Origin of the sequence: Cryobacterium shii, assembly GCF_004402595.1 — a bacterium.
In the GTDB taxonomy this organism is placed as follows: domain Bacteria; phylum Actinomycetota; class Actinomycetes; order Actinomycetales; family Microbacteriaceae; genus Cryobacterium; species Cryobacterium shii.
Genome location: NZ_SOFY01000068.1, coordinates 1 through 47,167, shown reverse-complemented (window position 1 = coordinate 47,167; position 47,167 = coordinate 1). Strand labels below are relative to the sequence as shown.

Sequence of the window (47,167 nt, the reverse complement as noted above, 5' to 3'; positions counted from 1 at the left end):
GCCGGCGGGCGAGCGAGCGGGCCGGCGGGCGGGCGAGCGGGCCGGCGAGCGGGCGGGCGGGCGAGCGAGCAGCCGAGCTACGCCGACGCGGCGAGCTGCACCTTGAGCGAATCCACCTGGGTTGCGATCACGTCACTGGCCGACCAGCGGGCGGCGAGCCGGGCGAGCGTGGCGTCGAGCTCGGCCTGAGTCAGCCCGTCGACCAGTTCGAGGCGCACGAGCAGCTCGGGTCCGGCCAGGCGACCGGTCGGGTCGCCCGCGGCCAGATGCACGCCGAGCACGCTCAGCTCCGTGCCGACCGAGGCGGTGAAGGCATCCGCGACCTCGCGGCTGGCGTAGCTGGGCGTCCACGGCTTCGACTGGGCGATGGCCCACAGCGCCGGCCGGCGCACGACGAACTCGGTGTCCGCGGTCGGGTCGAGCACGACGAGGTCGGTGTTCTCCTGCGCCGCGGCCAGGGCGACCCGGATGCCGTCGGACGGCACGGGTCGGGCATCCGCGTTCCAGGCCGCCATCGCGGCGGTCGAGGAGAACACGGGCAGCACCGTGCGGCCGTCGGGCCCCGCCACGGTGATGATCGAGAGTTCCTGCGTTTTGTCGATGAGCAGCCCGGCCGAAGTCGTGGCCGAGTCGCCGAGCCGGGTCACCAGGGGCACGAGCAGCCGCGAGTCACGGATGGCGTCGATCACCGCTTCCTCGCCGGCCTCCCGGTCGCGGAAAAGTCGCAGTGCCGCCAGCAGCGGAGCCGGGGCAAGGCCGTCGTCCTCGGCATGCTCGTTGGTCTCGAATTCCCGGCCGGCCCACGGCTGCCCGGCGGAGTCACCAGGCCCCCCGGGTCCGCCCGCTCCGCCAGGTCCGCCGGGCAGGCCGGTCGAGCCGAGGTTACGCGCCCGCGACATCCAGCGCCTCGCCCAGGGTAAACGCCCCCGCGTACAGGGCCTTGCCCACGATCGCGCCTTCGAGGCCGAGGGGCACGAGCTCGCGCAGCGCGCGGAGGTCGTCCAGGCTGGAGATGCCGCCGGAGGCGACGACCGGCTTGTCGGTGCGCTCCATCACCTGGCGGAGCAGGTCGATGTTGGGGCCCTGCAGGGTGCCGTCCTTGGTCACGTCGGTGACGACGTAGCGGGAGCAGCCGGCCTCCTCCAAGCGGGCCAGGACCTGCCAGAGGTCGCCGCCCTCCTTGGTCCAGCCGCGGGCCGCGAGGGTGGTGCCGCGCACGTCGAGGCCGACGGCGACGGCGTCGCCGTGACGGGCGATGACCTGCGCCGCCCACTCCGGGTTCTCCAGCGCCGCGGTGCCGAGGTTGATCCGGCTCACGCCCGCGTTCAGGGCCGCGTCCAGCGACGCGTCGTCGCGGATGCCGCCGGAGAGCTCGATCTTGACCCCGGTGACCTCACGGATGACGTCGCGGATCACCGCGGTGTTGGTGCCGCGGCCGAAGGCGGCGTCCAGGTCGACCAGGTGGATCCACTCTGCGCCCTGGCGAGCCCAGTCCAGGGCCGCGTCGACGGGGTCGCCGTAGTTGGTCTCGGTGCCGGCCTCACCCTGGGTCAGGCGCACGGCTTTGCCGTCGGCCACATCGACGGCCGGCAGCAGAACGAGACGCGGAGCGGGGGTGTTCGGAGTCATGGTGGTCCTCAGTTCGGGGGAATCGGTGCGGATGGTCGCGGGTTGGGGCCGGTCACGGCGGGGCGCTGACCGGATGAGACGGGGCAGCAGCGCCGGCCGGCTAGTCGTGCAGGGAGCCGAGCCAGTTCGAGAGCAGACGGATGCCCGCCTCCCCGGATTTCTCCGGGTGGAACTGGGTGGCCACGAGCGGTCCGTTCTCGACCGCGGCCAGGAACGGGCCCCCGTGCTCGGCCCAGGTCAGGCGCGGCTTCGGGAAGGGAGGCATGACCTCCAGGGTCCACTCCTGCGCGGCGTAGGAGTGCACGAAGTAGAAGCGCTCACCCTCGAGCCCCCGGAACAGGACGGAGTCCGGGTCGGGCGTGACGGTGTTCCAGCCCATGTGCGGCAGCACCGGCGCGCGCAGCTGGGTGACGGTGCCGGGCCACTCGCCCAGACCCTCGGTGTCGACGCCGCGTTCGACGCCGTGCTCGAACAAGACCTGCATGCCCACGCAGATGCCCAGGACCGGCCGGCTGCCGGCGATCCTGCGGTCGATGATCTCGTCGCCCCTGACCTCCCTGAGGGCGTCCATGACCGCGCTGAACGCGCCGACGCCGGGAACGACCAGCCCGTCGGCTTCGAGCGCCTGCTTGCGGTCGCGGGTCAGGGTGACGTCGGCCCCGGCCAGTTCGAGCGCCTTCACGGCGGAGTGCACATTGCCCGTGCCGTAGTCGAAGACGACGACGCTGGTCACAGCGCACCCTTGGTCGACGGGATGCCGGAGACGAGCGGGTCGAGTGCCTTGGCCTGCCGGAAGGCGCGGGCGAAGGCCTTGAACTCGGCCTCGGCGATGTGGTGCGGGTCGCGGCCGCCCTGCACGGTCACGTGCACGGTCAGGCCGGCGTTGAAGGCGATCGCCTCGAACACGTGACGCACCATCGACCCGGTGAAGTGGCCGCCGATCAGGTGGTACTCGAAGCCGTCCGGCTCTCCCGTGTGCACAAGGTAGGGGCGGCCGGAGATGTCGACGACCGCCTGCACGAGGGCCTCGTCGAGAGGCACGAGGGCGTCGCCGTAGCGGGAGATGCCGGATTTGTCACCGAGGGCCTGCTTGATGGCCTGGCCCAGCAGGATACCGACGTCCTCCACCGTGTGGTGCACGTCGATGTCGATGTCGCCGCGGGCGCGCACGGTGAGGTCGGTCAGGGAGTGCTTGGCGAACGCGGTGAGCAGATGGTCGTAGAACGGCACGGATGTCTGGATGTCGGATTCACCGGTGCCGTCGAGGTTGAGCGACAGGTCGATGCTGGACTCGCTCGTCTCACGCTGCAGGTGGGCGAAGCGGGGCGAGGTGGACGCTGAAGAGAAGCTCATGCCGTTTAGTTTATTGGCCCCGGGTGTTCACTGCCGTCCGAGGCCCTCGAGGGCCTCGAGGAAGGCCGTGGTCTCGGCCTCGGTGCCCGCCGTGACGCGGAGGTGACCGCTGATCCCGATGTCGCGCACGAGGATGCCCAGGGCCAGGAGCGCCTCGAAGGTCGCCCGCGGGTCCTCCACGCCGCCGAAGAGAACGAAGTTGCTCGAGCTGCGGAGGGGGGTGTAGCCGAGGCGGGCGAGTTCGCTGACGAGCCGGTCCCGCTGGCCACGGATGTCGTCGACCATGGCGAGCATCTCCGGCGTGTGCGCCAGGGCGGCCACCGCGGCCGCCTGGGTGAGCGCGGACAGGTGGTACGGCAGGCGAACCAGGCGCAGGGCATCCGTCACAGCCGGGTCGGCCGCGAGGTAGCCGACGCGGGCCCCGGCGAAGGCGAAGGCCTTGCTCATGGTGCGGGACACGAGCAGACGCTCGCGCCCGGGCAGCAGGCTCATCGCGCTGGGCGAGCCATCCGGACCGAACTCGGCGTAGGCCTCGTCGACCACGACGATTCCGTCGGTCGCGTTGTAGACGGCCTCGATCGTCTCCAGGGAGAGGGGGGTGCCGGTGGGGTTGTTCGGGGAGCACAGGAAGACGAGGTCCGGTGCCACCCGGTCGACCCATTCGACGGCCGTGGCCGGGGACAGTTCGAAGTCAGCGTCGCGACCGCCGGCGATCCAGCGGGTTCCGGTGCCGGAGGCGAGCAGGGAATACATCGAGTAGGTCGGCGCGAAGCCCAGAACGGAGCGGCCGGGGCCGCCGAACGCCTGCAGCACCTGCTGCAGCACCTCGTTGGAGCCGTTGGCCGCCCAGATGTTGTTCCGGGTCAACCCGTGCCCGAGGTAGCGGGCCAGGGAGTCCCGCAGTTCGGTGAACTCGCGGTCCGGGTACCGGTTGACCGTGCGGATGGCCACGGCGAGGGCCGCGGCGATGTCGTCGGCCACCGCGGCGGGGATGCCGTGCGTGTTCTCGTTCACGTTCAAGGCCACCGGAACATGAAGCTGGGGCGCCCCGTAGGGAGTGAGTCCGCGCAGATTGTCACGGAGGGGCAGGTCGTTGAGACTGGTCACTCCCCCCATATTACTGAAAAGGTCAGTACTCGTTCGGCAGGGCGAGACGCTGACCGGGCTGCACGCTGTCGGACGGCAGCTGATTGAGGCTGACGATCTCCGCGATCACCTCACGCGGGTCCGAGGTCGGGGCGACGGTCTCGGCCAGCTCCCACAGGGACTGCCCGGACTGGACGGTCACGTACTCGAAGGCCGTGGCGACACGACCGCCCACGTTCGAATTCTCGGCGACGGCGATGCCCCCGTTGAGGGCGACGGCCAGTGCCGTGGCGACGAGCGGAACCGAAACCAGCATGGTCAGGACGATGCGTCCGCGCCGGGTGATGCGCAGGGTGCTGCGCCCGGTGGCGACGCGCAGCCCCTGGGCGGCGCTCGCGTCGGGTGCGGTGCTCAGATCGAGTGCGCCGCTCAGACCGAGGGCAGAACTCATGGTGAATGCAGTGCTCATGTCGAACCTCCTGTGTTAAGTCGCATCCGGCTCTCGGCCGGGAGAGCCGGATGCGAACCTATGTTCCGAATGTATATTCGATTATTCGAACAATCAAGCCCTTTTGAAGAAATTCCTAAAAAAAACTTGCGACACACTCGAATGAATGTTTGTCTATCCGCGCGGAGGTGGATACAGTTTCGAGTGTCTGGTTGCAACACAATCAGGCACCCCCGACATTCGCTCGCGGCCCGGTGATCACCGCCTACCGGGGCCGCGCGCAGCCCGAGACGAGGAGCGACAATCGTGGCCCAAGACCCCAGCGGCCCCCGCGAAAAAAGCGGGACGAGACGGCGCAAGAGCCTGAGCGAGAAACAGCTCGCGATCATGGACGTCATTCAGCGCTCGGTCAGCCAGCGCGGCTACCCGCCGAGCATGCGCGAGATCGGCGACGCCGTCGGCCTGTCCTCGCTCTCAAGCGTCACGCACCAGCTCAACCAGCTCGAGCTGAGCGGGTACCTCCGCCGGGACCCCAATCGCCCCCGCGCCCTCGAGGTGCTGATCGAGATTCCGCAGTCGCCCGAGGATGCCTCGTCAAGCAGCACGGAAAGCTTCCACTCGGGCGCCCAGGTGGGCGACGCCGCGATGGTCCCCCTCGTCGGGCGCATCGCCGCCGGCATCCCGATCACCGCGGAACAGCAGATCGACGAGATCTTCCCGCTCCCCCGCCAGCTGGTGGGCAAGGGCGAGCTGTTCATGCTCAAGGTCGCGGGCGAATCCATGATCGACGCGGCCATCATGGACGGCGACTGGGTCGTGGTGCGTCAGCAGAAGACGGCGGAGAACGGCGAGATCGTCGCCGCCATGCTCGACAACGAAGCCACCGTCAAGGTCTTCCGCCAGCGCGATGGTCACACCTGGCTGCTCCCGCGGAACTCCAATTTCGAACCTATCGTCGGCGACCACGCCGAGATCCTCGGCAAGGTCGTCGCCGTCCTGCGCTCCGTCTAACCGAGGACGGGTTTGATCAGACCGGCCCCGGCCAGAACGGCGAGAACGGTGTCGGCCTGGTTGAAGGCATACAGGTGGAGGCCGGGGGCGCCGCCCGCGATCAGCTCACGGGCGAGGTCGGTGGCGTGACGGGTGCCGATCTCCCGCTGTCCCTCCCGGGTCGGCTCCACTTCGAGCTGGATGGCCAGCTCGGAGGGCAGCTCCTCGCCGGAGAGCTCGAGGATGCGGCGCAGCCGGGCCGGACTGGTGACCGGCATGATCCCGGGCAGGATGGGGAATTCGACCCCGGCCGTCCGGGCCCGCTGGATGAAGCTCAGATAGTGGTCGGCGTGGAAGAACAGCTGGGTGATGGCGAGGTTCGCCCCGGCGGCCTGCTTGGCCAGCAGGGTGTCGATGTCCTGCGAGGTGGACCGTGACCGCGGGTGACCATTCGGGAACGCGGCGACGGCGATACGCACCTTCTCCCGTTCGGTCTTCACCGCCCGGGCGCCCGGGATGCCGGGGATGACCGTCTCCCGATAGGGCACCCGCTCCGCCTGCACCCGGTGGATCAGCTGCACCAGTTCCGCCGCGCTGCCCAGGTCGCCGAGGAACGCCTCGCCCTCGCCGGCGCCCTCGGGCGGGTCCCCGCGCAGGGCGAGGAAGCTGCGCACGCCGGCATCCAGGAATTCGCGGATCAGCCGGCTCGCCTCCAGGCTGGACGAGCCCACGCAGGTGAGGTGGGCCATCGGATCGACCGTCGTGGTCTTCAGGATGTGGGTGAGCACCTCGAGCGAGGAGCTGCGGGAGGACCCGTTCGCCCCATAGGTCACCGAGATGAAGTCCGGCCCGGCCGAGGCCATGGTGGCGATGGTCGCGTGCAGGGCGGTTGCGGCGGCATCCGATCTCGGTGGATACAGCTCGAAAGAGAACGGGATCCTCCCGCAGTCGGGCTCCGAAGTGGTGGACATGTGTTCCTCATTCGACAGAAGCCAGTGCCAGGCACTGGGCTGGCCGGGCGGCCGCGGACCGCCGGGCGCGCCTGGCGGGTGTTCGCGGGCGGGCGCCGGGCTCGGCTGTCGCTCCATGCCACCGAGGACAGACCTCGGCGGCAACGATTGGAGACACTCTAACAACGCCGCGCGGGACGTCGCCAGTCGGTGACGGATTGTGACGCGGTCAGTCGGTGACGGCGGGCAGCACGACGAAATCCGCGAACTGCGGCTGGATCTCGGCCGTCACGAGGGCCGTGACCCGGGTGCCCGTCTCGGCGTACTCGGTCGCGAGCACCTGCCCCTGGTCGTGCAGCAGGGCGATCAGGTCGCCGTGCTCGTAGGGGATGAGCAGGTCCAGCCGGATGCCGGGTCGAGGAAGCAGGTCGGAGATCTCGGCGAGCAGTTCCTCGATGCCCTCGCCGCTCCGCGCCGACACGAAGATGCCCTGGGGCCAGAGGCCGCGCAGCACGAGCCGGTCGTCGTCGCTGATCAGGTCGCTCTTGTTGAAGACCACCACTTCGGGGATCTCCCGTGCGCCGACCTCGCCGATCACCTCGCGCACCGTCGACAGCTGGCTCGACGGGTCCGGGTGTGAACCGTCGACGACGTGCACGATGACGTCGGCGTCGGCGACCTCTTCGAGAGTGGACCGGAACGCCTCCACCAGCTGGTGGGGCAGGTTGCGCACGAAACCGACGGTGTCGGTCAGGGTGTACAGGCGCCCGTCGGCCGTCGTGGACTTGCGCACGGTGGCGTCCAGGGTGGCGAAGAGGGAGTTTTCGACGAGCACGCCCGCCCGGGTGATGCGGTTGAGCAGGCTCGACTTGCCGGCGTTCGTGTAGCCGACGATGGCAACGGATGGCACGGCGTTGCGCTTGCGGTTGGCCCGCTTGGCTTCGCGGGCGGGTTTCATCTCGAGGATCTGCTTGCGCAGCCGGGACATCCGGGTGTGGATGCGGCGGCGGTCGAGTTCGATCTTGGTCTCACCGGGGCCGCGCGAGCCCATGCCGGCGCCCGCGCCGCCGACCTGTCCACCGGCCTGGCGGGACATGGAGTCGCCCCAGCCGCGCAGGCGCGGCAGGAGGTATTCGAGCTGGGCCAGTTCGACCTGTGCCTTGCCCTCACGGCTCTTCGCGTGCTGGCTGAAAATGTCGAGGATCACGGCGGTGCGGTCGATGACCTTGACCTTGACGACGTCCTCGAGCGCGCGGCGCTGGCTGGGCGCGAGCTCGGTGTCGGCGATGACTGTGTCGGCGCCCATCGCCTTGACGATGCCGGCCACCTCTTCGGCCTTGCCCTTGCCGAGGTAGGTGCTGGCGTCCGGCTTGGACCGGCGCTGCATCAGGCCGTCGAGCACGGTCGCGCCGGCGGTTTCGGCCAGCGCAGCGAGTTCCCGCATCGAGTTCTCGGCGTCGGCGACGGTGCCGTGGGTGTACAGCCCGATCAGCACCACGTTCTCCAGCCGCAGCTGGCGGTATTCGACCTCGGTGACGTCCTCGAGCTCGGTGGAGAGGCTGGGCACCCGGCGCAGGGCGTTGCGGTCTTCCCGGTCGAGCTGCGCGCCGTCGTGGCCCTCACCGTCGTGCGACTCGGCGGATTCGGCCTGCAGGGCCTGCGCGCTGCCGCTGCGGAACAGTGAGTATCCGGCGGCTTTGCTGTCGGCGCTGGCGAGGACGCGTGCGACCACGTCGTCGGTGTCGCCTGGCAAGTTTGACTCAGTCATTGCTTTAACATTAGTTCCTCGAAGCAGGATAAGTTCCCTTTATGCCTTCCGACCACTATTTCACCCCGGCACCCGACAGCACCCTCAAACTCCGTCAGGTGAGCGTACAACTGGGAGGCCAGGAACGCGAGCTGACCACCGCCAATTCCGTCTTCAGCCCCGACCACATCGACACCGGCACCCAGGTTCTGCTGAACAACGCGCCCACCCCGCCGCCCGGGGGCGGCTTCCTCGACCTGGGCTGCGGCTGGGGCCCGATCAGCCTGCACCTGGCTCTCGCCTCGCCCCGCGCCACGATCTGGGCCGTCGACGTGAACGAACGCGCGCTCGACCTGGTGCGCCTGAACGCCGAGAAGCTGGGCCTCACCAACGTCACGGCGGTCCTGCCCGAGCAGGTTCCCGCCCACGTCAGTTTCCGCACCATCTGGTCCAACCCGCCGATCCGGGTCGGCAAGACCGAGCTGCACTCGATGCTGCGCACCTGGTTGCCGCGTTTGGAGCCGGACTCGGATGCCTGGCTGGTCGTGCAGCGCAACCTCGGCTCCGATTCCCTGCAGCGCTGGCTCGACGGCGACCTTCCTTCGGAATTCACCACGTCTCGCCGGGCCATCAGCAAGGGCTTCCGCGTGCTTCGGGTCCAGCGGCAGGCCGAGCAGCCCCGCTAGCGCGCCGCGCAGGTCAGTTCAGGCGGCGACTCAGTTCAGGCGGAAGACCCCGTCGAAGACGAGCTCCGCGGGGCCCGACAGGGAGACGTGCTCGCCGTCTTCGGTCGGGAACATGCGCACGCCCAGCACTCCCCCGGTGACCTCGATCTGCCACTGGTGGGGGGCCCCGGCGCCGGCCCAGTGCCGGGTGGCCAGGGCGGCGGCCGCGGCGCCCGTGCCGCAGGACAGCGTCTCGCCGCTGCCGCGCTCGTGCACGCGCATCCGGATGCGTCCGACCCCGTTCACGACGAGCGGGTCGCCGGGCAGCACGAATTCGACGTTCGCTCCGGCGGCCGGGGCGGGATCGAGCTGGGGCACGACGGTCAGGTCGGCGCCCAGCAGCTCGTCTTCGTCCGCGAGGGCGACGACGACGTGCGGGTTGCCCACGTTGATGCCCAGGCCGGGCCGGGCGACGGGAAGGTTCCTGGCTCGAACGAGCGGCTCTCCACCGTCGAGCCGCCACCGGCCGAGGTCAACCTGATAGCCGGCGGCGCCGCGCTGCACATCGCGCACGCCCCCGCGGGTGCCGATGCTGAGCGTCTCACCGCGTTCGAGAACGGCCAGACCCTGCTCGACCAGGAACCGGGTGTAGACCCGGATGCCGTTGCCGCACATCTCCGAGACCGTGCCGTCGGCGTTCCAGTAGTCCATGAACCATTCCGCCTGGTCGTCCTCGGCGAGGGCCGCCGCCCCGGCGGGCAGGCTGCGGGAGCGCACGGCACGGATGATGCCGTCGCCGCCGATCCCGAAACGGCGGTCGCAGACGGCCCGGATTTGGTCCGGGGTGAGCTCGATCTGCCCGTCGGGGTCGGCGAAGAGCACGAAGTCGTTCCCGGTGCCGTGGCCCTTGGTGAAGTTCAGATCAGTTCCCATGGGAACCAAGTTTACGACGGCGAGTCCGCGGCCCAGTGCTCGGCGGGCCGGGCCGGGTCGGCCAGGCGCGCGAGCGCGCGGTCCAGCCGATCGGGGGCCGACGCGTCGATCCAGTGCGTCTGCGGGGACCGCTTGAACCAGGACACCTGGCGACGGGCGTACCGGCGGGTGATCTGCTGGGTCGTCTCGATGGCCTCCGACCGGGTGAGGGTGCCGGTGAGCTGGCCGAGCGCCTGCGCGTAGCCGATGGCGCGGCTGGCGGTCACGCCGGTTTCGATCCCGGCCGGGATCAGGCCCTCGACCTCGTCGACGAGCCCGTCCGCCCACATCCGTTCGACCCGCGCGTCGAGCCGCGGGGTGAGTTCGGCCCGGGGTGCGCGCAGCCCGAGTGTGAGCGCGGGCATCCAGTACACGGGGGCGTCGGGCAGCGCCGCGGTGTGCGGGGCCCCGGTGATTTCGACTACCTCGAGCGCACGAACGAGGCGCCGCCCGTTGCTGGCGCCGATCCGGGCCGCGGCATCCGGGTCGACGGCCTTCAGCCGGGTGTAGAGGGCCCCGGGTCCCTGCGCGGTGAGTTCGGCCTCGAACCGGGCCCGCAGCTCGGAATCGGTTCCGGGGAATCGGAAGTCGTAGACCACGCTCGACACGTAGAGGCCCGATCCGCCGACCAGGATGGGCACCCGGCCGCGCCCCACGATGTCGGTGATCGCGGCGCGGGCTTCGGTCTGGTACCGGGCCACGGTGGCCTCGTCGGTCACCGCGAGAACGTCGAGCAGGTGGTGCGGGATGCCGCGACGGTCGGCCACCGGCAGTTTCGCGGTGCCGATGTCCATGCCGCGGTAGAGCTGCATGGCGTCGGCGTTCACGATCTCCGCGGGCCGCCCGGTCTCGGCCAGTCGCGCGGCGAGGTCGAGGGACAACTCGGACTTGCCCGTGCCGGTGGGGCCGACGATGACGATGAGCGTCGGGTCGACGGCGGGCGCCGTGCCCGTGCCGGCCGGGTCGGCGCCGGCTGCGTCGGTGACGGCTGGACCGGTGACGGTTCCGGGCTTCGGGCCCGGCACCCGCCTAGCGCTCCCCGTCGGTGACGTCGTAGATGGGCGTGGTGCTGGACCCGGTGGCCGCGGGCGAGCCCACCCGCAGGGTGGGCAGCCCGAGGGAGACCGCGCCGGCCCCGCCGGAGGCCCCGCCGTGGCTGGGCACGCCGCAGGCCTCGGCCTGAATGCGGTCCCAGGCGTCGCCGGCGATGGTGCGGCGGATGCGCAGCGGCGCGCCGTCGCTGGAGTCCGCGATCAGGTGGAACGGCGCGGCCTGGGTCACCGTCACGGTGACGAGGTCGCCCGGGCGCGGCAGTTCCGATCCGTCCGGCACGTCGAAGTGCACCAGGCGGCTGTCGGGGGCGCGCCCGCTCAGCCGGTGGGTGTCGGAGTCCTTGCGGCCTTCGCCGTTGGCCACGAGCAGCTCGACCTCACGGCCGATCTGGGCCTGGTTCTCTTCCCACGAGATGCGCTCCTGCAGGGCGGCCAGACGCTCGTACCGGTCCTGCACGACCTCCTTGGGAACCTGCTCGGCCATGGTCGCGGCCGGCGTGCCGGGGCGGATCGAGTACTGGAAGGTGAACGCGGTGGCGAACCGGGCCAGTTCCACGACCCGCAGGGTCTCCTGGAAGTCTTCCTCGGTCTCCCCGGGGAAGCCCACGATGATGTCCGTGCTGATGGCGGCGTGCGGCATTTGCGCACGCACCCGGTCGAGGATGCCGAGGAACCGCGCGGAGCGGTAGGACCGTCGCATGGCCTTCAGCACCCGGTCCGACCCGGACTGCAGGGGCATGTGCAGCTGCGGCATGACCGCCGGCGTCTCGGCCATGGCGTCGATCACGTCGTCGGTGAAGGCGGCCGGGTGGGGGCTGGTGAAACGGATGCGTTCCAGCCCCTCGATCTTGCCGGCCGCGCGCAGTAGTTTGCCGAACGCGAGGCGATCGCCGAATTCAACCCCGTAGGAGTTGACGTTCTGGCCGAGCAGGGTCACCTCGATCGCGCCGTCGTCGACGAGGGCCTGGATCTCGGCGAGGATCTCGCCCGGCCGGCGGTCCTTCTCCTTGCCGCGCAGGGCGGGGACGATGCAGAACGTGCAGGTGTTGTTGCAGCCGACCGAGATCGACACCCAGCCGCTGTAGCTCGAGTCGCGCTTGGTGGGCAGGGTGGACGGGAACGTCTCCAGTGCGTCGAGGATCTCGAGCTGAGCCTCGCCGTTGTGTCGGGCGCGCTCGAGCATGCTCGGCAGCGACCCCATGTTGTGGGTGCCGAAGACCACATCGACCCAGGGCGCCTTCTTGAGGATGACGTCCTTGTCCTTCTGGGCCAGGCATCCGCCGACCGCGATCTGCATGCCCTCGTGGCGGCGCTTGACGGAGGCCAGGTGACCGAGGTTGCCGTAGAGCTTGTTGTCGGCGTTCTCCCGCACGGCGCAGGTGTTGAGTACCACGATGTCGGCTTCGTCGCCGTTCGCGGGCACGTAGCCGGCCGCCTCGAGCGAACCGCTCAGCCGCTCGGAGTCATGCACGTTCATCTGGCAGCCGAAGGTGCGCACCTCGTAGGTGCGGGCGCGGCCCTCCGCGTCGTGGGCCGCCACGGACGGCAGGATCAGGGTCGGCGTGCTCAGCGTCTCGGCGCTGGAGAATTGGGGCATAGCGGTGCTGCTGGTCATAGTGGATATAGCTTACGCGCGGGACCTGAGGATGCCGAGCCGGGGCCAGAGCCCCGGCTCACGCCCGCCGGAAATGCCTGCGACCTAGCGGAACCTGACGCTCGACGAGCCCGACGAACCACCGCGGGAATCCAGCGCCGCCTTCACGGCGACCCGCACGATGGAGGACGGGTAGCCCTTGCGCATCAGGAACGCATTCAGCCGGCGGTCGATGGTCTGGTCGTCGAGCCGGCCGAGTTGCCCCACCCGTTTGACGGCCACCTCGATGGCCCGTTCGGTCTCGTCGTCGGGCATTTCCTCGAGCTTGGCCAGGATCAGGTCGTGGTCGAGGCCGCGTCGGCGCATCTCGGCCTGCACACCGGTGCGCCCCAGTCCCTTGCGCTCGTGGTGGCTGTGCAGGATCTGGTCGGACAACCGGCTTTCGTCGATGTACGCCAGCTCGATGAAGCGCTCGATGATCTCCTCGGCGTCCGCGTCCTCGACGTCCGTCGAGGACAGCACCGTGCGGGCCTCCGCGATGGACAGCGAACGCCCGCGCAGGCGCTGCAGCAGCACCTGTTCGGCGTGCGCCCGTTCCGCGGCCGCGTCGAACACCGGCGCGGCTGCCTCGTCATCGTCTCCATCCTCCGGCCCGGCGCCGTCCCCGACGCCGGCCCCAGCACCGACCGAGGCGCCGAGCGGGGCATCGTCCCCGGCGTCAGCGCCGTCACCGGCCTCTGCGAACCGGTTTCCGGCCTGACCGCGCAGGTAGCTGACCGGAGCGAGCGCATCGTCGTCCGCGTCCGAGTCGCGGCCGACGGCCGGAGCGGGGACGGAAGGCTGCGGGGCAGTGCGTGCCGCGCTCTTGCGCCGTGCGGCGCTGAGCGAGATCACCTCGTCGGCGGGTTCGAAGTGAACCACGGCGCTACGCTCCCTTGCGTGCGGCGAGCTTCGTCTGGATCGACTCGGCCTTGGCGGCGGCGGCTACCTTGGCGGTCTCCGCGGCTGCGGCGGCAGCGATTGCCGCCGCGTCCTTCTCGGCCTTCTTGGCTGCGGCACCTTCCGGACCGACGCCGAGCTTGAAGAGGATCTTCTTCTCGATCTCGTTGGCCATGTCCGGGTTGCGCAGCAGGAAGTTGCGCGAGTTCTCCTTGCCCTGGCCGAGCTGGTCGCCGTCGTACGTGTACCAGGCGCCGGACTTCTTGACGATGCCCTGGTCGACACCGAAGTCGATCAGGCTGCCCTCGCGGGAGATTCCGATGCCGTAGATGATGTCGAATTCGGCCTGCTTGAAAGGCGGCGCCATCTTGTTCTTGACGACCTTGACCCTGGTGCGGTTACCGACGGCCTCTGTGCCGTCTTTCAGGGTCTCGATCCGGCGGATGTCGAGGCGCACCGACGCATAGAACTTCAGCGCCTTACCGCCCGAGGTGGTCTCGGGACTGCCGAAGAAGACACCGATCTTCTCGCGCAGCTGGTTGATGAAGATCATGGTGGTGTTGGTCTGGCTCAGCCCGCCGGTGAGCTTGCGCAGCGCCTGCGACATCAGCCGGGCCTGCAGGCCGACGTGCGAGTCACCCATCTCACCCTCGATCTCGGCGCGGGGCACGAGCGCGGCCACGGAGTCGATGACGATCAGGTCGATGGACCCGCTTCGCACCAGCATGTCGGCGATCTCCAGCGCCTGCTCACCGGTGTCGGGCTGCGAGACGAGGAGGGCGTCGATGTCCACGCCGAGCTTCTTGGCGTATTCGGGGTCGAGGGCGTGCTCCGCGTCGATGAACGCGGCGATGCCGCCGTTCTTCTGCGCGTTGGCGATGGCGTGCAGGGTCAGGGTGGTCTTACCCGAGGACTCCGGGCCGTAGATCTCCACGATGCGGCCGCGGGGCAGGCCGCCTATGCCGAGGGCCACGTCCAGCGCGATCGACCCCGTGGAGATGGTGTCGACGGGTGCGCGCTCGTCGCTGCCCAAACGCATGACCGAACCCTTGCCGAACTGGCGGTCGATTGCCGCGAGGGCGATGTCGAGTGCCTTTTCGCGATCTGCTGCTGATGCCATAATGGTCTCCTTCGGTCGTGCGTTGTGGCGCCTATAGGCTGTCGAACCCGACCACCGGGAAGACCCCGGTGCCCACTCTCAACAAGGCAAGTGCTGTCTGCCGCTGACGAAACCCGACTGTACGTGGCGCCTCCGACACCGGGTCGGGTGCTGCCGCGTAAGTGGATGGTTCGCTTGCGTCGTCTGCTGTTGAGGAGCCTACCAAGATGCGAACACGTATTCGAGAATTGGCACAGTTTTCATGGCGTGTCGTCGAAACACGCCACGCGAAGGCCCGGGCCGAACGGAGTCCCGGGCCGAAGGGTCAGAGGCGAGCGGCCGGAAGGCCGGCGCCGTGGCGGCGGCTCTGCGGGACATCCGTCTCGTCGCAGAGAGCCAGCCACACGTCGCGCGCAGAAGCACCGCCGGCCAGGGCCTGGTCGGCGGTGCATCCGAACGGGGTGAGGATCAGGTCGCGGGTGAGGACTCGCGAATAGGCGTCACCGAATTCATCCTTCAACGCTTGGCGGAATTCACTGAGACGCATGGTCGCTCAACCGAACTTGGGAACTGAAGCGAACATGGGAATGGGCTGGAATGACAGTGTGAACTAGCGCACCATCATGCCGTCGTAGGTGGCCACGAGTTCGTCCGGAACGGTGTCGGGGAACCTGTCGATTCCCTCGATGACCGCCAGTCGCTCGCCGACCTCCCGCATGATGACCGAGATCGGGGTCTCCAACGCATCTGCAACGGAGGCCAGAATCTCGGAAGACGCTTCCTTCTGTCCACGCTCGACCTCGCTCAGATAGCCGAGAGCCACGCTGGCCTTGCTCGCAACCTGGCGGAGTGTGCGCCCCTTCTGCAGGCGGAAGTCCCTGAGCACATCGCCGATTTCCTGTCTAACAAGAATCATCGGAACCTCCTTCTCGTACTGATTACTGGTGCTGATCAAGTACTGATTGATATTACTGGCGCCCACTCGACCGGTTGGTTTCGTGTATTGGATCGCAAGAGTACTACAACCTTGAATACCCCGACACTAACGATGACGACTGGACTTTTCTTGTGAATCTGCTCGGTGTAACCGGCGGATCCGGGGAACTATTCCACTGTTTCCCGGGCTAACAGCTGGCGCACAGCTTCCACCGCACGGGCGACGGTTCCGGCGCGGATCCCGGCGCGATCGCCGTCGAGCCGCAGCTCGACGGCCCACGATTCGGAGCCCCGGGAGAGGCCGAGGAACACTGTGCCGGGGGCGTGTCCGCTCTGGGCGTCGGGGCTGGCGACCCCGGTGGTGGCGACGCCGATGTCCGCGTCCCGGCCCCCGACCGCGAGCCGTGTGCGCGCGCCGGCCGCCATCTGGCGGGCCACGTCCGGGTGCACGGGTCCGTGCTCGGCCAGCAGGGCTCTGTCCACGCCGAGCAGGCTGTGCTTGAGCTCGGTCTGGTACGCCACCACGGCCCCGTTCACGACGACGGATGCGCCGGGGATGCGGATCAGTTCGGCCGCCAGTGCGCCGCCGGTCAGGGACTCGGCCACGGCCAGGGTCAGGTGCAGCCTGGTGAGGTCGGCGATCAGCAGCGCCGTGGCATCCGTCGCCGCCGACGGTTGAGACAGCAGCGGCTCAGGCAGCGGCGGCGCAGACAGCGACGGCTCGTCAGGCATGCGACCGTGAACTGCGGTTCTCCCGACGCGCGGCGACGAGGTAGTCGATGCCGGTGACGACCGTGAGGATCAGGGCCAGGGCCATCGCGGTCCAGTTGACCCAGTAGATCCAGTCGCCCAGCACCAGCCACAACGGCACGAGGGCCAGGGAGATGGCCACGGACTGCATGACGGTCTTGAGTTTGCCGCCCCGCGACGCCGGGATCACCCGGTCTTTCAGCATCACGAACCGGAACACCGTGATGCCGATTTCACGAACGAGGATGACGATGGTCACCCACCACCACAGCTCGCCCAGGATGGACAGGCACACCAGCGCCCCGCCGGTGAGCACCTTGTCGGCGATGGGGTCGAGGATCTTGCCCAGGTCGGTGACCAGGTTGTGCCGGCGGGCGATGGCCCCGTCGATCCCGTCGGTCGCGATCGCGACGATGAAGAGCAGAGCGGCCCACCAGCGGAGCGCGCCGTCCTGCCCGGCGTCGGCGAGGAGCATCCAGATGAACAGCGGGGCGAGCAGGATCCGCACGACCGTGATCAGGTTGGGCAGGTTCCAGTTACTGGGCCGGGCGGCGGGCGTTGATTTTCCGGGCGTTGATGCGGTGGCCATGGGTCACTCCCTGTCGGTCAGTTGCCAGGCGTCTTCATCGGGGGATGCCTCTTCTTCAGGGTATCCCTCCGACATCTTCGCGACCGGGTCGCCGGCGTAGCGGGGGTCGGGCCTCACATCGGCCTGGTGGGAGGCGGACGCCTGGGCATTCGCGGAGGCGGCGTGGTGTTCGGCGTCGGAGCCGCGCAGCAGCGCGAGCACGCCGGGCAGTTGCTCGACGCTGACGAGCACGTCGCGAGCCTTTGATCCCTCGGAGGGGCCGACGATCTCGCGGGACTCGAGCAGGTCCATCAGGCGTCCCGCCTTGGCGAAGCCGACCCGGAGCTTGCGCTGCAGCATCGAGGTGGATCCGAACTGGGTCGACACCACCAGTTCCGCCGCGGCGAGAAGCACCTCGAGGTCGTCGCCGATGTCGGAGTCGATTTCCTTGCGCGGGGCGACCATGGAGACATCCGGCCGGTAGTCGGGCCGGGCCTGCAGGGTGACGTGCTTGACGACGCGTTCGATCTCGGCCTCGTTGACCCAGGCGCCCTGCACCCGGATTGCCTTGGAGGCCCCCATCGGCAGGAACAGGGCGTCGCCCTGCCCGATCAGCTTGTCCGCCCCCGGCTGGTCGAGGATGACCCGGGAGTCGGTGACGCTGGTCACGGCGAACGCCAGGCGGGAAGGCACATTGGCCTTGATCAGGCCGGTGACGACGTCGACGCTCGGGCGCTGGGTGGCGAGGACCAGATGGATGCCGGAGGCGCGCGCCAGCTGCGTGATGCGCACGATCGAGTCCTCGACGTCACGCGGGGCGACCATCATCAGGTCGGCGAGCTCGTCGACGACGACCAGGAGGTAGGGGTAGGGCTTGAGGGTGCGCATGCTGCCGGCCGGAAGCACGAGTTCGTTGTTGACGACGGCCTTGTTGAAGTCGTCGATGTGGCGGAAGCCGAAGCTGGCCAGGTCGTCGTACCGCATGTCCATCTCCTTCACCACCCACTGCAGCGCCTCGGCGGCCTTTTTCGGGCTGGTGATGATGGGGGTGATCAGGTGCGGCACGCCGGCGTAGGCGGCCAGTTCGACCCGCTTCGGGTCGATCAGCACCATGCGCACCTCGCTCGGCTTGGCGCGCATCAGCAGGCTCGTGATCATGGAGTTCACGAAGCTGGACTTGCCCGACCCGGTCGAGCCGGCCACGAGGAGGTGGGGCATCTTGGCCAGGTTGGCCACGACGAAGCCGCCGCCGACGTCTTTGCCGACGCCGATGGTCATCGGGTGGGTGCTGTTGGTGGCCGTGGCGGAGCGGAGCACGTCGCCGAGGGTGACGATCTCGCGGTCCGTGTTCGGGATCTCGATGCCGATGGCGCTCTTGCCGGGGATGGGCGAGAGGATCCGCACCTCGTTGGAGGCGACGGCGTAGGACAGGTTCTTGCTCAGCGCGGTGACCCGCTCCACCTTGACGCCCGGGCCGAGTTCGATCTCGTACTGGGTCACAGTCGGGCCGCGGGAGAACCCGGTGACCTTCGCATCCACCTGGAATTGGCGCAGCACCTCGGTGATGGACTTGACGATCTCGTCGTTGGCGGCCGAGCGCGCCTTCGCCGGCGGGCCCTGGATCAGCGTGGTGTCCGACGGCAGCACGTAGGGGGCCTTGGGTTCGTCGGCGCCCGGGCCCGGGACCTGGGCGGGGCCGCTCGCCGCCGCCGCGAGGTCGAGCTCGTCGAAGCCGGGCAGCACCTCGGTCAGCCCGGTCTGCTCGTCGGGCTGGAGGCCGGTGGCCGAGCCGCGCGCGAGGTCGATCTCGCCGGTGAAGCGTTTGAGGGCGTCCTCGGCCCGGAGCAGGTCTTGGAGCACCTCGGTGCCGTAGTGCTCCTGGTTGAGGCTGGGGACCACGTGGGCGGGGACTTCGTGGGCGGGGACCTCGGGGACCTTCTCCAGCGCGGTGTCGAAACTGCCTCGCTTGTCGCCGCCGAGCAGGGTGCTGAGCGGGTCCGCGGCGGCCTGGCCGGCTGCGTGCTCCGTGCTGATCGCGCTGCCGAAGTCGGGGTCTTCCTCGCGGTTGCTGGTGTTGCGGCGCCACCACGGCAGGGTGCTGACGTCGTCGTCGACCCCGTCGAGCTCGACCTGCACGGACTTCTCCGCTTTGGCCTCCCGGCTGGCTTCGCGGGCGGCCGCCCGCTCGTCGGCGTCGGGGAGCTGCGCCCCGAACAGCCACGCGTACAGTTCGCGGCTGCGCTCCCCCACCCGGTTCGGCGGGGTCTTGGTGATGATGAAAAGGCTGAGGGTGAGCAGCAGGATGACGACGATGGTGCCGCCGATGGCGGTGGTCAGGTAGATCAGGGGCGCCGCGACCATCCAGCCGATGACGCCGCCGGACAGGGCGAGGGTTTCCATGCCGTCACTGGGAGCCGGCTGGCCGCCGAAGATGTGGCACAGCCCGGACACCGATACGAGCAGGAGCGAGAGGCCGATGCCGATGCGCCCGTTGTCGTGCACCGAGCTGGGTTTGCGGAAGAGCCAGACCGCGAAGAGCAGCATGATGACCGGCAGGGCGAACGCGACCCGCCCGAACAGCCCGCCGAAGGACCAGGCGTCGAGGGTCTGCGCGACGGGCTCGTTGATCAGGAACCACTCGATCACCGCGCCGGCGATGGCCAGGAGGACCAGGAAGAAGGGCAGCCCGTCGCGGCGTTCCTCCTTGGAGAGCTGCTCGGGACCGAGGGCGCGGGCGGCGCCGCCGGTGACGTGGGCGAGCGCCATCCAGGACCGCACGAAAGCACTCGGCCTGGTGTCCACCGCGGTGAACTTGACCGTTTTCTGGGTCGCGGTCCTGCTGACGGGCTTGCGCGCCGGGGTGCCGCGCGCGGGGGTGCTCCGGGCGCGGCCGTTCGACTTAGTGCTCGTAGCCATACCGTCAACGGTACTTCCCACCCCTGACATTGGGGGTTAGGCGACGGCGGGTGTCTGGGAGAGACGCCCCTTCACCCTGACCCGGATGCCGCGGCCCACCGGGGCGGGCGGCGGCATCCGTGTCGTGAACGGGGTCAGGCCTCGATCACCAGCGGAACGATCATCGGCCGGCGGCGGAAGGCGGTGTTCACCCAGCGGCCGACCGTGCGGCGCACGATCTGCTGCAGGGCGAACGGGTCGCGCACCCCGTTCTCCGCGGCCTCGGCCAGGGCGGCCACGATCCTGGGCCGCACCGCGTCGAACACGGAGTCGTCTTCGGCGAAGCCCTTGGCGTGGATCTCCGGGCCGACGATGACCTTGCCGGTCTGGGCGTCCACCACGATGATGATCGAGATGAAGCCCTCCTCGGCGAGGGTGCGCCGGTCCTTGAGGTCGGCCTCGGTGATCTCGCCCACGGTGGACCCGTCGACGTAGACGTAGCCGATGTCGAGCTGCCCGACCTTGCGGGCCACGCCGTCCCGCAGGTCGATCACCGTGCCGTCCTCGGCCAGCAGCACGTTCGCCTCGGGGACCCCGGTCTCCACGGCGAGCTTCGCGTTGGCGACCAGGTGCCGGTATTCGCCGTGCACGGGGAGCACGTTTTTGGGCTTGAGGATGTTGTAGCAGTAGGTCAGTTCGCCCGCGGCGGCGTGCCCGGAGACGTGCACCTTGGCGTTGCCCTTGTGCACGACCGCGGCGCCGAGCTTGGTCAGGCCGTCGATGATGCGGTAGACCGCGTTCTCGTTGCCCGGGATCAGGCTGGACGCCAGGATGACGGTGTCGCCGTGGCCGACCTCGACCTGGTGGTCCTGGTTGACCATCCGGCTGAGCACGGCCATCGGTTCGCCCTGCGAGCCGGTGGACATGTAGACGATCTTGTCGTCCGGGATGTTGCCGGCCTTCTTGAAGTCGACCAGCACGCCGTCCGGCACGGTGAGGTAGCCGAGGTCCGCGGCGATGGTCATGTTGCGCACCATGGACCGGCCGAGGAGCGCGACCCGGCGGCCGTTCGCGTGGGCGGCGTCGAGCACCTGCTGCACCCGGTGCACGTGGCTGGAGAAGCTGGCCACGATCACCCGGCGGGGAGCCCTTGCGATGACGTCGTCCAGCACGGGACCGATGGAGCGTTCCGTGGGGGTGAAGCCCGGGACATCCGCGTTGGTGGAATCGACCAGGAACAGGTCGACGCCCTCGGTGCCGAGCCGCGCGAATTCGCGCAGGTCGGTCAGGCGGCGATCGAGCGGCAGCTGGTCCATCTTGAAGTCGCCGGTGTGCAGCACCGTGCCGCCGGCGGTCTTGATGGCCACGGCCAGGGCGTCGGGGATGGAGTGGTTGACGGCGACGAATTCGAGGTTGAACGGGCCGAGCCGCTCCTTCTGTCCCTCCTTGACCTGCAACGTGTACGGCGTAATCTTGTGTTCCTTGAGCTTGGCCTCGATAAACGCGAGGGTCAGCCCGGAGCCGATCAGCGGGATGTCCTGCCGCAGCCGGAGCAGGTAGGGCACGGCCCCGATGTGGTCCTCGTGGCCGTGCGTGAGCACCACGCCGAGGATGTCGTCGAGACGGTCACGGATGGGGCCGAAGTCGGGCAGGATCAGGTCGACCCCGGGCTGGTGTTCTTCGGGGAACAGCACGCCGCAGTCCACGATCAGGATCTTGCCGTCGATCTCGAAGGAGGTCATGTTGCGACCGATCTCGCCGAGGCCGCCGATCGGGATGATGCGCAGGGTGCCCGGTTCGAGCGCGGCCGGGTCGTACACGTCGATGGGCATGGGCCCTCCTAGGGAGTCGGTGTGGCGTTCAGCGTGTGGTTCCCGCGACCTTCGGCAGTGCGCCGCCGGCTGCGGCGTTGCGGTCGGGACGGAAGTTCGAGAAGTCGACTCCGGGGATGTTCTTGACCAGGTCGATTTCGTCTTCGATCTGGGCAGCTTCCCACTCCTCGGGGCCGACCAGGGGCAGGCGCACGCGGGGGCTCTTGATCCGGCCGAGGCCGTGCAGGATGTACTTGACGGCGACCGTGCCGGGCACGTGGGTCATGCAGGCCCGCACCAGCGGTTCCAGCTGCTGGTGCGCGGCTGTCGCGGCCTTGAGGTCGCCCGCGTTGACGGCGTCCACCATCTGCCGGTAGGGCGTCGCCGCGATATTGGCGGTGACGCCGATCAGGCCGGTCGCGCCGATCGAAAGGTGCGGCAGCACGTTGGGGTCGTCGCCGGAGAAATACATCAGGTCGGTCTGGTTCAGCACCCGGCTGACCTGGGCCAGGTCGCCCTTGGCATCCTTGACGGCCAGGATGTTCGGGTGCTTCGCGGCCCGCAGGATCGTCTGGTATTCGATCGGGATGCCGGTGCGGCCGGGGATGTCGTAGAGGATTACCGGGAGGTCCGTGGCATCCGCGATCATGCGGAAGTGGGTGAGCACACCCGCCTGGGTGGGCTTGTTGTAATAGGGCGTGACGATCATGTTGCCGTCGGCGCCGGCTTTCTCGCTCTGCTTGGCGAGCTGCATGGCGTGGGCGGTCTCGTTGGACCCGCCGCCGGTGATGATCTTGGCGCGCCCGCCCGAGACGTCCTTGCCGACCTCGACCAGACGGATCTTCTCCGCGTCGGTCAGGGTGGACGTCTCGCCGGTGGTGCCGGTGACGACGATGCCGTCGGCGCCGGCGTTGATGACGTCGTCGATGTGCTTCGCCACCCCCGGCCAGTCGACCTCGCCATCGGCGGTGAACGGAGTCACCAGGGCGACGAGGACCTGGCCAAAGGGATTCTGAGACATAGACACGAGAGACAGGTTACCGGTCAGCGTCGCAGCGCACGCAGCCCCAGCCGGTGCGAATTCGACGGAGATTTTGGCCGAATCGCGCCGTTACGGCGCCAAAACGGCTTTTTGCGGCAATATCTCCGTCGAATTCGTCAGGGGCGGGGACCGGGGCTGGGCTGAGGTTACGGGGCTACGCGGGGCGTTACGGGGCGACGCGGCCGTTCTTGTTGAAGGCGGCGTAGGTGAGCGGCATGAGTGCCGCGAAGTGGTCTTCCATCTTCTCGGCGCACATCTCGATCTCGCGCTGCGGGAACGACGGGAAATGAGTTCCCTCGCGCTTGGTGCGCAGGCTGAGGAAGTTCATCAGCGACCGGGCGTTCATGGTCACGTACATCGAGGAGAAGATGTTCAGCGGCAGCACGATGCGGGCGACTTCGCGGGCGACGCCGGCCTCGAGCATCCGTTGGTACGACGCGTAGGCGTGCGCGGACGCCTCGCGGGTCAGCTGGTCGACCAGCGCGGACTGCTCGGCGGTGCCGGGCAGGAAGTCGTAGGCGCCGGGCTTGCCGACCTGCACCAGGTTGCGCGTGGCGGCGGGCAGGTAGAAGACCGGGTTCAGCTCGCGGTAGCGGCCCGATTCCTCGTTGTAGGAGGCGATGCGGTGCCGCATGAACTCGCGGAAGACGAAAATGGGCGCCTGCACGTAGAAGGTCATCGAGTTGTGCTCGAACGGCGAGCCGTGACGGTCGCGCATCAGGTAGTTGATCAGACCGCTGTCGCCCTTGCTCGAGGCCTCGGCGTCGGACTCCTCCAGCCGGGCCTTCGCGAGGGTCTGCTCCCCCTGCGTCGACACCCGTGCGGCGAACAGCACATCGGAGTCGTGGGCGCTGGCACGAACCAGCTCAACGGTCACATCGGAGCGAAACTCAATCTCAGGCACGGCTCACACGATACCCGGTCGCCGGCCGACGGATGCGCTGGCTCGCCGGATGCGTCGCCTCACCCGCGCTTCGCGCGCGCCTCGACCTCGCCTGTCCCCGCCGGCCCCGCGCCCGTAACGTGTCGTCATACTGCCCCGCCGGCCCGGCCGAACGCGTACCGTCGCAGCATGAACCCGATCCCGGCCCTGAGCCTCCTCCTCGCCCTCGTCGCGGGCGCCACCGTGCTCGGGCTGCTCTGGCGGGCCCGGCAGGGGCGCACCGCACCGGTCAGGGCGGACGCGCCGCTCACCCCGGCGGATGTCGGCAGCCCCGTGTCCTTCGGAGCACTCGGCACGCTGCTCCAGTTCTCCACCGACCACTGCGCCCGCTGCCCCGGCACGCACGCGCTGCTGACCCGGCTGGCGGAGTCCCGTCCCGGGGTCGCCCACGTCGACATCGACATCACCCACCGGCGCGACCTGGCCAACCGGTTCGGGATCATGCAGACCCCCACCACGCTGATCCTGGACGAGACGGGCCGGGTGCGCGCCCGCATCGGCGGGGCCCCGAACCGGGCCGGCATCCTGGAGCACCTCGACGACCTCACCGGGAGCGCCCATGTCCGTCTCGCCCGCTGAACCGCGATCCGTGAAACCCCGAACCGCCCGCCCGGACCTCGACCCGCGGGGGCCGCGCTTCGGCGCCGCGATCACCGCCGTGCTGCTGCTCGTGGTGGTGTTCCTTTCGCTGACCGGGGCATCCGTGGCCGCCCTGCTGCTGCTGGCCGGGCTCGCCGGTCTGTTCGCGTGGGGCGCGTTCGCCGGGGCCGGCCGTCACCCGTACGGCATCGTCTTCAAGAAGCTCGTCCGACCACGGCTGGCGCCCCCGGCCGCCCTGGAGAACCCCGCCCCGCCGACGTTCGCCCAGGGGGTGGGCCTGGTGGTCACCCTCGTCGGGGTCGTCCTGGGCGTCGCCGGGATCGACCCGGCCGTCGGGGTGGCCGCCGCGGCCGCCTTCGTCGCCGCGTTTCTGAACGCCGTGTTCGACTACTGCCTGGGCTGCCAGTTGTACCTGCTCCTGCTGCGCGCCGGGGCGCTCGGCGGCGCCGGTCGGGCCGAGGCCGGCCGGTGAATCCGTTTAGCTGAACATCGGCTGGGATATTCCTTCATCCGGGCCGGGCCGCCGGTTAGGCTGGAGCTTCACTTCCAGGAGGTAACACCATGGCACTCACCAGCGAAGCAACAACCGTCTGGACCGGCGACCTGAAGTCCGGCACCGGGAACGTCACCCTCGATTCCTCCACCGCCGCCGAGTTCCCGGTCACCTGGCAGGCCCGCGCGGTCGGCACCCCGAACACCACCAACCCGGAGGAGCTGCTCGGCGCCGCGCACTCGGCCTGCTTCTCGATGGCACTCGCCAACGGCCTCAGCGCCGCGGGCCACGTCCCCGACAGCATCCAGACCACCGCGGCGATCACGTTCGAGGCCGGTGTCGGCGTCGTCGGCAGCCACCTCCTGGTCAGCGCGAAGATCCCCGGGCTGACCGAGGAAGAGTTCGTGGCCTTCGCCGAGGACGCCAAGGCGAACTGCCCGATCTCGAAGGCGCTGGCCGGCATCCCGATCACGATCGAAGCCGAACTGGCCTAGAGCCGACTCACCGCCATGCGAGTACTGGTCTCCGGCGCATCCGGACTCATCGGCACGGAACTCCGCACCCAGCTGGGCGCATCCGGGCACACGGTCGCCCGGCTGGTGCGCCGTGAACCGCGCGGCAGCACCGAATTCCGGTGGGATCCGGCCGCCCTGAGCATGGATGCGGCCGCGCTCGACGGCGTCGACGCGGTGATCAACCTGTCGGGCGCCTCCCTCGCGCGTTTGCCGTGGACGGCGGGCTACCGCCGGGAGATCCTCGATTCCCGCGTGCAGGCCACGCGCACGCTGACGGATGCGATGCGTCGCCGCACGACCCCGCCGTCGGTGTTGCTGAACGCGTCGGCCGTCGGCATCTACGGCAACCGCCCGCACGAGGTCCTGACCGAGGATTCCGCCCCGGGCAGCGACTTCCTGGCCAAGGTCGTGTCGGTGTGGGAGTCCGAGGCGTCCCGCGCACCCGAGCAGACCCGGGTCGTCACCTTCCGCACCGGGCTGGTCATCGCCCGGGGCGGGGCCCTCAAGCCGCTGCTGCCGCTGGCGAAAGTCGGCCTGGCCGGGCCGCTCGGCAAGGGCACGCAGGGCTGGCCGTGGGTGAGCCTGCACGACGAGGCTGCCGCGATCGTGCACCTGCTCACGTCTCCCCTGTCCGGCCCGGTGAACGTGGTGGGGCCGACGCCGGCCACGGCCAACGCCGTGATCCGGGCCGTGGCCGACGCGCTGCACCGGCCGTTTCTCCTGCCGGTCCCCGAATTCGTGCTCACCCTGGCATTGCAGGACGCCGCCCGTCAGCTCCTGCTCGCCGACCAGCAGGTCTCGGCGTCACGCCTGGAACGCGACGGCTTCGTGTTCGCCCACCGCACGGTGGCCGAGGCCGTCGCCGCGATGCTCCGCCGGCCCTGACCCCGGCAGCAGCAGCCCCCCAGCGTCCAACCAATTCGACGGAGATTCGGCTGTAAAAACACGCATTTCGGCCATTCCGGGCCGATCCGGGCAAAATCTCCGTCGAATTCGTTCGGGCCGGAGCGGTTGTGGGGCGCCTCGGACCCGCGCGGGGGCTGCCGGCGGGTTGGGGCTGCGGGCGGGCTAGGGGGCTGCGGGCGGGGCAGCGGCCGTGGCGTCGGCGCGCTCCAGGGCGATAGCGGTACGGATGGCGCCGCGAGCCCGGCGACGGTCCCCGGACGCGTCGTAGGCCAGGCCCAGCCGGAACCAGGCGCGCCAGTCCTCCGGGGCGGCGTCGACGGCCGCCCGGAACACCGGGAACTCGGCATCCGCTGCAGCCCGCATCGGGCGTCCGCTCGGCCGGATCGGCAGGTCCTCGACGGGAAGCCCGCCCTCGGCCTCGAGTCGGTGAACGAGCCGCTCGGAGTTGCGACCGAACCGGACCTCGGCCGCCAGTGCCCAGGTCCCGATCAGGGGGAGCACGAGCAGCGCCACCCCGATCACGATGCCGACCGGTTCGCCGCTCTGCAGGAACAGGATCGCGCGCCAGCCGACGAGGACCAGGTAGAAGGCGAGCAGCAGGGCCATCAGGCCGGCGGCGACGCGGCCCTTCATGCCCGCACCTCCGCACCCGTCGCGGCCGGATCCGTCGGCGCCGGGTCCGTCGGCGCCGGACCGGTCGCAGCCGGATCCGTCGGCGCCGGTTCGGTCGCAGCCGGGCCGCTCGACGGCGCACCCCGCTCCCCCAGCCCGAGGTCGATGATCTGGTCGAGCCCGACGGTGACGCCCGTGGCCGTGCGCGCAGCCGCGAGGGCCAGCAGGATGCCGCGTTCGTAGGCGGCCGCCGACAGGGTGTTGTGGCTGATGGTGAGGGTCTCCCCGGCTCCGCCGAAGATGACGTCCTGACGGGCCAGCATCCCCTCGAGTCGCAGGCTGTGCACGGGCACGCTCGAGACCTGCTGGCCGCGGGCGCGTTGGTCGGTGTGCGGCGCGGCGACCGGGCCGATGTCGGCCCTGGCTCGCCCGATCAGCTCGGCGGTGCGCACGGCCGTGCCGGATGGCGAGTCCACTTTGCCGGCCTGGTGGGCCTCGACGATCTCGATCGAGTCGTAGAAACGGGCCACCATCGCGGACAGGGCGGTGGCGATGACCGACCCGATCGAGAAGTTGGGGATGATGATGACCCCGGTGTCCTCACGTCCGGCGATCCGGTGGGCGAGGGTGTCGATCCGGCCCTGCGACCAGCCGGAGGTCCCCACCAGCACGCGCAGCCCGTGGTCCACGGCGAAGTCCACCACGCTCTGGCTGACCCGCGGCAGGGTCAGATCGATCACGACCTCCGCCCCTAGCATCTCGGACAGCTCGCTCCGCGAATCCAGCCCGGCGACGAGTTCATAGCCGTCGGTCTGCTCGACCAGCCCGGAGACCAGACGGCCCATCGTGCCCGTTACGCCGACGATGGCCACCCGTGTTGTCATGGCATCCAATCTACCAAGGGACCCCGAGCCCTTGCCGCCCGGGCGCATCGAAGTAGCCTTGGGCCATGCCTGATTCCCCAGCCCCGGCCTTCAGCGACGTGTCGGTGACGGATGCCGGTTCGATCGCCCTGCTGACCCAGTACTTCAGCGACCGGGAGTCAAGCTTCCCGTCCCGGCAGGGCCGGTACCGCACCACGTTCCCCGACCCGGCCCAGTTCATTCCGCCACGCGGGGTGTTCCTGCTGGTGGGTGAGCAGGCGGGCACCGAGCAGGCCGGCACCAAGCAGGACCACGCCAAGCAGGCCCAAGTCGAGCACGTCTTCGTGGGCTGCGGGGGCATCCGCCGGATCGAGGATTCCGCGGCCGGCGAGACGCGGTACGAGGTCAAGCACCTGTGGCTGCAGCCGCACGTGCGGGGCCGCGGCTGGGGCCGAAGCCTGCTGACCGAGCTGGAGCGGCGCGCCCGCGCGTTCGGCGCGGCGGAGGTCGTGCTCGACACGAACGCGAGCCTCACGGCCGCCGGTGCGCTCTATGCGCGTTCCGGTTACGACTCCTGCGAGCCGTACAACGACAACCCGAATGCCACGAACTGGTACCGCAAGCGGCTCGCCCCGAGCTGAGGCCGCCCGAAGCCGGAACCGCTAGAAGAGGAGCGGGTCGGGCAGGCCCGTGCGCAGTTCCACCGGCAGGTGCCCGGTGTCGTTGTGGGTCACCATCGTCCAGGGGCGCCCCGGCTTCTGGTGCAGCACGGTGAGGCCGCAGTTGGCCTGGTTGATGCTGATCCAGCGCCAGTCGGGTGCGCCGAGAACCTCCCGCACGAACCAGGCGATGACGAAATTGTGGGTGATCAGGAGGTCGTGGCGGTCGCCGCGGCGCGGCTGCAGGAACTCGGCGACGGCGTCTTCCATCTGCGCGCTGCCGGCTTCGATCTCCGCCTCGGAGACGGCGCCGAAGAAGGGCGCGTAGGCGGCCGGGGTCTGCGGCGCCATCCCGGAGGGGATGCAGTCGAAGAGCAGCGGCGACGGCACCGGGGTCAGGGCGGGCAGGCGCTGCGCGATGATCCGGGCGGTCTCGGCGGCGCGCTGCAGCGGCGAGTGCCAGGCATCCGTGAACGGAACCCCGCCGAGGCGCTCGGCGATCAGCTGCGCCTGGCGCGTGCCGCGGGCCGACAGTGGCCCGTCGGGCAGCCCGTGTTCGGCATCCTGCTGCTCACCGTGGCGGACAAGGTAGATGTAGTGGGGCACGTGGTTCTCTTTCAATTCGGTGCGCGGAGGCCGTACGACGGTGTTGCGGCCTCGGGGGTGTGGGGCAGGGGTGCGGTCAGGGGCGGACGGACGTCGCCATGACGGCCGCGAAGATGTTCGGGTCGAGGGCGCCGACCGCGGCGATGGAGAGCGGCCCGGCGGACAGCTCGGCGGCCAGGACACGCACGTCCTCGGCCGTGACCCGCGCGAGGCGGCGCAGGGCCTCGTCGAGGTCGATGAACTCGCCGAGCGTGATCTCGGCGCGGCCGAGCCGGGACATCCGGGTGTCGGAGTCTTCGAGGGCGAGTGCGGATGCGCCGGACAACTGGCCCGCGGCCCGCTTCATCTCGTCGGCCGTGACGCCGTGCTCCGAGATGCGGTGCAGCTCGCCGAGCATGAGCTCGGCCACCTGGCCGGCCTTCGCCGGGGTGCAGCCGGCATACATGCCGAACAGGCCGGCATCGGAGTAGCCGGGGGCGAAGGAGTAGACGGAATAGGCCAGGCCGCGCTTCTCGCGCACCTCCTGGAACAGGCGGGAGGACATGCCGCCACCGAAGATGGAGTTCAGCACGCTCATGGTCACGCGGCGGTCGTCGGTGGCGAGCAGCCCGGGGAAGCCCATCAGGATGTTGGCCTGCTCGAGCGGCCGCTGAACGATCGTGACCGGTGCACCCTGGCTGAGGGCGACCGGGCTGCCGCTGCGCCGCCCCACCGGAGGCGCGAAGACGCTGAGGTCCCAGCCCGCCAGGGCCAGGGACCGGGTCACCGCGGCGACGAGCACATCGTGGTCGACGGCCCCGGCAACGGTGACGACGAGATCCTGGGGCCGGTAGTTGGCCCGGTAGTGCTCCAGCACCGCGGCGTGGGTCGCGGCCCGGATCGTGTCCGGGCTGCCGCCGATCGGCCGCCCGAGCGCGTGGTCGCCCATGATCGCCTCGAAGAAGCGCCCGTTCGCGACATCCGCCGGGTCGTCGTCGGCCATGGCGAGTTCTTCGAGGATGACGCCGCGCTCGTTCTCGAACTCCACCGGGTCGAGCAGGGACGAGGTGATCATGTCGGTGAGCACCTCGACCGCCATGAGCAGGTCCCGGTCCTGCACCTTGGCGTAATAGCAGGTGTATTCCTTGGCGGTCATCGCGTTGTGCTCGCCGCCGACGGAGTCGAAGGCGATCGCGATGTCCAACGCCGTGCGCTGTTTCGTGCCCTTGAACAGGAGGTGTTCGAGAAAGTGGGTGGAGCCGAAATGGCCGGGCGCCTCGTCGCGGGAACCGACGGCGACCCAGTAGCCGATGGTCAGGCTGCGACTGCCGGGCACGTGCTCCGACACGATGCGCACCCCGCTGGGCAGCACGGTGCGTCGCACAAGGGACTCCCCGGCCGCGTGGAAGGAGAGTTCGGGCAGGTCCAGAGGAAATTCGACGGCACCGTTCATGACATCACCCACCTTACGTCACGGCACCGTCACGACCGGGAAGCCAACCGGGGCACGAGCCGGGCGGCTCGTCAGGGCTGCGGCAGTCGGGAAGCGGATCGTGGGCGCCTACTCAATGCGCAGACACCCGGTCTAGGTCCACCATGTCGCCGCGCGTCAGACGGATGCCGGCCGCGGCCACCAGCGCCTCCACCTGGTCGGGGTGGCTGGCACTGGCCACCGGGGCGACCACGGGGCTGCGCGCGATCAGCCACGCGATCGCGATCGCCGCGGGCGCCACCTCGTGTTCCTCGGCGATCCGGTCGAGCACGGCCAGCACTCGGAACCCGTGGCGGTTGAGATGTTTGGCTGCCCGGGAGGCGCGGGTGGTCTTCTGCAGGTCGGCCTTGGAACGGTACCGGCCGGCGAGGAAGCCGTGCGCGAGCGCGAAATACGGCAGCACCGCCAGTCCCTGCGCACCGGTGACCAGGGCCAGTGAGGACTCGAACGGGGTGCGGTGCAGCAGGCTGTACTGCGTCTGCAGGGCCACGAAGCGGGGAAGGCCGTTGGCGGCGAGCACCCTCGCCTCCATCAGCCGTTCGGCGGAGAAGTTGGAGGCGGCGAGGTAACGCACCTGGCCGCTGCGCATGAGCACGTCGACGGCGCCGAGGCTTTCCTCCAGGGGAACGGTCGGGTCGTCGAAGTGGAAGTGCAGCAGGTCGATGTAGTCGGTGCCCAGCCGGTCGAGGGAGGCGTGCACCGCCCCGATGATGCTGCGGGAGGAGAGGCCGGGGTTGTCCCGGTTCTTGCCGATCTTGGTGGCGATGACGGTGCTGTCCCTGGCCCGGCGGGAGCGCAGCCACGCCCCGATGATCACTTCGCTACGCCCGGAGGTGTAGCTGTCGGCCGTGTCGAGGAAGTTGCCGCCGAGTTCCCGGTGCCGGTCGAGCACGCTCGTGCTCGTGGCGCCGTCGGCCGTCCAGCCGAACACGCTGCCGCCCAGGGCGAGCGGGTGCACGACCAGGTCGGTGTCGGCGATCGTGCGGCGCAGGCTCCGCGCGGGGTGGGCGGGCGGAGCCGGGACGGAGCCCAGCGCTGCCGGCTGCAGCGCTTGCGACTGAAGCGGAATGTCGGTGGAGATGGCCGGCGGACCCTGCATGGTCACGGGGCCCAAGGGCGCGGACCGTGCGGTGCCGGCTGCTTCGGACGGGGGAACGGTACCGTGCGTGCTCGGACGGGGCATCCGTCGTCTCCCTCCGGTTTGTGCCGAGAGTATCCCCGGCGATCACGGTTGGAAAGGACACTCCAGGACCGTTACCAAAATGTGCACGAGCGCCCCCTTGCTATCGTTCTGGCATGTCTTTTCTCAGCCCCGTCACCCTGGCGGGAAACCTCGTCACCCTCGAACCGCTCGCCGCCGAGCACCACGACGGGCTGGTGGCGGCCAGCGCCGACGGTGAGCTCTGGAACCTCTGGTACACCGCCGTTCCGCGCCCCGAGGAGATGCGGGCGGAGATCGACCGACGGCTGCGCCTGCAGCGGGAGCAGAGCATGCTGCCCTTCACGGTGCGGCGCACCGACACCGGCCTGATCTGCGGCATGACGACGTTCATGGACGCGGATGCGGACAACCGGCGGGTGGAGATCGGCTCCACCTGGACGGCGGCCGGCGCCCAGCGCACCGGAATCAACACCGAGAGCAAACTTCTTCTCCTCACGCATGCCTTCGAGAGCCTGCGCTGCATCGCGGTCGAATTCCGCACCCACTGGATGAACCAGCAGTCCCGGGCGGCGATCGCCGGCCTCGGGGCCAAACAGGACGGCATCCTGCGTAACCACCGTCAATCGCCCGACGGCGCGCTCCGCGACACGGTGGTCTTCTCGGTGATCGAGTCGGAGTGGCTGAGCGTGAAAACGGGCCTGACGCACAAGCTGCGCTCCCGCGCGGACCGGTAGGAGGCGGTGCTCGCGGGGCAAGTTATAATTGGAGGGAACCGATTCTTGAGTAGCGGCCACCAGGCATCGCCCCCCGCCTGCCCGAATCATCCGCGAAAGAAGGATCCATGACGCAGCTATCCGGCATGTCCACGCCCGAGGTCCTGACCGAGGCGCTGCGGCGACGCACCTTCGCCGTGATCTCGCACCCCGACGCCGGCAAGTCGACGCTGACCGAGGCGCTGCTGCTGCACGCCCGGGCGATCACGACGGCCGGCGCCACCCACGGCAAGGCAGGACGGCGCGGCACCGTGTCCGACTGGATGGCGATGGAACAGGCCCGCGGGATCTCCGTCACCAGCGCGGCCATCCAGTTCGAGTACCGCGACGCCGTGATCAACCTGGTCGACACCCCCGGCCACGCCGACTTCTCCGAGGACACGTTCCGGGTGCTCTCCGCCGTCGACGCCGCGGTCATGCTGGTGGACGCCAGCAAGGGCCTCGAGGTGCAGACCATGAAGCTGTTCGAAGTCTGCCGTCAGCGCGGCCTCCCGGTCATCACCGTCATCAACAAGTGGGACCGCCCGGGCGCCGAGGCGCTGGACCTGATGGACGAGATCCGCCAGCGCACGGGCCTCGTGCCCACTCCCCTGACCTGGCCGGTCGGGGTCGCCGGGGACTTCCGCGGCGTGATCGACCGGTCGACCGACGAATTCATCCGTTTCACCCGCACCGCCGGCGGCGCGAAGACCGCCGAACCCGAGCGCCTGAGCGCGGCCGTCGCGGCCGCTGACGAAGGGGCGGCGTGGGTCACCGCGACGGAGGAATCCGAGCTGCTCGCCGAGTCGGACCAGGACCACGACGAGGCGCGCTTCCTCAAGAACGAGACCACGCCCGTGCTCTTCGCCGCGGCCGTGCTCAACTTCGGCGTGCAGCACATCCTGGACACGCTCGTGGACTTCGCTCCGGCGGCGGAAGCCCGGGAGGACGCATCCGGTGGTCACCGCCCCGTGGGCAGCGCCTTCTCCGGCTTCGTGTTCAAGGTGCAGTCCGGCATGAATGCTTCGCACCGGGACCACGTCGCCTTCGTTCGGGTCTGTTCCGGCCAGTTCCGGCGCGGCATGATCGTCACCCACGCCGCCAGCGGGCGGCCGTTCGCGACCAAGTACGCGCAGCACCTGTTCGGGCGCGAGCGCGAGGTGGCCGACGAGGCCTGGCCCGGCGACATCGTCGGCCTGGTCAACGCCTCGGCCCTGCGGGTCGGCGACACGATCTTCGAGACCGAACCGGTCGAGTTCCCGCCGCTGCCGATGTTCGCGCCCGAGCACTTCCGGGTGGTGCGGTCGGCGGACTCCAGCAAGCACAAGCAGTTCCGTCGCGGCATCGACCAGCTCGACCACGAGGGTGTCATCCAGGTGCTGCGCTCGGAGCTGCGCGGCGATCAGGCGCCGGTGCTCGGCGCGGTCGGGCCGATGCAGTTCGAGGTCGTCGAAGAACGGATGACGCACGACTTCGGCGCCGCCATCCGCACGGAGGCCCTGCCGTACCAGCTGGCCCGGCGCACCGACCGGGAGAGCGCCGAGATCCTCGGGCACGACCGCCAGGTCGAGGTGCTGATGCGTTCCGACGGCACCCTGCTCGCCCTGTTCAGCACTCCCTGGCGGCTGCGCAACACGGTGCGGGACCACCCCGAGTTGATGCTGGAAGACCTCGCCACCGGGAGCAACGCGGTTCCGGCCGCCTACTAGCTGTAGCCGCCCTTCTCCGGACTCCTCCAGGCGGCAGCACCGTCCCCGGCCAGGCCAGGCCCAGCCCGGCCCGGATTCCCCGCGCCCGGCCCCTCGCAGCGTGCGGTGCTGAACCAATTCGACGGAGATTTTGACGAAAAACCGTGATTCCGGCGTGTTTTGGCCCGATTTTGGCAAAATCTCCGTCGAATTCGTTAGGGGCGGGGCACAGACGGATGCCGCCGGGGCGCCGGGGCGCGGGGCTCCGGGCTACGAGGCGCCGGGCTACGAGGCGCGTCAGTCGGCCGCCGGGTCAGCGGGTCATGCTCCGCGGGGGCAAGGTGAAGGCGTCCCCGCCGAATTTCTCATTGGCGACGCTCATCATGTCCGGCCACATCCGGTGCCGGGCGGTGGCGGCCTGCCCGTTGTCGAAGTAGGTCTCCCGCTGATCCTCGCCCTCCCCCGACACGTTCACGACGCCCACGACCGTGGCGACCTTGGTGCTCGCCCCGGACATCCACGTGTCCAGGTTGTCGTCGGTGGTGCCGGTCTTACCGATCATGGGCACCCGCGGGGAGGTGGCCCGGTAGGAGGCGGTCGCCGTACCACCGGTCAGCACCCGCTGCATCGCATAGGTCATCCCGGCGGCGATCTCGGGCGCGACGGAGGCCGTGCAGGCTGACTTCGGCGCGGCGATCTCGGTTCCGTCCGGGCCGACGATCTTGTCGATCACGACCGGGGTGCAGGTGACGCCGTTGTTCGCGATCCCCGCATACGCGGCCGCCATGGTCAGGGGCGCGATTTCGTTCGTGCCCAGCACCGAGGAGGCACCCTGTTCCAGGGGATTGCCGTCGGCTCGGTGAATCCCGAAGGCCTCGGCGGTCTTACGGATGTTGCAGAGGTCGAGTTCCTTGGCCATCCCGATGTAGCCCGTGTTGATCGAGCCGACGGTCGATTCGAGCGCGCTGTAGTACGAGTCGTTGTCGTTGGAGGAATCGTTGCCGGGCGCGAACGAGTAGCCGTAGTCCTGCGGGCCGTTGCAGCTGTCCTGGAACTCGCCCCAGTCCGAGCGCTCCCGGGAGTTGACCGTGTCGCCCAGGGTGTTGCCGGCCTTCAGCCACTCCGCGAGGGTGAACACCTTGTAGGTCGACCCGGGCTGGAAACCGTTGGAGCCGCCGCGGTTGAGGTCGGTGTTGTAGTTGACGGCCGTGAAGTTCGCCCCGGTGGCGGCCGGGTCCTGGCTGTAGTCCTTGTTCTGCGCCATGGCGAGCACCCGGCCGGTGCCGACCGCGACGCTCGAGATCACACCGCCGACGTCCCAGCCGTCGAACGTCTTGGGCACGTTCTCCGCCAGGGTGGCCTCGGCCGTCGCCTGCAGGTCGAGGTCGAGGGTCGTGAAGACCTTGTAGCCGCCGAGCCGGAAGTTAGCTGCGCGCTCGGCGGCCGTCTTGCCGAACGCCGGGTCGTCCCGCAGGGTCTGCACGACCAGGTCACAGAAGTAGGCGCTGCCGCCGGCGGTCTGGCAACCGGTGCTCGGTTCGGTGATGGCGGGTTCGACCGGCGCGGCGACCGCCGCGTCGCGGTCGGCCTTGCTGATCTTCTCGTGCGCGAGCATCTCGTCGAGGATGTAGTCCCGACGGTCCTTGTTGGCGGCGTATCCGTTGGCTGCCCCGTTGGTCTCGCTGTCCGGTTTGTCGAGCTGGAACTTGACCGGGTTGTTCACGATCGCGACGAGGCTGGCGGCCTGCGGCAGGGTCAGCGCAGCCGCGGTCGTGTTGAAGTAGTAGTTGGCGGCCGACTCGATGCCGTAGATGGAGCCGCCGAACCCGGTGATGTTCAGGTACTGGCGCAGGATGTCGGCCTTGGAGTATCTCTTCTCCAGCCCGATGGCGAGGCTCATCTCGGTGAGTTTGCGGCTGGCGCTCGTCTCCGTCGCCGCGTCGTAACACGCGGTCCGCTTGGCCTGGTCGGCGAGGGTCTCGCACTTCTGCACCAGGACGTTCTTGACGTACTGCTGGGTGATGGAGGACCCGCCGCGGGCCGTCCCGGTGACCAGGGTGGACACCAGACCGGTGACGCTGCCCCAGATGTCCACGCCGCCGTGAGCGTAGAAGCCGGGATCCTCGCCGGAGGTCGCCGCATCCTTCACAAACGGGCTGATCGCAGCCGAGGCCACTTCGACCCGGTTCTGGTCGTAGAACGAGGCGAGGAGCACGGGACTGCCGTCGTTCGCGGTGGCGTAGACGTTGCTCTTCTGCGACAACCGGCCGATCGACAGATTGTCGGGCAGGGTCACCATCACTGTGATCGCGACCGCCCCGACGATGGCGACGACGACACCCATCGCGATCAGGGTGCGGGTGCGGCGGCGCGATCGCCGACCGCTTCTCCTGCTGGCTGACCTGGGGCTGGTTGAGGGCGTGGTCTCAGTGCTCATGGTGCGACAAATCACTTCCCGGTCGGGTCACGTGCCCGGTTCCGTCGACAGAGGGGGGCCGCCGGGCCGGGCGGCCCGGCGGCATCCGGCTAGGCGTCGACGACGACCGAGGTGATGACCGGGATGCGACGGTACTTGCGCTGCATCCAACGGGTCAGGCTCTGGGTGAAGATGTCCTCGAGCTCAGCGCCGTTGACGATCTTGACCTTGTTCGCGGCGCGCAGGGCGTCATCGATGGACTTGGTCGCGCCCTGGATCCACTCGTTGTCCTGAACGAAGCCGCGGGCGATGAACTCGACCGGCTCGGTGAGAAGGCCGGTGCGGGTGTCGAGGATGCCGAGGATGGTGACGGCTCCGTCGTTGGCGAGCTGCACGCGGTCGGCGAGGGCCTCTTCCGAGCCGCCGCCGCCGACGGTCATGCCGTGCACGAAGACGAGCTCCGCGGCGACCCGGCCGGTGACCTTCGCGAGGCCGTCGACGAGGTCCACGACGACGCCGTCTTCGACGATGAGGACCTGGTCCTCGGGAATGCCGGTGCGGATGGCGAGGTCCGCGTTGGCCTTGAGGTGGCGCCATTCGCCGTGGTACGGGATGACGTTCTTGGGCTTGACGATGTTGTAGCAGTAGACGAGCTCGCCGGCGGAGGCGTGGCCGGAGACGTGCACCTTGGCGTTGCCCTTGTGCACGACGTTGGCACCCCAGCGGGTGAGGCCGTTGATGACCCGGTAGATCGAGTTCTCGTTGCCGGGGATCAGGGAGCTCGCCAGGAGCACGGTGTCGCCCTCGCCGATCTTGATCACGTGCTCGCGGTTCGCCATCCGGGCCAGGGCGGCCATCGGCTCACCCTGCGAGCCGGTGCAGATGAGAACGACCTTGTCGTCCTTCATCCGGTCGAACGCCTTGACGTCGACGATCAGGCCCTTGGGCACCTGGAGGAAGCCCAGCTTCTCGGCGATGCCCATGTTGCGCACCATCGAGCGGCCGACGAAGGCCACCTTGCGGTTGTGCCGGGCGGCGGCGTCGATGACCTGCTGGATGCGGTGCACGTGGCTGGCGAAGCTCGAGACGATGATGCGGCGCGGCGCGGTGCGGAAGACGGCGTCGATGGCCGGACGGATGTCCTCCTCGGTCACCGTGAATCCGGGAACCTCGGCGTTGGTTGAGTCGGTCATGAACAGGTCGACGCCCTCTTCACCGAGCCGGGCGAAGCCGGGGAGGTCGGTGAGGCGGTTGTCGAGGGGGAACTGGTCCATCTTGAAGTCGCCGGTGACGAGCACGAGGCCGGCCTCGGTGCGGATGGCGACGGCGAGGCCGTCGGGGATGGAGTGGTTCACCGCGAGGAACTCGAGGTCGAACGGTCCGGCCTTGCGGCGCTGGCCTTCCTTGACCTCGATCAGGCGGGGTGTGATGCGGTGTTCTTCCAGCTTGGCGGTGACGAACGCGAGCGTCAGCTTCGAGCCGATGATCGGGATGTCCTTGCGCTCGCGGAGCAGGTACGGCACCCCGCCGATGTGGTCCTCGTGGCCGTGCGTGAGCACGATCGCCTCGATGTCCTGCAGGCGGTCACGGATGGAGGAGAAGTCGGGCAGGATCACGTTGATGCCGGGCTGGGTCTCCTCGGGGAACAGCACTCCGCAGTCCACGATCAGGAGCTTGCCCTTGTGCTCGAAGACCGTCATGTTGCGGCCGATTTCGCCCAGTCCGCCGAGCGGGGTGATGCGCAGGCCGCGACGGGGAAGGGACGGCGGCGTGGACAGGTCAAGCTGGTGCTTGGTCAATGAAACTCATTTCTCAGGGTGAGACTGCGCGCGTGTCAGGCGGCATCTCGCTAGTTGGGCCGATCATCGGCCCTGTGAACGGGTGGTGCAAAGTTGGGATTCGGGTGCCCGCACGGGCAGGCTGCGCCCGAAGGCAATGGCATCAGGGTCGTGCAGTCACCGACACTGGGGTCGAGAGGGCACGCATGCTGCTCATGACTGCCCATTCTACCGCAACCGGATGCGACCCCCCGCCGGTCGCCGCCCAGCCTTCTCGAAGCAGCCCGCGCTACGGTCGACGCATGTCAGCTTCAGAGCTCTACTCGACCCCGCTCACCCTCATCGACGGCACGGAAACGACGTTCGGCCAGTTCAGGGGCAAGACGGTTCTGGTCGTGAACGTCGCCTCCAAGTGCGGGTTCACCCCGCAGTACGCGGGCCTGGAAGCGCTCTACGAGAAGTACAACGACGACGGACTCGTCGTGCTGGGCCTCCCCTGCAACCAGTTCATGGGCCAGGAACCCGGAACCGACTCGGACATCGAGTCGTTCTGCCAGCTGAACTTCGGCGTCACTTTCCCGCTGACCGTGAAGGTCGACGTGCGCGGCAAGCACCAGCACCCGCTCTACGCTCAGCTGACGAAGTTCAAGACCGGCCTGCTTCCCGGCCTGATCAAGTGGAACTTCGAAAAGTTCCTGGTGAACGCCCAGGGCGAGATCGTCGACCGGTTCGCCTCGACCGTGGAGCCGGAATCCGAGGAGATCGTCGGCGCGATCGAGAAGGCGCTCGAAAGCAACGCCGCGTAGACGGATGTCCCCACGCCCGTAGGCGATGGGGAACGATCCCCCGCGGTTCCGAGGCGCTGCCTGCCGCAACATCCCCGAGCCGCCTGTGCGAATTCGACGGAGATTTTGCCCAAAACCGGTGCCGGACGCCCTCAAAACGTGTTTTAACGCAAAATCTCCGTCGAATTGGTTCGGCGCAGTGCTCGCTCGGCGAGGGCGGCGGACGGCGGGCGAACGTTGCTGACGGTGGCGGGCGGCGCTCGGCGAGGGCGGCGGCGAGCGGCGTTAGTCGGTGGCTTCGGTCGGGGGCTGGTCGAGGCCCGGCGGGATGACTTCCGCGCGGCGCAGCACGGCCTCCGCGTGGCGGAGCAGCGGCGCGTCGACCATGCGGCCCTGGTAGGCGAACACGCCCTCCTCACCGGCCGCCGCCTCCAGGATCGCCCAGGCCGCCGCGACCTCCGCGGGCGCGGGCCGGTAGGCGTCGCGGATGACGCCCACCTGGCTGGGGTGGATGCAGGCCGTGGCCCGGAACCCGCTCGCCACGGCATCGTCGACCTCGGCGGTCAGCCCGGCCAGGTCGGGGATGGCCAGGAACACGCCGTCGACCGCGGCCTTCCCGTGCGCCCCGGCCGCCAGCAGCACGGCGGACCGGGCGTGGCGGGCGACGGCCCGGTAGCTGCCGTCCGCGAACCGGCTGGAACTGCCGCCGAGCGAGGCCACCAGGTCGTCGGCGCCCCACATCAGGGCGACCACGTTCGGCGCGGCCGCGATCGACGGGGCCGCGAGCACCCCGGTCGCGGTCTCGCAGAGCGCGATCACCTCGAACCGGGCCAGCGCCTCGAGCTCGGCGGCGCTGACGGTCTTGGGCACCATGACGTAGCGGTACATCGTCTCGTCGAGCGCGTCGAGGTCGAGGGCGAAGTCGGGGGTGCCGACCGGGTTGACCCGCACGATGGTGCGGTTCGGGTCGAGCGGATGCCCGACCAGCAGCCCGCGGGCCCTGGCCCGGTTCGCGGGCAGGAGGGCGTCCTCGAGGTCGAGGATCACGGCATCCGCCCGGTCGGCGGCCTTGCGGTACCGGTCGGGCCGGTCGGCGGGGCAGAAGAGCAGCGCCGGCCCCAGGTCGAAGCTCATGACGCTGCCACCTGACACCAGACCAGCACCGTGCGCACGGCCGTGGCCACCACGTCCCCGCCCTGGTTGCGCCCGGTGTGGCTGAGCGTGACGAGGCCCTGCCCGGGCCGCGACGCCGACAGGCGCCGCCCGGTCACCACCGTCTCGGAATAGAGGGTGTCCCCGTGGAACAACGGATGCGGGAAGGTCACCTCGCCGAACCCGAGGTTCGCGACGATCGTGCCCTGGGTCAGCTGCGCCACAGAACTGCCGACCAGGGTCGACAGGGTGAACATCGAGTTGACCAGGCGCCGGCCGAACGGCTGGGTGGCGGCCCACGCGGCATCCAGGTGCAGCGACTGCGTGTTCATCGTCAGGGTGGTGAACAGCACGTTGTCGGCCTCGGTGACCGTGCGGCCCGGGCGGTGCAGGTAACGCGCCGCCAGGTCGAACTCCTCGTAGTACAACCCGCGCTGCTCGATCGTGCGCCGTTCGTCGGCGCGGCCGTCGTCGTTGTCGCCGGCGTCGGTGACACCGCCCGCGAGCACGCCGCCCTCGCTGAAGCCGTCCTCGTTCATGCCCTCCTCCTATCCGGTGAAGCCGAGGGCCCGGGAGATGACCATCAGCTGCACCTCGGTGGTGCCCTCGCCCAGCTCGAGAACCTTGGAGTCGCGGTAGTGCCGGGCCACCGGGTTCTCGTTCAGGAAGCCGTAGCCGCCGAAGATCTGCGTCGCATCGCGCGCGTTGTCCATGGCGGCCTCGCTGCCCACCATCTTGGCAATCGACGCCTCCATTTTGAAGGGGTGCCCGTGCACCATTTTCTGCGCGGCGTCATAGTAGGCGAGCCGGGCCGTGTGCACGCGCGCCTGCATCCGTGCGATCTTGAACGCGATGTGCTGGTTGGACCCGATCGACTTGCCGAAGACGTTGCGGCTGTTGGCGTAACGGATGGCCTCCTCCAGGCAGCCCTGCGCCGCACCGGTGCAGAGCGCGGCGAAGGCGACGCGGCCCTCGTCGAGGGTCTGCACGAAGTTGGCGAACCCGCGGCCGCGCTCGCCGAGCAGGTTGGCCTCGGGCACCCGCACGTCCTCGAACACGAGCGGGTGCGTGTCGGAGGTGTGCCAGCCGACCTTGTCGTAGGCGGGCAGCGCGGTGAAGCCCGGCGTCGGGGTGGGCACGAGGATGGCCGTGAGCTCCTTCTTGACCGAGCCGCCGGGCCGCCGGGACTCCCCCGTGACGGCGGTGACCGTGACCAGCCGGGTGATCTCGGAGCCGGAGTTGGTAATGAACTGCTTGGTACCGTTGATGACCCACTGCCCGCCGACCAGCTCGGCCGTGGTCTTGGTGCCCGCGGCGTCGGAGCCGGCATCCGCCTCGGTCAGGCCGAACGCGGCGAGCGCGCGCCCCGCGGCCAGCTGCGGCACCCATTCCTGCTTCTGCGCCTCGGTGCCGCGGCGGTAGACGGGCATAATGCCCAGGCCGACGCCGGCCTCGAGGGTGACCGCGATGCTCTGGTCGACGCGGGCGAGCTGCTCGACGGCGAGGCAGAGCGAGAAGTAGTCCTTGCCCTGGCCGCCGTACTGCACCGGGAACGGCAGCCCGAACAGGCCCAGCTCGCCCATCTGGGCGATGATGCCGTAGGGCAGGCTCCGTTTGGTGTCGTATTCGTAGGCGGCGGGCGCGACGACGGTATCGGCGAAGTCGCGCACGTCGTTGCTGAGACGCTGCTGGTCCTGGGTCAGTTCGGAACTCACGATGATGCTCCCCTGTCTGGGCTGTCGGTGTCTGGGCTGATGATGGTGGCGACGACCTGGTCGAGCTTGACCAGGTCGCCGGGTTTGAAGGTGACGGTGACCAGCCCCGCGATCAGCGCGGTGAGGCGGTGTTCCATCTTCATGGCCTCCACGGTGAGGATGGCCTGCCCCACGGCGACGAGGTCCCCCGTCGCGGCGTGCACGGCGACGACGGTTCCCGGCATGGGCGAGCGCACCTCGGGGCTGACCGCTCCCGGGGCCAGGTCGCGGCCGGCCAGCCGTTCGGCCTGGAGCTCGGCGCCGGTCAGGTGCAGAAGCGAGACCGAGAAACCCGAGCTGCCGATCCACAGCCGGCGGCCGCCGGACCCGAGATCCGGGGCCATGTCGGACACGATGTCGAGCACCTGCAGCACCCCGTCGACCTCGACGCTGACGGCCCCGGACCGGTTCGCGTCGGTGAGGCTCGCGGCCACGGGCATCCGGTCACCGATCACGACGGATGCCGCGCTCGGCGAGCCCTGCACGCCGACGGTGACCCGGTCGATCGCGCTCGTGGCCAGGGTGTAGTGGGTCGGCCGGGACGGGCCCATCCGCCAGCCGGTCGGCCGGGACCAGACCGGGTCGGCTGCCGGCATCGCGTCCGACTCCGCCGCCGCCCAGGCCTGCCCGTGCAGGACCAGCGCCGCGGCGACCAGCACGTGGTCGTCGACGCCGCGGAAGGGCAGGCCGGGCAGCCGGCGCTCGATCAGGCCGGTGTCGAGGCGCCCGGCCTGCACGTCCGGGTCCTGCACGAGCAGCCGCAGGTATTCGAGGTTGGTGCTCACGCCGAGCACGAGGGTCTCGGCGAGCGCCCGGTCGAGCCGGGCGAGCGCCTGGGCCCGGTCGGCTCCCCAGGCGATCACCTTGGCCAGCATGGGGTCGTAGTCGGCGGAGATCCGCAGGCCGGGGACGAGCGCGCTGTCCACCCGGATGCCCTCGCCGGTCGCCTCCCGCAGCGCGAGCACGCAACCGGTCGCCGGCAGGAAGCCGCGCTCGGGGTTCTCGGCGTACACCCGGGCCTCGATCGCGTGGCCGGCCAGCACCACGTCGGCCTGGGCGTGGGCGAGCGCCTCCCCCGCGGCCACGCGCAGCTGCCACTCGACGAGGTCGATCCCGGTGACCATCTCTGTGACCGGGTGCTCCACCTGCAGCCGGGTGTTCATCTCCATGAAGAAGAACTCCTCCGGGGCCGCGTCGGAGACCAGGAACTCGACCGTGCCGGCCCCGGTGTACCCCACGCTGCGGGCGGCCGCGCAGGCGGCCTCACCGATCCGCGCCCGGGTGCCCGGGTCCAGCAACGGCGACGGCGCCTCCTCGATCACCTTCTGGTGCCGGCGCTGCAGCGAGCACTCGCGCTCGCCGAGGTGGATCACCCGGCCGTGCGTGTCCGCCAGCACCTGCACCTCGATGTGCCGGGGTGCAGGCACGAAGCGCTCGATCAGGAGGGTGTCGTCGCCGAACGCGCTCGCCGCGACCCGTCTCGCGGCCACGAGCGCCGCGGGCAGGTCGTCGGGGCGCTCGACCAGGTGCATGCCCTTGCCGCCGCCGCCGGCCGACGGTTTGATCAGCATCGGGTAGCCGATCCCCGGGGCCGCGCCGATCAGCTGCTCGTCGGTCTGGCCGGGCACGGAGACGCCGGGGATGACGCTGACCCCGGAGGCGGCGACGTGGTTCTTCGACCGGATCTTGTCGCCCATCACGCGGAGGGCGTGCGCGCTCGGCCCGATGAACACGACGCCCGCCGCGGCGCAGGCCTCCGCGAATGAGACGTTCTCGCTCAGGAAACCGTAACCGGGGTGGATGGCCTGGGCGCCGGTGGCCCGGGCGGCGGCCAGGACGGCATCCTGGTCGAGGTAGCTCAGCCGGGCGCTGGCCGGACCGAGCCGCACCGCGGCATCCGCCAGCATCACATGCCGGGCGCCGCGGTCGGCGTCGCTGTACACGGCGACCGAACGGATGCCGAGGGTGCGGAGCGTGCGGATGATGCGGCAGGCGATTTCGCCGCGGTTGGCCACCAGCACGGTGTCGAAGGCTGTCATGGTGTCCTCACATCCGGAAGAGACCGAAGGCGGTCTCGGGCAGGGGGGCGCGGGACACGACGCCGAGGGCGAGGCCGAGCACCGTGCGGGTGTCCGCCGGGTCGATCACACCGTCGTCCCAGAGCCGGGCGGTCGAGTAATAGGGACTGCCCTGGTGGTCGTACTTCTCGGCGATCGGCGCCCGGAACGCGGCCTCGTCGGCGGCCGACCACTCCTGCCCGGCGCCCTCGAGCTGCTCCCGCTTCACGGTGGCGAGCACGGAGGCGGCCTGCGGGCCGCCCATCACGGAGATGCGGCTGCCCGGCCACATCCAGAGGAAGCGCGGAGAGTAGGCGCGGCCGCACATGGAGTAGTTGCCGGCGCCGAACGAGCCGCCGATCACGACCGTGAGCTTGGGCACCCGGGCGGTGGCGACGGCGGTCACCATCTTGGCGCCGTGCTTGGCGATGCCGCCGGCCTCATAGTCCTTGCCGACCATGAAACCGGAGATGTTCTGCAGGAAGATCAGCGGGATGCCGCGCTGATCGCAGAGTTCGATGAAGTGGGCGCCCTTGAGGGCGGATTCGGAGAACAGGACGCCGTTGTTGGCGACGATGCCCACCGGGTGCCCGTGCAGGTGCGCGAAGCCGGTGATCAGGGTGGTGCCGTAGTCGCGCTTGAATTCGTGGAACTCGCTGCCGTCGACGAGCCGGGCGATCACCTCGTGCACGTCGTAGCGGGCCTGCACGTCGACCGGCACGGCGGCGTAGAGCTCGGCCTCGTCGGCGACCGGGGCGCGCGACGGGAGGATGTCCCAGGCCGGGGCGAGCGGGCGAGGCAGGGTGGCGACGATGTCGCGCACGATCTGGAGGGCGTGCTCGTCGTTCTCGGCGAGGTGGTCGGTCACGCCGGAGGTGCGGGCGTGCAGGTCTCCCCCGCCGAGTTCCTCGGCCGTGACGATCTCGCCGATCGCGGCCTTCACGAGCGGCGGGCCGCCGAGGAAGATGGTGCCCTGGCCCCGCACGATCACGGTCTCGTCGCTCATCGCCGGCACATAGGCGCCGCCGGCGGTGCAGGAGCCCAGCACGGCGGCAATTTGCGGGATCTTGGCCGCGGACATCCGTGCCTGGTTGAAGAAGATGCGGCCGAAGTGCTCTTTGTCTGGGAAGACCTCGTCCTGTAGGGGCAGGAAGGCCCCGCCGGAGTCGACCAGGTAGACGCACGGGAGCCGGTTCTCGAAGGCGACCTCCTGGGCGCGGAGGTGCTTCTTGACCGTCATCGGGTAGTAGGTTCCGCCCTTGACGGTGGCGTCGTTGGAGATGACGAGCACGTGGCGGCCGTGGATCAGGCCGATCCCGGTGATGATCCCGGCCCCGGGGCTCTCGTCGCCGTAGAGGCCGGTGGCGGCGAGCGGGCAGAGTTCGAGGAACGGGCTGCCCACGTCGAGGAGGCGGTCGATGCGCTCGCGCGGGAGCAGCTTGCCGCGGGCGAGGTGGCGCTGCCGGGAGGCCTCCGGGCCGCCGCGCGCCACGACCTCGAGGCGGCGGCGCAGGTCGGCGACGAGCTCCCGCTGGGCGGCGGCGTTCTCGGCCGCGGCGGCGCCGTCGATCCGACTCACGAGTGTCTCCATCGACAGCTTCCCGTTCGAGCGTGCGAGCGTTACAGTTAGTGATTACTAACCGAAAATTCAGGTTAGCCGTTCGTAACTGAGAAGTCCAGAGTTCGCCGGAAGGACCGCCGATGCCCGAGGTTGCGAGCGAGGGCCGAGCCGAGGCGGCGACGGAGGGTGCGCTTCAGACCGCAGCCGAAGCCGCGCCGACGCCGCGCAGCCGCGCCAAGGCCGACCGGCGGCAGGCGCTGCTGGGGGCGGCCGCGACCCTGTTCGCGCGGTCGGGGTACAACGGGGTCTCGATCGAGGATCTCGGGGCGGCCGTCGGGGTGAGCGGCCCGGCCGTGTACCGGCACTTCAGCGGCAAGCCGGCCGTGCTCGCCGCGCTCCTGGTGGAGGTCAGCGAGACGCTCGTCGCCGGCGGCCGGCAGGTGATCGATCGCGCCCCGGATGCCGCGGCGGCCCTGCGCGAGCTGGTGCGGTTCCACACCGACTTCGCCCTGTCGAACCCCGACGTGATCCGGGTGCAGGACCGGGATCTGGACAGCCTGGCCACCGGCGACCGGCACCGGGTGCGGGCCCTGCAGCGCGCCTACGTGGAGCTGTGGGTGTCGGTGCTCGGGCAGGTGCATCCGGGGGTGGATGCCGCGCTGTTGCGCATCCGTGCCCAGGCGACCTTCGGTCTGCTCAATTCGACCCCGCACACCCTGCCAGCCTCCCCGAGCGGCGCGGTGCGGCCGCTGCTGGAGGAAATGGCGCTGGCGGCGCTGGGCGCGTCCTGAGGGGCGCGCGCCCGCACGTCGCAGCCGCGTGGGCTCGGCCGCGGGCTTCGCGGGTGCTGCGCCGCTGCGCGCGTGTCACGCCGCGCGCGGAACGGCGCAGCACCCGCGCTCGACTCGGCGTCGGAGGTGCCGCGTGTCGGAGGCGCTGGTGTTACGTGTCGGAGGTGCAGACGCAGAGTTCGTTGCCCTCCGGGTCGGCGAGCACCCACCAGTCGGGGGCGTGCTCGGCCGTGAGCAGATCGCCGCCGACGTCGATGACCGCCTGCACCCGCGCCTCGGCCTCGCTGGTGGGGACGTACACGTCGAGGTGGATCCGGTTGCGTTCCGTGCGCGCGATCTCCATGTTCTGGAACCAGACGCCGGGTCCCTGCCCGTGGGGGTCGGCGAGGTCTATCTCGCCGTCGCGGTACGACTCCACGTAACCGAGCCCGACCCGCCAGAAGGGTCGGATCGCATCCGCGTCGGTGCAGTCGATGGCCACGTCGTAGCGAGCCGGCATGAAGGGGGCTCGTTCGGCGTCCTGCGCGTCGGCGATCTCCTGGATGCGCAGCGCGAGCCTCAGGTCGCGGTCGGTCACGCCGCCCGCGTCGTGGGAGGAGAGCCGGAAGGTGACCCGGCCGTAGCCGAGGCGCACATCCGGGTGGTGACTCAGCGCATCCGCTGCCTCGGCCACCTGGTCGAGCACGCGCACGGCTGAGGCGAAGTCCGCCGTGGTGAACGACCCGTGCAGAGCGCCGTCCAGGTGCACGAAGGCGCCGCCGGAGAGCACGGGCTCGGTGTCGGCAGGGGTCAGGAGGGTGCCCGATTCTTTCATGCCCCCACTCTGCCCGGCCCGTCGGACCCGGTCAAGGCGCGACGCCGCCCGCCCCGTTGCCAGTCCTGCACCCATCCCGCGCTCAGTCTTGCACCCCGTCCCGCGCTCCGTCTTGCACCCAGTCCCGCGCCCAGTCCCGCGCCCAGTCTTGCACCCCGTCCCGCCGAACCAATTCGACGGAGATTTTGGCTCTCCTGTCGTAACCGTGGGTTAAACCCGGCCGGGGAGCACTGGTTTGTGGCCGCCGAGGCTGAGCATGGCGA

At 69.7% G+C, this 47,167-nt stretch carries 45 protein-coding genes; 11 read left to right on the top strand and 34 right to left on the bottom strand.

Going from position 1 to position 47,167, the window contains the following annotated elements:
- Positions 1-77: 77 nt before the first annotated feature.
- From E3O49_RS12575 to E3O49_RS12550, 6 genes are all read right to left on the bottom strand, one after another.
- Positions 78-899 (bottom strand): SseB family protein, encoded by an 822-nt coding sequence (locus E3O49_RS12575; protein WP_134365998.1) that lies wholly within the window; start codon positions 897-899, stop codon positions 78-80.
- A complete protein-coding gene (priA, locus tag E3O49_RS12570) occupies positions 883-1,629 on the bottom strand; it encodes a bifunctional 1-(5-phosphoribosyl)-5-((5-phosphoribosylamino)methylideneamino)imidazole-4-carboxamide isomerase/phosphoribosylanthranilate isomerase PriA (protein WP_134365997.1) in 747 nt (248 codons plus the stop codon). The genes E3O49_RS12575 and priA overlap by 17 nt, the downstream gene beginning before the upstream one ends.
- Positions 1,630-1,729: 100 nt before the next feature.
- The gene (hisH, locus tag E3O49_RS12565) at positions 1,730-2,362 is read right to left on the bottom strand and encodes an imidazole glycerol phosphate synthase subunit HisH (protein WP_134365996.1); all 633 of its coding nucleotides are present in this window, start codon (positions 2,360-2,362) and stop codon (positions 1,730-1,732) included.
- Positions 2,359-2,982, bottom strand: coding sequence for an imidazoleglycerol-phosphate dehydratase HisB (gene hisB / locus E3O49_RS12560; RefSeq protein WP_134365995.1), 624 nt, complete (start codon positions 2,980-2,982; stop codon positions 2,359-2,361). Before hisB ends, hisH begins: the two co-directional genes overlap by 4 nt.
- 27 nt (positions 2,983-3,009) lie before the next feature.
- Positions 3,010-4,089 (bottom strand): histidinol-phosphate transaminase, encoded by a 1,080-nt coding sequence (locus E3O49_RS12555; protein WP_370261534.1) that lies wholly within the window; start codon positions 4,087-4,089, stop codon positions 3,010-3,012.
- Positions 4,090-4,111: 22 nt separating this feature from the next.
- On the bottom strand, positions 4,112-4,537 hold the full coding sequence (locus E3O49_RS12550; RefSeq protein WP_134365993.1) for a LysM peptidoglycan-binding domain-containing protein: 426 nt from the start codon (positions 4,535-4,537) through the stop codon (positions 4,112-4,114).
- Positions 4,538-4,903: 366 nt separating this feature from the next.
- Here E3O49_RS12550 and lexA point away from each other — a divergent pair, with 366 nt between their 5' ends.
- Entirely contained in the window at positions 4,904-5,527 is a 624-nt protein-coding gene (lexA, locus tag E3O49_RS12545) for a transcriptional repressor LexA (protein ID WP_241975788.1), read from the top strand.
- Here the strand turns inward: lexA and E3O49_RS12540 are convergent.
- Together E3O49_RS12540 and hflX are read right to left on the bottom strand one after the other, a co-directional pair.
- On the bottom strand, positions 5,524-6,477 hold the full coding sequence (locus E3O49_RS12540; protein WP_134404587.1) for a methylenetetrahydrofolate reductase: 954 nt from the start codon (positions 6,475-6,477) through the stop codon (positions 5,524-5,526). The genes lexA and E3O49_RS12540 overlap by 4 nt on opposite strands.
- Before the next feature lie 208 nt (positions 6,478-6,685).
- Positions 6,686-8,224 (bottom strand): GTPase HflX, encoded by a 1,539-nt coding sequence (gene hflX, locus E3O49_RS12535; protein ID WP_134365990.1) that lies wholly within the window; start codon positions 8,222-8,224, stop codon positions 6,686-6,688.
- 41 nt (positions 8,225-8,265) lie between these two features.
- Between hflX and E3O49_RS12530 the strand changes: the two genes are divergently transcribed.
- A complete protein-coding gene (locus E3O49_RS12530; protein WP_134451716.1) occupies positions 8,266-8,889 on the top strand; it encodes a class I SAM-dependent methyltransferase in 624 nt (207 codons plus the stop codon).
- 30 nt (positions 8,890-8,919) lie between these two features.
- Here the strand turns inward: E3O49_RS12530 and dapF are convergent, their stop codons facing one another.
- The 13 genes from dapF to thyX form a co-directional block, all read right to left on the bottom strand.
- A complete protein-coding gene (gene dapF, locus E3O49_RS12525) occupies positions 8,920-9,801 on the bottom strand; it encodes a diaminopimelate epimerase (protein WP_134365988.1) in 882 nt (293 codons plus the stop codon).
- An 11-nt stretch (positions 9,802-9,812) separates the two neighbouring features.
- A complete protein-coding gene (miaA, locus tag E3O49_RS12520) occupies positions 9,813-10,760 on the bottom strand; it encodes a tRNA (adenosine(37)-N6)-dimethylallyltransferase MiaA (protein ID WP_134366003.1) in 948 nt (315 codons plus the stop codon).
- A 109-nt stretch (positions 10,761-10,869) separates the two neighbouring features.
- On the bottom strand, positions 10,870-12,489 hold the full coding sequence (gene miaB / locus E3O49_RS12515; RefSeq protein WP_134366002.1) for a tRNA (N6-isopentenyl adenosine(37)-C2)-methylthiotransferase MiaB: 1,620 nt from the start codon (positions 12,487-12,489) through the stop codon (positions 10,870-10,872).
- A 102-nt stretch (positions 12,490-12,591) separates the two neighbouring features.
- Positions 12,592-13,407 (bottom strand): regulatory protein RecX, encoded by an 816-nt coding sequence (locus E3O49_RS12510; RefSeq protein ID WP_134365987.1) that lies wholly within the window; start codon positions 13,405-13,407, stop codon positions 12,592-12,594.
- 4 nt (positions 13,408-13,411) lie between these two features.
- On the bottom strand, positions 13,412-14,545 hold the full coding sequence (gene recA, locus E3O49_RS12505; protein WP_134365986.1) for a recombinase RecA: 1,134 nt from the start codon (positions 14,543-14,545) through the stop codon (positions 13,412-13,414).
- A 304-nt stretch (positions 14,546-14,849) separates the two neighbouring features.
- Positions 14,850-15,071, bottom strand: coding sequence for a DUF3046 domain-containing protein (locus E3O49_RS12500; RefSeq protein ID WP_134365985.1), 222 nt, complete (start codon positions 15,069-15,071; stop codon positions 14,850-14,852).
- A 63-nt stretch (positions 15,072-15,134) separates the two neighbouring features.
- A complete protein-coding gene (locus E3O49_RS12495; protein ID WP_134365984.1) occupies positions 15,135-15,440 on the bottom strand; it encodes a helix-turn-helix domain-containing protein in 306 nt (101 codons plus the stop codon).
- A 188-nt stretch (positions 15,441-15,628) separates the two neighbouring features.
- Positions 15,629-16,192: a CinA family protein gene (locus tag E3O49_RS12490; RefSeq protein ID WP_134365983.1), complete on the bottom strand. Its 564-nt coding sequence runs from the start codon at positions 16,190-16,192 to the stop codon at positions 15,629-15,631.
- On the bottom strand, positions 16,185-16,799 hold the full coding sequence (gene pgsA, locus E3O49_RS12485; protein ID WP_134365982.1) for a CDP-diacylglycerol--glycerol-3-phosphate 3-phosphatidyltransferase: 615 nt from the start codon (positions 16,797-16,799) through the stop codon (positions 16,185-16,187). The genes E3O49_RS12490 and pgsA overlap by 8 nt, the downstream gene beginning before the upstream one ends.
- A gap of 3 nt (positions 16,800-16,802) precedes the next feature.
- A complete protein-coding gene (locus E3O49_RS12480; RefSeq protein WP_134365981.1) occupies positions 16,803-19,694 on the bottom strand; it encodes an FtsK/SpoIIIE family DNA translocase in 2,892 nt (963 codons plus the stop codon).
- A 134-nt stretch (positions 19,695-19,828) separates the two neighbouring features.
- Complete coding sequence (locus tag E3O49_RS12475; protein WP_134402405.1) at positions 19,829-21,505, bottom strand: ribonuclease J; 1,677 nt, start codon at positions 21,503-21,505, stop codon at positions 19,829-19,831.
- 28 nt (positions 21,506-21,533) lie between these two features.
- Positions 21,534-22,511: a 4-hydroxy-tetrahydrodipicolinate synthase gene (gene dapA / locus E3O49_RS12470; protein ID WP_134365979.1), complete on the bottom strand. Its 978-nt coding sequence runs from the start codon at positions 22,509-22,511 to the stop codon at positions 21,534-21,536.
- Positions 22,512-22,692: 181 nt separating this feature from the next.
- Positions 22,693-23,430, bottom strand: coding sequence for an FAD-dependent thymidylate synthase (thyX, locus tag E3O49_RS12465; RefSeq protein WP_134365978.1), 738 nt, complete (start codon positions 23,428-23,430; stop codon positions 22,693-22,695).
- A gap of 168 nt (positions 23,431-23,598) precedes the next feature.
- Between thyX and E3O49_RS12460 the strand changes: the two genes are divergently transcribed.
- The 4 genes from E3O49_RS12460 to E3O49_RS12445 all read left to right on the top strand — a co-directional run bounded on the left by E3O49_RS12460 (position 23,599) and on the right by E3O49_RS12445 (position 25,962).
- A complete protein-coding gene (locus E3O49_RS12460) occupies positions 23,599-24,048 on the top strand; it encodes a TlpA family protein disulfide reductase (RefSeq protein ID WP_174776167.1) in 450 nt (149 codons plus the stop codon).
- Positions 24,029-24,541, top strand: a complete 513-nt coding sequence (locus E3O49_RS12455; protein WP_134365977.1) for a DUF4395 family protein — start codon at positions 24,029-24,031, stop codon at positions 24,539-24,541. Before E3O49_RS12460 ends, E3O49_RS12455 begins: the two co-directional genes overlap by 20 nt.
- Before the next feature lie 89 nt (positions 24,542-24,630).
- A complete protein-coding gene (locus tag E3O49_RS12450; protein ID WP_134365976.1) occupies positions 24,631-25,056 on the top strand; it encodes an OsmC family peroxiredoxin in 426 nt (141 codons plus the stop codon).
- Positions 25,057-25,071: 15 nt separating this feature from the next.
- Entirely contained in the window at positions 25,072-25,962 is an 891-nt protein-coding gene (locus E3O49_RS12445) for a TIGR01777 family oxidoreductase (RefSeq protein WP_134365975.1), read from the top strand.
- 183 nt (positions 25,963-26,145) lie between these two features.
- Here E3O49_RS12445 and E3O49_RS12440 read toward each other — a convergent pair whose 3' ends face one another.
- Positions 26,146-26,616, bottom strand: coding sequence for a tetratricopeptide repeat protein (locus E3O49_RS12440; protein ID WP_134365974.1), 471 nt, complete (start codon positions 26,614-26,616; stop codon positions 26,146-26,148).
- A complete protein-coding gene (gene dapB, locus E3O49_RS12435; protein ID WP_134365973.1) occupies positions 26,613-27,479 on the bottom strand; it encodes a 4-hydroxy-tetrahydrodipicolinate reductase in 867 nt (288 codons plus the stop codon). Before dapB ends, E3O49_RS12440 begins: the two co-directional genes overlap by 4 nt.
- A gap of 65 nt (positions 27,480-27,544) precedes the next feature.
- Here dapB and E3O49_RS12430 point away from each other — a divergent pair, with 65 nt between their 5' ends.
- On the top strand, positions 27,545-28,099 hold the full coding sequence (locus E3O49_RS12430) for a GNAT family N-acetyltransferase (RefSeq protein ID WP_134365972.1): 555 nt from the start codon (positions 27,545-27,547) through the stop codon (positions 28,097-28,099).
- Between the two features lie 21 nt (positions 28,100-28,120).
- Here the strand turns inward: E3O49_RS12430 and E3O49_RS12425 are convergent, their stop codons facing one another.
- The 3 genes from E3O49_RS12425 to E3O49_RS12415 form a co-directional block, all read right to left on the bottom strand.
- On the bottom strand, positions 28,121-28,723 hold the full coding sequence (locus E3O49_RS12425) for a histidine phosphatase family protein (protein ID WP_134365971.1): 603 nt from the start codon (positions 28,721-28,723) through the stop codon (positions 28,121-28,123).
- A 76-nt stretch (positions 28,724-28,799) separates the two neighbouring features.
- Positions 28,800-30,155 carry a M16 family metallopeptidase gene (locus tag E3O49_RS12420; protein WP_134365970.1) on the bottom strand — a complete coding sequence of 452 codons (1,356 nt, stop codon included), beginning with the start codon at positions 30,153-30,155 and terminating at the stop codon, positions 28,800-28,802.
- Between the two features lie 112 nt (positions 30,156-30,267).
- A complete protein-coding gene (locus tag E3O49_RS12415) occupies positions 30,268-31,377 on the bottom strand; it encodes an aldo/keto reductase (RefSeq protein WP_241975919.1) in 1,110 nt (369 codons plus the stop codon).
- A 113-nt stretch (positions 31,378-31,490) separates the two neighbouring features.
- On the opposite strand from E3O49_RS12415, the gene E3O49_RS12410 reads away from it, so the two are divergent.
- Positions 31,491-32,090: a GNAT family N-acetyltransferase gene (locus tag E3O49_RS12410; protein WP_134365969.1), complete on the top strand. Its 600-nt coding sequence runs from the start codon at positions 31,491-31,493 to the stop codon at positions 32,088-32,090.
- 107 nt (positions 32,091-32,197) lie between these two features.
- The gene (locus tag E3O49_RS12405) at positions 32,198-33,817 is read left to right on the top strand and encodes a peptide chain release factor 3 (protein ID WP_134365968.1); all 1,620 of its coding nucleotides are present in this window, start codon (positions 32,198-32,200) and stop codon (positions 33,815-33,817) included.
- 292 nt (positions 33,818-34,109) lie between these two features.
- On the opposite strand, the gene E3O49_RS12400 is transcribed toward E3O49_RS12405, so the two are convergent.
- Together E3O49_RS12400 and E3O49_RS12395 are read right to left on the bottom strand one after the other, a co-directional pair.
- A complete protein-coding gene (locus tag E3O49_RS12400; protein WP_134402804.1) occupies positions 34,110-36,233 on the bottom strand; it encodes a transglycosylase domain-containing protein in 2,124 nt (707 codons plus the stop codon).
- An 89-nt stretch (positions 36,234-36,322) separates the two neighbouring features.
- Positions 36,323-38,011, bottom strand: coding sequence for a ribonuclease J (locus E3O49_RS12395; protein WP_198415989.1), 1,689 nt, complete (start codon positions 38,009-38,011; stop codon positions 36,323-36,325).
- A gap of 281 nt (positions 38,012-38,292) precedes the next feature.
- On the opposite strand from E3O49_RS12395, the gene E3O49_RS12390 reads away from it, so the two are divergent.
- Entirely contained in the window at positions 38,293-38,796 is a 504-nt protein-coding gene (locus E3O49_RS12390) for a glutathione peroxidase (RefSeq protein ID WP_134365966.1), read from the top strand.
- Between the two features lie 264 nt (positions 38,797-39,060).
- On the opposite strand, the gene E3O49_RS12385 is transcribed toward E3O49_RS12390, so the two are convergent.
- Genes E3O49_RS12385 through E3O49_RS12365 form a run of 5 tightly spaced genes read right to left on the bottom strand, consistent with a single transcriptional unit; the run spans position 39,061 to position 45,329 of the window.
- A complete protein-coding gene (locus E3O49_RS12385) occupies positions 39,061-39,909 on the bottom strand; it encodes an HpcH/HpaI aldolase/citrate lyase family protein (protein WP_134365965.1) in 849 nt (282 codons plus the stop codon).
- Positions 39,906-40,466: a MaoC family dehydratase gene (locus E3O49_RS12380; RefSeq protein ID WP_134404281.1), complete on the bottom strand. Its 561-nt coding sequence runs from the start codon at positions 40,464-40,466 to the stop codon at positions 39,906-39,908. The genes E3O49_RS12385 and E3O49_RS12380 overlap by 4 nt, the downstream gene beginning before the upstream one ends.
- A gap of 9 nt (positions 40,467-40,475) precedes the next feature.
- Positions 40,476-41,642, bottom strand: a complete 1,167-nt coding sequence (locus E3O49_RS12375; RefSeq protein ID WP_134365963.1) for an acyl-CoA dehydrogenase family protein — start codon at positions 41,640-41,642, stop codon at positions 40,476-40,478.
- On the bottom strand, positions 41,639-43,720 hold the full coding sequence (locus E3O49_RS12370; protein ID WP_134404282.1) for an acetyl/propionyl/methylcrotonyl-CoA carboxylase subunit alpha: 2,082 nt from the start codon (positions 43,718-43,720) through the stop codon (positions 41,639-41,641). The genes E3O49_RS12375 and E3O49_RS12370 overlap by 4 nt, the downstream gene beginning before the upstream one ends.
- A gap of 7 nt (positions 43,721-43,727) precedes the next feature.
- On the bottom strand, positions 43,728-45,329 hold the full coding sequence (locus E3O49_RS12365) for a carboxyl transferase domain-containing protein (protein WP_134404284.1): 1,602 nt from the start codon (positions 45,327-45,329) through the stop codon (positions 43,728-43,730).
- Positions 45,330-45,439: 110 nt separating this feature from the next.
- Between E3O49_RS12365 and E3O49_RS12360 the strand changes: the two genes are divergently transcribed.
- A complete protein-coding gene (locus tag E3O49_RS12360; RefSeq protein WP_134402895.1) occupies positions 45,440-46,090 on the top strand; it encodes an SACE_7040 family transcriptional regulator in 651 nt (216 codons plus the stop codon).
- 151 nt (positions 46,091-46,241) lie between these two features.
- On the opposite strand, the gene E3O49_RS12355 is transcribed toward E3O49_RS12360, so the two are convergent.
- On the bottom strand, positions 46,242-46,904 hold the full coding sequence (locus E3O49_RS12355; RefSeq protein WP_160141113.1) for a VOC family protein: 663 nt from the start codon (positions 46,902-46,904) through the stop codon (positions 46,242-46,244).
- Between the last annotated feature and the right edge of the window lie 263 nt (positions 46,905-47,167).

What these genes read in the sequence shown, in the direction of transcription:
- E3O49_RS12575 (WP_134365998.1), bottom strand. Translation starts at nt 899, where the DNA reads ATGTCGCGGGCGCGTAACCTCGGCTCGACCGGCCTGCCCGGCGGACCT.
- E3O49_RS12495 (WP_134365984.1), bottom strand. Translation starts at nt 15,440, where the DNA reads ATGATTCTTGTTAGACAGGAAATCGGCGATGTGCTCAGGGACTTCCGC.
- E3O49_RS12455 (WP_134365977.1), top strand. Translation starts at nt 24,029, where the DNA reads ATGTCCGTCTCGCCCGCTGAACCGCGATCCGTGAAACCCCGAACCGCC.
- E3O49_RS12540 (WP_134404587.1), bottom strand. Translation starts at nt 6,477, where the DNA reads ATGTCCACCACTTCGGAGCCCGACTGCGGGAGGATCCCGTTCTCTTTC.
- recA (WP_134365986.1), bottom strand. Translation starts at nt 14,545, where the DNA reads ATGGCATCAGCAGCAGATCGCGAAAAGGCACTCGACATCGCCCTCGCG.
- E3O49_RS12380 (WP_134404281.1), bottom strand. Translation starts at nt 40,466, where the DNA reads ATGAACGAGGACGGCTTCAGCGAGGGCGGCGTGCTCGCGGGCGGTGTC.
- dapF (WP_134365988.1), bottom strand. Translation starts at nt 9,801, where the DNA reads ATGGGAACTGATCTGAACTTCACCAAGGGCCACGGCACCGGGAACGAC.
- lexA (WP_241975788.1), top strand. Translation starts at nt 4,904, where the DNA reads ATGGACGTCATTCAGCGCTCGGTCAGCCAGCGCGGCTACCCGCCGAGC.
- E3O49_RS12365 (WP_134404284.1), bottom strand. Translation starts at nt 45,329, where the DNA reads ATGGAGACACTCGTGAGTCGGATCGACGGCGCCGCCGCGGCCGAGAAC.
- E3O49_RS12370 (WP_134404282.1), bottom strand. Translation starts at nt 43,720, where the DNA reads ATGACAGCCTTCGACACCGTGCTGGTGGCCAACCGCGGCGAAATCGCC.
- E3O49_RS12360 (WP_134402895.1), top strand. Translation starts at nt 45,440, where the DNA reads ATGCCCGAGGTTGCGAGCGAGGGCCGAGCCGAGGCGGCGACGGAGGGT.
- E3O49_RS12445 (WP_134365975.1), top strand. Translation starts at nt 25,072, where the DNA reads ATGCGAGTACTGGTCTCCGGCGCATCCGGACTCATCGGCACGGAACTC.
- E3O49_RS12460 (WP_174776167.1), top strand. Translation starts at nt 23,599, where the DNA reads ATGAACCCGATCCCGGCCCTGAGCCTCCTCCTCGCCCTCGTCGCGGGC.
- hflX (WP_134365990.1), bottom strand. Translation starts at nt 8,224, where the DNA reads ATGACTGAGTCAAACTTGCCAGGCGACACCGACGACGTGGTCGCACGC.
- E3O49_RS12415 (WP_241975919.1), bottom strand. Translation starts at nt 31,377, where the DNA reads ATGCCCCGTCCGAGCACGCACGGTACCGTTCCCCCGTCCGAAGCAGCC.
- E3O49_RS12400 (WP_134402804.1), bottom strand. Translation starts at nt 36,233, where the DNA reads ATGAGCACTGAGACCACGCCCTCAACCAGCCCCAGGTCAGCCAGCAGG.
- E3O49_RS12355 (WP_160141113.1), bottom strand. Translation starts at nt 46,904, where the DNA reads ATGAAAGAATCGGGCACCCTCCTGACCCCTGCCGACACCGAGCCCGTG.
- E3O49_RS12420 (WP_134365970.1), bottom strand. Translation starts at nt 30,155, where the DNA reads ATGAACGGTGCCGTCGAATTTCCTCTGGACCTGCCCGAACTCTCCTTC.
- E3O49_RS12490 (WP_134365983.1), bottom strand. Translation starts at nt 16,192, where the DNA reads ATGCCTGACGAGCCGTCGCTGTCTGCGCCGCCGCTGCCTGAGCCGCTG.
- E3O49_RS12550 (WP_134365993.1), bottom strand. Translation starts at nt 4,537, where the DNA reads ATGAGCACTGCATTCACCATGAGTTCTGCCCTCGGTCTGAGCGGCGCA.
- E3O49_RS12410 (WP_134365969.1), top strand. Translation starts at nt 31,491, where the DNA reads ATGTCTTTTCTCAGCCCCGTCACCCTGGCGGGAAACCTCGTCACCCTC.
- dapB (WP_134365973.1), bottom strand. Translation starts at nt 27,479, where the DNA reads ATGACAACACGGGTGGCCATCGTCGGCGTAACGGGCACGATGGGCCGT.
- priA (WP_134365997.1), bottom strand. Translation starts at nt 1,629, where the DNA reads ATGACTCCGAACACCCCCGCTCCGCGTCTCGTTCTGCTGCCGGCCGTC.
- E3O49_RS12390 (WP_134365966.1), top strand. Translation starts at nt 38,293, where the DNA reads ATGTCAGCTTCAGAGCTCTACTCGACCCCGCTCACCCTCATCGACGGC.
- E3O49_RS12475 (WP_134402405.1), bottom strand. Translation starts at nt 21,505, where the DNA reads ATGCCCATCGACGTGTACGACCCGGCCGCGCTCGAACCGGGCACCCTG.
- pgsA (WP_134365982.1), bottom strand. Translation starts at nt 16,799, where the DNA reads ATGGCCACCGCATCAACGCCCGGAAAATCAACGCCCGCCGCCCGGCCC.
- E3O49_RS12440 (WP_134365974.1), bottom strand. Translation starts at nt 26,616, where the DNA reads ATGAAGGGCCGCGTCGCCGCCGGCCTGATGGCCCTGCTGCTCGCCTTC.
- E3O49_RS12530 (WP_134451716.1), top strand. Translation starts at nt 8,266, where the DNA reads ATGCCTTCCGACCACTATTTCACCCCGGCACCCGACAGCACCCTCAAA.
- hisB (WP_134365995.1), bottom strand. Translation starts at nt 2,982, where the DNA reads ATGAGCTTCTCTTCAGCGTCCACCTCGCCCCGCTTCGCCCACCTGCAG.
- E3O49_RS12480 (WP_134365981.1), bottom strand. Translation starts at nt 19,694, where the DNA reads ATGGCTACGAGCACTAAGTCGAACGGCCGCGCCCGGAGCACCCCCGCG.
- E3O49_RS12385 (WP_134365965.1), bottom strand. Translation starts at nt 39,909, where the DNA reads ATGAGCTTCGACCTGGGGCCGGCGCTGCTCTTCTGCCCCGCCGACCGG.
- miaB (WP_134366002.1), bottom strand. Translation starts at nt 12,489, where the DNA reads ATGCCCCAATTCTCCAGCGCCGAGACGCTGAGCACGCCGACCCTGATC.
- E3O49_RS12430 (WP_134365972.1), top strand. Translation starts at nt 27,545, where the DNA reads ATGCCTGATTCCCCAGCCCCGGCCTTCAGCGACGTGTCGGTGACGGAT.
- E3O49_RS12405 (WP_134365968.1), top strand. Translation starts at nt 32,198, where the DNA reads ATGACGCAGCTATCCGGCATGTCCACGCCCGAGGTCCTGACCGAGGCG.
- E3O49_RS12500 (WP_134365985.1), bottom strand. Translation starts at nt 15,071, where the DNA reads ATGCGTCTCAGTGAATTCCGCCAAGCGTTGAAGGATGAATTCGGTGAC.
- E3O49_RS12450 (WP_134365976.1), top strand. Translation starts at nt 24,631, where the DNA reads ATGGCACTCACCAGCGAAGCAACAACCGTCTGGACCGGCGACCTGAAG.